Origin of the sequence: Leminorella grimontii ATCC 33999 = DSM 5078 (assembly GCF_000439085.1) — a bacterium.
Lineage (GTDB): Bacteria > Pseudomonadota > Gammaproteobacteria > Enterobacterales > Enterobacteriaceae > Leminorella > Leminorella grimontii.
In genome coordinates, this window is sequence record NZ_AUUA01000014.1 from 57,525 (window position 1) to 108,638 (window position 51,114).

Sequence of the window (51,114 nt, forward strand, 5' to 3'; positions counted from 1 at the left end):
GTTGATATCACGGTAGAGCCAATGGGCATTGAAAAATCAATTCCTTTATGGGGCATACGCTTACGCGTGACCGGGTTGACGCGCGAAGGATTAAACTGAGACGTGACCTGAAAAGGTTCTGCCGTTGGATAGCGGAGCAGAGATGCATTGCTTATGCTGGCACTGGCGCTTGACGACGCCTGCGTCTTCTTGCTTTTGGTCGGACTCTGTTGAGAGGCATAAGCTGCGCCGGAGGTCAGCAGTACAGAAAAACAAATGAGTTTTATCAGCGGATTACTCAGTCGTTTGGTTATTGGGCTCAGCATGCTCATCATGATGCCTGGCCCTCATTATTATTCGACATTCTGGAAGCCATTTAATCAGGTAAGGTTAAAATCTAGACCGCATTATGCCCTAATAATTCCTTCGTTTGGGTATATATTTGTAAATTTCGAGAGATTACCCATAAAATCGCGCCAACCCCGCTCGCTGATACTTCATTATTTATTTTAATATCAAATAAATAATGTCAGCCAATCAAGGAAAGTTTTATTGCGGGAAAAGCAATAAACTGTCACTTCCCTCTTTGTTTTTCTAGCCAAAACTGAAGTATTTATAAAGAGTTTCAGCTTTTTTCATAAGAACAGTGATAAGAGTAACTATTTGGAAACGACGATTTGAAGCATTCGCGTAAACATCATCTTAAGAACGGAAAGAAAGCGCGCACGTTCCTTTTATGCTCATCGCTCTTCCACACTCTTTGCCAAGGCGGCCAAAGAATCATTGGCAATGGGAAAGCCGCCAACCTTTTGAGACCCCTCCTCATTTTCGAATAAAATTCTTTAAAGTGTCGATATCACCACTAATTTATCTATAGAAAGCCCCGACAATTAATGGTAGCTTATCGATTAATTACATAAAAATGCGTAAGTTACCCAGAATATACGCCAAAATGGCGCAGGGACCGAAAACAAGAGCCCACACCGAAAGGCGTTTTCGCAGCTTAACGTAACATTTGGGCATTCCGACAGGTTCGGAACCCACACCCTGTCTATACGCCCCCGTTCCGGCGCCGCCAAGGCGGCAACCAGAAGGAGAAAGCGCATAGAGATACGGAACGTTTTTAAAAGGGGTTGATGTAAACATGGCGTCTGTGCCCAATTACCATCTTGCAGGAATCGACGTAGGTTCGACAACCGTCAAACTGGTGCTGCTGGACAAACAGCGGCAACTAGTTCACCACGCCTATCAGCGCCACTATTCCGACATCCGTCAGACGCTTTTATCCCTGTTCGAGCAGGTGCAGAACGCATTTCCGACGCTGACCGTTGTCCCTGTAATTACCGGCTCCGGCGGTCTGGCGCTGTCGGAGCTGCTTTCCATCCCGTTTGAGCAGGAAGTTATTGCCAGTTCAAAGACCATCACCACGTTTATCCCTCAAACCGACGTCGCTATCGAACTGGGCGGGGAAGACGCCAAGCTCACCTACTTCGACCGCCACGGCGTCGACCAGCGCATGAACAACAGCTGCGCCGGAGGCACGGGGGCGTTTATTGACCAGATGGCGTCCCTGCTGGAGACCGACGCCGCCGGATTAAACCAGCTGGCAAACGACTATCAAACCCTCTACCCCATCGCTTCACGCTGCGGCGTGTTCGCTAAAACCGACGTTCAGCCGCTTATCAACCAGGGCGCGGCCAAGTCGGACATCGCGGCGTCAATCCTTCAGGCCATCGTCAACCAGACTATCAGCGGCCTGGCCTGCGGCAAGCCCATCAGGGGCAACGTGGCCTTCCTGGGCGGGCCGCTGTACTTCCTTGATAACCTGCGAAAGCTGTTTATCAAAACGCTGAAGCTGAAAAAGGATAAGGTCATCTTTCCAGAAAACCCTCAGCTGTTCGTCGCCATCGGCGCCGCGCTGCTGGCGGATAAGCAGGGAGAAGCTGTTTCACTGAGCCAGCTCATCGGCGCGCTGCGCGACGCCAAGGAAAGCACCGTTAAAGAAGTCGACCTTCTGCCGCCGCTGTTTCAGACGCAGGCCGACGTTGACGCCTTTCGCGAGCGCCACGCCAAGGCCAACGTGACGCGCATTGCGCTGGAAGACTATCGGGGGCGGGCCTATCTGGGCATCGATTCAGGATCCACCACCACAAAAGTCGTTTTGATCGGGGAGAGGTGCGAACTGCTGTATGACTTCTACGGCAGCAACAAGGGCAACCCGCTCAACGTCGTACGCGAAGTGCTGTGCGATATCTATCGCCAGCTGCCTGCCGAAGTCACCATCGCCAAGGCGGCGACGACCGGCTACGGCGAGCAGTTGATAAAAGCCGCCTTTCGCGCCGACGCGGGCGAGGTGGAAACCGTCGCCCACTACCGCGCAGCGGAGCAGCTCCTGCCCGGCGTAGAGTTTATTCTGGACATCGGCGGCCAGGACATGAAGTGCCTGTATATTCGCGACGGCGTCATCAACAGCATTTTGCTTAATGAGGCCTGTTCCGCCGGCTGCGGCTCGTTTATCGAGATGTTTGCCCGCTCGCTGAATATCCCCGTCACCGAATTTTCTCAGCAGGCGCTGCTGGCGGAGCGGCCGGTCGATCTGGGCACCCGCTGCACCGTATTTATGAATTCAAAGGTCAAACAGGCGCAAAAGGAAGGCGCGACGGTTGCCGATATTTCCGCCGGTCTTTCGTACTCTGTCATCAAAAACGCGCTGTATAAGGTGATTAAGCTTAAGCAGCTCGACATGCTGCCGCAAAAAATCATGGTTCAGGGCGGCACCTTCTACAACGAAGCGGTGCTGCGCGCGTTTGAAAATCTCACTGAAAGAAGCGTCACCCGCGTGGACATCGCGGGGCTGATGGGGGCCTACGGCGCGGCACTTATCGCGCGAGACGGGGCCAACGACGGACGCCCCAGCCAACTGCTGCACCCAAGCGAACTTGAAGCCTTTGGCGTAGAACAAAGCAGCGACCGCTGTCGCGAGTGCAACAACCAGTGCATGCTGACGATTAACGCCTTTGAAGACGGGCGAGAGTTTATCTCAGGCAACCGCTGTGAAAAAGGCGCCCGCGTTGAAGTGGCTCCAAGCCGTCTGCCTAACCTGTACGAGTACAAAGAAAACAGGGTGTTCAACTACAAGGCGTTGCCCAAAGAGCTGGCCGTACGGGGAACGGTGGGCATACCGCGCGTACTTAACCAGTTCGAAAACTACCCCTTCTGGCACACTTTTTTCACTCAGTTGGGCTTTCGCGTAGTGCTGTCTCCGCCGTCGACTGAACGCCTTTATCTGAAGGGAATAGAAACCATCCCTTCCGAATCAGTCTGCTATCCGGCCAAGCTGGTGCACGGCCACATTGAGCACCTGATAGAACGTAAGGTTGACCGCATCTTTTTTCCGTCCGTTACCTATGAGTGGCAAGAAACGCAGGGTGGAGATAATCACTTCAACTGCCCGGTAGTCAGCACTTACTCGGAAGTTATTCGCACCAATATTGACGCCATAAGTCAGGGAGAGGTCGCGTTCCATAACCCGTTCATTAACTTTAACCACCTCGACTCGGTGGAAAAAGCGCTGTTTAACGAGCTCAGGCCGCTCGGGCTAAAGCATAAAGAGATCAAGCAGGCAGTACAGGAAGCCTGGCAAGAGCTTCAAGCAATGCGGCAGGACGTCCGCAACAAGGGCAAAGAGGTCGTTAACTGGCTGGTGGAAAACGATCTGCCCGGCATCGTGCTCGCCGGTCGCCCCTATCACGTCGACTCGGGCATCCATCACGGCATTGACCGCATCATCGTCGAAGAAGGCATGGCTGTGCTAACGGAAGACAGCGTAGCGCACCTGGGCGAGTCGCTTCTTCGCCGCCCGCTGCGCGTCGTTGACCAGTGGGCCTACCATTCTCGCCTGTACGCCGCCGGCGCCTACGTAGCGGCCAGCCCTCAGTTGGAGCTGGTACAGCTCACCTCCTTCGGCTGCGGCCTTGACGCCCTGACCGCCGATCAGGTGGAGGAAGTGCTAAGAGCCGCCAATAAGGTTTATACCCTGATCAAGATCGACGAAGGCGCCAATCTGGGCGCGGTCAGGATCCGCATTCGCTCCCTTAAGGCGGCCATGGCCGCCCGACGACATCGCGGCGTTACGATTTCGGATACGCCTTACGAATCGAAAAGAACGCCCTTTACCGAGGCGATGCGCGGCACCCATACCATTCTGGCGCCGCAGATGGCGCCCATTCACTTTGACCTGATTCAGTCGGTTTTCCGCTCTGAAGGCTATCGCCTGCAGGTACTGCCTACCGTCACCAAGTCGGCTATTGAACAGGGATTAAAGTACGTCAACAACGACGCCTGCTACCCCTGCGTGCTGGTCACTGGGCAAATCGTCGATGCACTCACCAGCGGACAGTACGACCCCAATACCAGCGCCGCCATTATTACCCAGACCGGCGGCGCCTGCCGGGCGACCAACTACATCGCTTTTATTCGTAAAGCGCTGGAGGACGCAGGTTTCCCGCAGGTGCCGGTTATCTCCTTAAGCGCCTCGGGGCTGGAGGAAAACCCAGGGTTCCGCTACAGCCTGCGCATGGTGAAAAAGGCGGTCATGTCGATAATTTATGGCGACCTGCTGATGAAGGCGCTGCTGCGAACGCGCCCCTACGAAGCGGAGCCAGGATCGGCCCAAAGCCTTTACGAATACTGGAACCAGCGGGTAAAGCAGAATCTTGAAGCCGAAGGCAGCATGGGACGGTTTAAAGAGGACGTGGCACAAATCGTCGCCGAGTTTGACAGGCTTCCTCTACGCCCGGAGAGAAGGCCCAGAGTCGGCATCGTCGGCGAAATCCTGGTGAAATATCACCCCGGCGCTAACAACGATCTGGTTGGGCAGATTGAAGCGGAAGGCGGCGAGGCGGTCGTTCCCGACATGCTCGACTTTTTCCTTTCCTGCACCTACGGCACCCGCTATGACCGACGCCAGTACGGACTGGACTTCCTGAGCATGGCGCTCAATCAAGCGGCTACGTCCACCATCGAGTGGATGCGCAAGTCGGTAAACAAAGCGTTAAAACGCAGCCAGCGCTTTTGCGCCCCGCCCGTCATCGCCGAGCTGGCGTCCATGGCTGAAAGCGTCGTGTCACTGGGTAACCAGGCCGGTGAAGGCTGGCTGCTAACGGCAGAGATGATGGAGCTTTTGGAGATGGGAGTAAACAACGTTGTCTGCGTCCAACCCTTCGGCTGCCTGCCAAACCACATTACCGGGCGGGGCGTGATTAAAAGCCTCAAGCAGAGATATCCGGCTGCCAACATTTTTGCTATCGACTACGACCCCGGCGCCAGCGAAGTCAATCAGCTAAACCGGCTGAAGCTTATGATGTCGGTGGCGCAAAACGCTATCGATATCAGAGTGGATCAGGAATCTGAGTCAAAAAGCATCGGCTTCGGCAAATCCTATCGACCAAAGCCGTCTACGGGATAGGCACTCGCATTACGCAAAAACCCCGACTCTCGTCGGGGTTCCCATTCTTATACCAAGACGGCTTACTTAAGAACTAGCGGCCGCAGGGCATATCTCCCATGCCCATCTGTCCTCCGCCCATTCCCATGTGGCCGCCGCCCATATGGCCGCCTCTCATGCCTTTATGCCCGCCGCCCATATGATTTCCCATCATCGGAATGCCGTCTTTGGCAAGCTGGGTATCAAGCGCTACGCGCTGTTGATAGATGTCGTCACGCAGCTGCATGATTTCTTTACTGACGGCCTGAACCTTTTGATCATCAACCGGGTTGCTGGTCAGCAAAGCGCGATATTCATAGTTTTTAGAAACCAGTTTCTGACGCAGATCGGCCGTTTTCGTACGGAGGTCGTCATGCGCTTTTTGCACCTTAGCCTGCTGTTCCTGGGTCAGATTGGCCATGTAGCCGCGATGATATCCACCGTATCCCATCTGTTGGCCGCTGGCGGCCGGAGCGGCGTTGATTGGCCCGCCGTTTTGGGCAATGGCGCTCACGCTGGCTAGCGCGGTTAAGGAGAGAACGGCAGCAATAACGGTTTTCTTAAAAGTCATAATCATCTTCCTTCTTTGGGTTACTCAATCAGATAATTGCCTTACGGCATGCTCAATGGGAATATTGCAACCACCGTGCCAACCTGATTACTGGCATGAAAATTGAATGGTAAAGAGAGCGTTAAGAAGGAAAAAATGCTGTTTTATAAATAGGTTATGCCTGAAAGCCGCCAGTAATAATGCCCCGTACCGGTAAGCATTAAGAAGGCGCTTTCTACAAGAGAGCAAAAAGGCGCGCAGAAAGCGAGTAATAATTACCCACAGCGGCTATAGTACGGGTAATTATTACTCGCCTCGGGTCATAACTACCCACCCCATAGGCAATGAGGTCCGCAATGTTTAAAACCGTGAAAAAAAGCCCCGGCCCGCTGTTTACTCTGCCGTCCTGGCTGTTTATCGGCTTTATCATGGTGTTGCTCGGCATCATCGTGACTATGGCAATCCGGGATCTTAATCGTAATCGAGACAGCGAGATCCAGACTCTGATGGAAAAAAGCGCCGTCCTTATCCGCGCCTTTGAATCCGGCACTCGAACCGGGATCGGAATGCGCTGGCGCAGAGAACAAAGGCAGGCGCTGCTGCAAGAGATGACCTATCAGCCGGGCGTTTTATACATCGCAGTAACCGACCCCTCTGGCCGAATACTGGCCCACAGCAACCCCGATATGATTGGCCGCAGCCTTTACTCTGAAAGCGAAATGAAAGCGCTGCAGCCGGGCTCCACCGAGCAGTGGCGGATGACCCGCGTTACTGACGAAAACAACGACGGGCAGAACGCCTTTGAGGTCTACCGCTATTTCAAACCCATGGCGCGCGCGGGCCATCGCGGACATATGGGAATGATGCATCGCCCGCCGCCGGAAGAGGCGACGCCGGAAGATGACGCACAGGAGCCGCAGGTAGTCTTTGCCGCCTTTGACACCAGCGCGCTGGACGCCATGCAGGCAAAAGACCTTCGCAACACGGGAATCTCTTTAGCCATCCTCGCACTGTTGGCGCTGGCGGGCGTTCTCGCCATGTTCTGGGCCAGACGCTATCAGCTATCAAGCCGCGAACTTCAGGTTTCCCGCACGTTTTCCGGCGAAATCATCAGCCATCTGCCCATCGGCCTGATTATGACCGACGCCCAATCGCGAATCGGCGTCGTCAATCAGGCGGCGGAAAAAATACTGGCGGCCGACTCGGCCAGCCTGTGCAATAGGGACATTGCCCAAGCCCTGCCCGCACAGTGGAAGCAGCTGGCGGAAGTCAGCCAGCGCCAGAGACCGGTCATTGAGCAGGAGTTGGATATCCGACTTAGCGACGGTCGGCTCATTCCCCTGAGCATTAGCGTCGCAGGAATAAAAAGCGACGACGGCGGCTTTCTGGGCAACGTTTTTCTCTTCCGCGATATGCGAGAAGTGCGTCAGCTACAGGAAGAGGTGCGCCGTAAAGAAAAGATGGCGGCGATAGGCAACCTGGCCGCCGGCGTCGCTCATGAAATCAGAAACCCGCTCTCGTCGATCAAGGGTTTCGCTAAATACTTCGAAGGCCGCTCGGCGCAGGGCAGCGAAGAGAGAGAGCTGGCTCAGGTCATGACGAAAGAAGTCGACAGGCTTAACCGCGTCGTCACCGAGCTGCTTGAGCTGGTGCGCCCTTCCGATCTCAAGGAGCAGTTGGTCAATCTTAACGACGTTATCGACCACTCGCTGCTGCTTATCCGTCAGGATGTTCAAGCTCGAGGAATATCCCTACGCTTCACCCGCAACGACGCGCTTCCCGACGTCAATATCGACCCGGACCGTTTCACGCAGGCGCTGCTGAACCTGTACCTGAACGCGATTCAGGCTATCGACCGCGAAGGCGTTCTGAGCGTCACTTTGGAAAACGCACAGGAAGGAGGCATCAACGTCATCGTTCAGGACAGCGGCAAGGGCATCGAACCGGAAGATCTCGCCAACATCTTTAACCCCTATTTCACCACCAAGGCTTCCGGCACAGGACTGGGGCTGACTATCGTGCAAAAAGTGATTGAAGAACATCAGGGGAAAATCAGCGTCACCAGCCGACTCCGGGAAGGTACGCAATTTACGATGAACATTCCCGTCCGGCGCGAGACGGGCAGCCAAATTGAGGAGGCATCGGGTAATGATGAGCCATAAACCCCACGTTCTGGTCGTGGACGATGACATCAGCCACTGCACGATTATTCAGGCCCTGATGAAGGGCTGGGGCTTTGATGTCACCCTGGCGCACAACGGCCTTGAGGCGATAGAACGCGTCAAGCAAACGCCTTTCGATCTGGTGCTCAGCGACGTACGCATGTCCGAAATGGACGGCATCGCAGCGCTGAAAGCGATAAAAGCCTACAACCCCGCTATTCCTATTCTTATCATGACGGCCTACTCCAACGTCGAATCCGCCGTTGAAGCCATCAAATCCGGCGCTTACGATTACCTAACCAAGCCGCTGGACTTCGACATGCTGCGCCTGACCATTGAGCGGGTATTGGAACACGCCCGTCTGAAGACGGAAAATCAGGATCTCAAACAGCGCCTGACGCTCGATAGAGAAAACATGATAGGCCGCAGCCCGCAAATGCGCCGACTGATGGACATGATCGCCACGATCGCGCCATCGGAAGCCACGGTGCTCATCTGCGGCGAATCCGGCACCGGTAAAGAGCTGATTGCCCGTTCCGTTCACGCCAACAGCGCGCGTAAAGACCGGCCGCTGGTTACCGTAAACTGTGCGGCATTAAGCGAATCGCTTTTGGAGTCCGAGCTGTTTGGCCACGAAAAAGGCGCTTTTACCGGAGCAGACAAGCGGCGTGAAGGCCGATTCATGGAAGCGGACAAGGGGACGCTGTTTCTGGACGAAATTGGCGAAATGTCGCTCCTGATGCAGGCCAAGCTGCTGCGCGCTATTCAGGAGCGAGAGATTCAGCGCGTCGGCAGCAACCAGACGCTAAACGTCGACGTTCGCTTGATCGCCGCCACCAACCGCGATCTCAAGGCAGAAGTGGACGCGGGCCGCTTTCGTCAGGATCTGTACTACCGACTCAACGTCGTTACGATAGACAGCCCTCCGCTTCGCGAACGCACGGAGGATATTCCCGTATTGGCGATGTACTTTATGGAAAAATTCGCCGCCAGAAACCGTAAAACGGTCAAAGGCTTTACGCCGCAGGCGATGGACATGCTGCTGAAGTACTCCTGGCCCGGCAACGTGCGGGAGCTTGAAAACGCCGTCGAGCGGGCGGTCATTTTACTCAGCGGCGACTACATCAGCGAAAGGGAGCTTCCTCTCTCAATCAATCAGTTTCTGGAAACGGCGCAGAATGGCCTCGAAAGAGATCCCAATGCGCCTATCCAGCCGCTGGAACTGGTAGAAAAAGAGGCCATTCTGACGGCGCTGGAAAAAACCGGCGGCAATAAAACCGAAGCGGCCCGGCAGCTCGGCATTACGCGAAAAACGCTGCTGGCCAAGCTGCAAAAATAGCCTCTCCTGCGGCCGCTGCGCCTGGCGGCCGACGCTTTCACTTTTAATAGAAAAAGTCTCAGGTTTTTATTGTGTTATGTTTGCGTAAATCCAAACGCGCCGGTATATATAGTGGACGGCCTTCGACTCATTCTATGGAAATACCAGATGCCCAACATACACGTGACTTACACCCCAAACCTGCCCGCCAAAGAGAAGCTGGACGATTTTGCGCTGCAAATACACAGCGCGCTGGCGCCGGTTATTGCGTCCGATGCGAGCAACTTCAAAACCTACCTTATCCCCATTGCCCACGCCGTTATCGGACTGGGCAATAAAGAAAAGGCCGTCATGCACGTGGATTTTCGCATGTTCGCCGGGCGCAGCGCGGCGGTGAAGCAGGAAGTGGCCAAGATAATTTTGACCAAGGCCAAAGCGCTTTTTGGCGCAGCCGGCGGTATCGAGACGGAAATTACCGTTGAAGTCGGCAACCTGGATAACGACAACTATCATAAGGTTATCGTTAACCAATAAGCCGACGGGTTACTCTTTCTTACTCTCCCTCTCGGGGAAAATCAGGCTGGCGAGGATCCCCAGCGCGAGCGCGGCCAGCACGACCAAAAGGCTGGCCGAAGCGCTGATGTTATAGCCGTGATGCCACAGGTGGTTGCTGGCGTTTAGCGCCAGCTTTACGCCGACGAAAAACAGCAGGAAGATGACCGCCTTTTCCAGATGCACCAAGTGGTTGCGCAGCGCCTCAAGCACAAAGTAAAGCGTTCTTAGCCCCAGCACGGCAAACATCATGGCGGAATAGACGATCAGCGGTTCCCGACTGACCGCGATCACCGCGGGAACGCTGTCAAAGGCGAACATCACGTCGGACAGCTCGACAACCGCGACGCACAGCAGCAGCGGCGTCGCGTAGCGTACGTTTTTCTTCACCGAAAACTGAAAGCCTCGATTCTCCGGGCGGGCTAAATCCTCTTCGATCTCTTTCGCACTGACCAAAAAGCGATGGCCAACAAGTTTGGGATAAACGGGAAAGAACAAGCGAACCAAGCGGTTAGCCGGGTGATTTGAGTAGTCTTCAATCTCGTCGCCGTCGTGCTTGGCGCGAAGCATCATCACCGCGGTGCCAAAAACCACCAGCGCGAAAACCATCTCAACCCAAGGGCCCAGCGCCAACAGCCCGGTACCGACGGCAACAAAAATACCGCGAAAAACGATGGCGCCAATAATGCCCCAATACAGCACCCGATGGCGGAAACCTTCCGGGATCTTAAACCAGGCGAAGATCGCCATAATCACAAACAGGTTGTCTACCGACAGCACCTCTTCCAGCGCATAGCCGGTCAGATAGAGGCTGGCGACTTCAGCCCCGTGTCGGAAATACAAAAACGCGCCAAAGCCCAGGCCGATTGAAAGCCAAAATACACACCACGCCGCCGCATTTTTCAGACTAATCGGCTTATCCTTTCGGTGCGCGATAAGATCGATAGCAAGGGCGGAAACGGCAAGCACGACAAATACCGTCACCGTCAACGTCGGGAAACCAAGGCCGGACTGTTCCATAAAAGATAAAACCTTCAGTGAGCGAAAGCGGATGGGATTTTAATTAAGGGGGAGATTATACCACTCCCATGAAAAGAAAGGGGCGGTAGGCGATAAAAAGCGAGCCTGGTGAGAATGCGGGAGACAAGGCGGAGGCTGAAAAGCCCCCGCTGCACGGGTTCGGGTTAGACGAAGGCGGCTTAATAATTTACCCAGCGCCGCCTAATCGGCACCATAAAAGCCGCACGATAAATTCGCTCAATCGCCCGCAATGCCCCGTCGCCCCAGCGTACGCAGGCGGTACGGGCCAACAGGTTAGCAAACACCGCAACCGCTAACGCTCCCGCCATGTCCAGCGGCCAGTGAACGCCGAGATAGATGCGCGACCAAGCGATCGCCGCCGCCCAGGCCATAAACGCAGCCCCCTGCCGATAGCGCCCGCAGAATAAAAAGGCTAAAGCAAAGGTAAAGGCCGCGGTGCCGTGGTTGCTGGGGAAAGAGGGAGACGACGAATGGGCAAGCAGCTGATAGCCCAAACCGTCAACAAAGGGCCGGGCATGGGGGAAAAGCGCCGCTATAAGCTTCGCCGCCAGCATCCCCAGCGCCAACGCAATGACGGCCCTTAAGGCGAATGGCCGCTGGCCGCGCCACAGCCAGTCTACGACAATCCATATGGGAACAATCATCATGGCCCATTGGGCAAAAAAATAGGCGATGGCGGTTAGCCACTCGGGAGAGTTTGGCGTGCCGTTGATAGCCAAAAATCCGACCTGATTAATGTGTTCAGTAAACGTCATCCGTCGCCTCGCGCGGTTTTTCAAAGCTTAAACGGGCGTTTCTCATGCAAAATGCCCCCATTCACCGCAAGCGTAGAGCGTAAATATGAAAGAAATCTTAAGAACCGATTGCGCACAATTTCCAACCGATTTCCTCGTCAGGCGCTATGATGATGTAACGAATAAAAAAGCCCTATGTAAGGAGGAGTAATGCGTATACTCGTTGTAGGCGCAGGCGCCGTCGGTGGTTACTTTGGCGGGCGGCTTTTACAGGCGTCCCAGGACGTCACCTTTCTCGTTCGCCCCACCCGCGCGCAGCTGTTAAAAAAGAACGGCCTGGTGCTTCGCAACCCGCAGGAACCGGTCATCACCTTTTCCAATCCTCCAATCGTATTGGAACAGGACCTCACCCCCACGTTCGATCTGATTTTGCTAAGCTGTAAGGCCTACGATCTCGACGGCGCAATGAACTCATTCGCCCCGGCGGTAGGAAAAGAAACGGCGATTCTGCCGCTGCTTAACGGCATGCGGCACGTTCAAACCCTCAGCGACCGGTTTGGCAAAGAGAAGATACTCGGCGGCCTGTGCAACGTCGTGGCAACGCTTGATGAAAGCGGCGCCGTTCATCGCATGACGCCCGTTCATAACATCACCTTCGGCGAGCTGGACGGAACGTCGTCCAAACGCACGCAGGCCATTACTGAAGCGTTTAGCCGGGCTGAGTTCAACTCACAGCAAAGCGACAACATTTTGCTTTCCATGTGGGAAAAGTGGCTGTTTCTCTCCTCCCTTGCCGCCAGTACCTGCCTGATGCGGGCGCCGATAGGCGAGATTGTCGCAGCGCCGGGGGGAAAGGCGTTCATTTTGGCCCTGATAGACGAAATCAAAAGCATCGCCCAGGCCTGCGGCTATTCGCCAAGCGCCGAGCGCGCGCATCAAATGCTGACAGAGCCGGGTTCTTCGTTGACTGCGTCCATGTATCGCGATTTACAGCAGGGATACCGAATCGAGGCCGATCAGATAGTTGGCGATCTTTTACTGCGGGCGAAACGGGCGGGCTTCGCCGACGATGCGCTGGTACGACTGCGGACGGCCTACGTTCATATGAAGGCCTATGAGAGCCAGCGTAAAGAGCAAGCCTAAAAAAAACGGCGCGCCCCGTCGACACAGGGCGCACCAATCAACAACCAAAAAACCACCTCAACAACAACGGTATCGGTCAGCGCTGCTTATCAGTCTGGCCGTAATATGCGCCGGGCCCGTGCTTGCGATTAAAGTGTTTATCCATCAGATAACCATCAATCGGGCGCAGGCGCGGATTGATTGAGCAGGCCACCCAGTCCATGTGGGCCACTTCCTCCATCACCACTGCGTTATGCACCGCGTCGTGCGCATCCTTTCCCCAGGCGAACGGGCCGTGCTGATACACCACGACGCCCGGCGTATGCAGCGGGTTGACTTCCCCCAACGTCTCGATAATCACGCGCCCGGTGTTCAGCTCATAGTCACTCTCAACCTCCGAACGGGTCAGCGCCCGCGTGCAGGGAATATCGCCATAAAAGTAGTCCGCATGCGTGGTGCCAAGCGCAGGGATCGGCAACCCGGCCTGCGCCCAGGCGGTCGCGTAGGTTGAATGGGTATGTACGATGCCGCCTATCTGAGGGTAGCGCCGGTAAAGCGCCAGGTGCGTCGCCGTATCCGACGACGGGCGAAAGTTTCCCTCAATCACGCGGCCCTCCATATCGACCACGACCATGTCCTCCACCCGCATCGTTTCGTACGCCACGCCGCTCGGCTTAATCACGACGGCGTTCCGCTCGCTGTCGATAGCGCTGACGTTTCCCCAGGTGAAGGTCACCAGCCCGTGGCGAGGCAGGTCCATATTGGCTTCAAAGACCTGCTGTTTTAACGCTGTGATCATAAAACCGCCTCCATGGGCAGGCCGGCGTTGGCCATCCTTCGCTTCACCCAGTCCCGCGCGTCCTTTACTTCCTTGATGGGATCGTCGGCGCTTTCGCTCCACATCTCAATCAGATAGGGCCCGCAGTAGCCGCAGTCCTTGAGCGTGGTGAAACAGCGTTCAAAGTCCACGACGCCTGTGCCAAACGAGACGTTTTTAAACACGCCGGGGCGGGTATCCTTGATGTGGACCGCGACAATGTGACCGCTGCCCGCCTTAAGTTCCATCTGCACGTCGTTATCCCAGGCCGACAGATTGCCAATGTCGGGATAAAGCTGAAACCAGGGGTTATTCAGATAGCTGGCGTATCCCAACGCTTTGCTGATGGAATTCATCAGCGGATAGTCCATGATTTCCATCGCCAGCGTCACCTGTGCGCGGCTGGCCATCTCCACCGCCTGCTTCAGGCCGTCCCGAAAGCGGGCTCGGGTTTCGTCATTGGCCTGCTGATAATAAACGTCGTACCCTGCGAGTTGGATGACCCGAATGCCGACGTCCTGCGCAAGCTGAATAGCCATGCGCATGATCTCCAGACCGCGATTTCGCACCTCATCGTCTTCCGAGCCCAGCGGAAAACGGCGATGGGCGCTAAGGCACATGGAAGGCACCCGAACGCCCGTGGCGGCAACGGCGTTAACCAAAGCCAGGCGCTGCTCTTTGTTCCAGTCAAGCCGCGCCAGTCGGGCATCGCTTTCATCCACCGACATCTCAACAAAGTCGAAGTCCAACTCGGCCGCCAGGTTCAGGCGCTCAAACCAGTCTTCTCCCGGCGGCAGCGCCTTTTCATAAATGCCGAGCGGTACGGCTTTACGAAGCATAGGCTTCTCCTTATCCCCAAAGCTGGGCAATGGAACGTTTGAACTGCCGGGCGGCCTCAACCGGGTCGGCGGCGTCGCGAATGCTGCGCCCGGCAATGAAGACGTGGATCGGTATCCCCTTGAACAGCGGCAGGTCTTCCAGCGCCAGTCCACCGGTCACCGTCACCTTAAAGCCCATGTCGGACAGGCGCTTAACCGCGCTAATATCGGCCTCGCTCCAGGCTACGCCTGCCGCCTGCGCATCCCGGCTGCGGTGATACACCACCTGTTCGATGCCGGCCTGACGCCATTCCTGCGCCTGCTCCCAGGTCCAGAACCCCGTCAGTTCGATTTGAACGTCGCCGTTAAACTCTTTAGCAACCTCCAGCGCCCCCTTTGCCGTATTGATATCGGCACAGCAGATGACCGTAACCCAGTCGGCGCTGGCCTCAAAACACATGCGCGAAAGGATTTTCCCTGCGTCGGCGATTTTGGCGTCCGCCAAGACAATCTTGTGTGGATAGAGCGCCTTTAAATCACGCACCGCGCGAACGCCTTCACCGACGCAAAGGATGGTGCCGACCTCAATAATATCGACCTCTTCGGCAATCAAACGGGTAGTGCGATAGGCGCTGTCCAGCGTCTGGTTATCCAGCGCGACCTGCAGCATGGGTAAAGCGTGAGACATCGTATTTTCCTCGTTAAGTTTGTCGTTACGCCGCCGAAAGCGCGGCATCCGTGGCGTCAATCAGCGCCAGTACGTCCTGAGCCGTCCGGCAGGCGCGCAGCCGGTCAAAGTTCTCCTCATCCTCAAACAGATTAACGACCTGCATGATGCCGACCTCCTGATGGGTATTGGCGTCAACGGCGGCCATCGTGATGAGAATGTCCACCGGATCGTTGTCTTCATGATTAAAGGCTATCGGCTTTTTCAGCGTCACCAGGGCAAAGCCGGTCTTTTTGACGCCCTCCTCCGGGCGACCGTGCGGCATAGCCAGACCGGGGGCAATAACAAAATAGGGGCCAAAGCGCTCAACGCCGTCCAGAATAGCCTGGTAGTAACGAGGCTCAACGACGCCCGCCTCTACCAGCAGGTCAACGCCTATCCTGACCGCTTCCTGCCAGGTGCCGGCCTCAGCCTGTAGGCGAATCGAGTTATTTTCAGCCAGAGAATCACGCAGCTTCATATTCTCTCCTTCCTATTTGACATCCTGTGGAAAATGCGCCCTGATAACGTCCATCAGCTTCGGTCCGAAGTCTTCAGCAGACAGCATATTGCGCACGCCGACAACGTACTTATTCCCCGTCACGCTTATCTCATCGGCAACGTGGGTTGAAGCGACGATAATGTCAGCGCTTCCCAGCTCGGCCTTGTATTCCCCTACGGCGCAGCTGTTCACCGAATGGCTTACCCCCTGCTGCGTTAAAAACTGATCGACCTTCATTTTCATGATCATTGAACTGCCCTGCCCGCAACCGCATACGGCTAAAATGCGTACTGTCATGATTTATTCCTCAGTAAGTGAGTTTGCAGAGTTTACGGAAGAGGCCGTAAACCGTTTTTCCCTATCTTCTTCACGCCGCAGGCTGCGACCGGCGAAGAACATGTAGACCAGCGCTATCGCGACAACCACGCCGAGAAACCACAGCCCGAGCGTCAGCCCCTGCATCAGCGGCGGCGCGAGGATCGACCAGTCGGCCATGCCCATCCACGCGCTAAGGCCGGTCAGCTTTACCGCCCAAACGCAGCCAAAGATTTCAATCATCCCCATACATAAGCAGATCTTGAGCGCCGCGCGCCAGCCGCCGAAGTGGTTGGCAAAGACGCCTATTGTGGCGTTGGAAAAAAACATGGGGATAAAACCGGGGATAATCACGATAGGCGATCCGACCGCGATAAGAATGCCGACGGCAATAAGCTGGCCGATAGTGCCCCACATGAATCCCCAAACGACGGCGTTGGGCGCGAAGCTATAAATTGCCGCACAGTCAATCGCCAGCACCGCGCCGGGTATCAGGCGCTGGGAGATGCCGTTGAACGCCTCGGACAGCTCGGCAACGAACATACGCACGCCCTGAACGATGATGAAAATGGCGACGGCGAACTGGAAGCCGGTCTGGATGATATAGACGGACCAGTGGGTTTTCCCCGCCATCTGCTGCACGGTATCGAGCCCGAAAGAGACCAGAATTGCGCCAAAAAACACCGTCATCACGATGGCAGTAGAAACGATGTTGTCGTGGAAAATATTCAGCCAGCCCGGCAGCTTAAGGTCCTCAACGCTTTCCTCCTTTTTCCCCAAGTAGGGCGCCAGCTTGTAGGCTATCCAAGAGGCGAACTGCTGCTGGTGCCCGATGGAGAAGCCGCAGTTGTCCGTCACCTGCTGAGTCGGCTTAAACATCATGTTGGACGTAATCCCCCAGTAAAGGGAGACCAGCACGGCGGTGCACACGATCGTCGTCCACATCGGATAGCCCAGAATAAAGAAGAATACGGCGATAAGCCCCGCCTGCTGGAACATGATGTGTCCCGTCAGCATGATGGTTCGAATGCCGGTTATCCTGCGCAGCAGAACGTATGTGATGTTCAACGCCAGCGCCAATAAAACCGCATATCCTACCCAGCTGTAGGCGTCGCCCATGCGTTCGATAGTGGCCATCATGGAGGCATAGGTGTCGGAAATTGCGCCGTTAATGCCGTAAACTTCCGACATTTTGGCGACAACGGGCTTGAACGTTCCGGTTAGAATGCCGGAACCCGCCTGTAGCAGCATGAAGCCGATAATGGTCTTGATTGTCCCTTTGATGATGACCGTTGCGCTTTTACGCAGCAGCATATAGCCAAGGCAGGTTACAATGCCCAACAGCAGAGGAGCATTGGTCATTACCTGATTGAAAAAAACGGTAAAAATGGTGTAGAGGGTTTCCATAAAGCACTCCATTCAGCACTCGGTGGACCCGTAGCTCGATAATTGTTTTCTGCTTCCCATGAGCGACAGGCTGTCTTGTTTTCCCGCACACTCTATCAATCAAATTTGATCACAAAAAGATTAAATTTGACTATATGTGATTTATATCCCAACTTAATTATTTCAGTAACTATTAGGTTTCTTACCGCCAAAGCCAAATCAGAGACATTCTCATTACCTTGAATAAAATGAGAATATCCCCTCATGCTTCCTTTATCTCCGCCTCTCAATGGAATAAAAAGCGTCCGATTATTCTGGAAATAACGTTTTCAATCTTAGTTATAAAATGATATTTTCATGAAAATTTAATCATAAATAATCTTTTTGTGATTAAATATGACTACAACATAATGCAATGAGGAAAGACGCCATGAGTAAAATTGACGCCATCACCAGAGAATCCTGGATTTTGAGTACGTTTCCTGAATGGGGGTCCTGGCTGAATGAAGAAATAGAACAGACGGAAGTCGCGCAGGGCACGTTCGCCATGTGGTGGCTAGGCTGTACCGGAATCTGGTTAAAATCGCAGGGCGGCGCCAACGTCTGCGTCGACTTCTGGTGCGGTACGGGCAAGCAAAGTCACGCGAATCCGCTAATGAAAACCGGCCACCAGATGCAGCGTATGGCGGGCGTAAAGAAGCTTCAGCCTAATCTGCGAACGACGCCTTTCGTTCTCGATCCGTTCGCTATTCGCCAGGTGGACGCGATTCTTGCGACCCACGACCACAACGACCATATCGACGTTAACGTCGCGGCGGCGGTAATGAAAAACTGCAGCGCCGACGTCCCCTTCATCGGCCCGCAGACCTGCGTGGATATGTGGATCGGCTGGGGAGTGCCTAAAGAGCGCTGCATCGTGGTTAAGCCTGGCGACGTGGTAAAGATTAAAGATATCGAGATCCACGCGCTGGACGCCTTTGACCGCACCGCGCTCATTACGCTGCCCAGCACAGAGAAAGCCGAAGGCAAGCTGCCGGACGGCATGGACAAGCGGGCGGTCAACTATCTGTTCAAAACGCCGGGCGGCACCCTGTACCACAGTGGTGATTCGCACTACTCCAACTATTATGCCAAGCACGGCAACGAGCACCATATCGACGTAACGCTGGGCTCCTATGGTGAAAATCCCCGCGGCATCACGGACAAAATGACCAGCGCCGACATCCTGCGCATGGCAGAAGCCCTTAATGCCCGAGTCGTTATTCCATTCCACCACGACATTTGGTCGAACTTCCAGGCCGACCCACAGGAAATCCGGGTTCTATGGGACATGAAGAAAGACCGGCTACAGTACCAGTTCAAGCCCTATATTTGGCAGGTGGGCGGCAAGTTTGTCTGGCCGTTAGATAAGGACAACTTTGAATATCACTATCCGAGAGGATTTGACGACTGCTTCACCATCGAGCCGGACCTACCGTTTAAATCATTCCTGTAATTGCTCAGACGCTATGCGCGATAAAACATAAGCCGGACATTTCCGGCTTATGTCATTTCCCTCATTTGAGAGTAGGCGACGGGCTTTGTTTCAAATATAATCACCGAGTAATCACTAAACTTCCGGACTTTTCATGACTGAATCACAAAGACACCAGATTATTCAGGAAATGCTGCAGCAGGCTGGCTTCGTTACCGTTGAACAGGTCATTCAACGCCTGGACGTCTCACCGGCGACCGCGCGTCGGGACATCAACAAGCTTAACGACGCCGGCAAGCTGAAGAAAGTCCGCAACGGCGCTCAGGCCGTTAGCCAAAACCGCATCGCCTGGACGCCGATGAACATCCATCAGGCGCAAAATCACGATGAGAAAGTGAAAATCGCCCGGGCGGCTTCCCAACTGGTGAAGCCCGGAGAAAGCGTGGTGATTAACTGTGGCTCCACCGCCTTTCTGCTAGGGCGGGAGATCTGCGGCAAAGATGCGCAAATCATTACCAACTACCTGCCGCTGGCTAACTTTCTGATTGAGCAGGAGCACGACAGCGTGGTCATTATGGGCGGTCAATACAACAAGAGTCAGGCGATCACCCTGGCGCCGCAGGACGGAGACGCTTCCCTCTATGCCGGGCACTGGATGTTTACCAGCGGCAAGGGGCTGACTGCAGACGGCCTGTACAAAACGGATATGCTCACCGCCATGGCGGAACAGAAAATGCTCAACTACGTCGGCAAGCTGGTGGTGTTGGTCGACAGCAGCAAGGTCGGGCAGCGTGCGGGCATGCTGTTTAGCCGCGCAGATCTTATCGATATCGTCATCACCGGGCAAAATGCCGATCGCGGCATCGTAGAACAGCTTATCGCTCAGGGCGTTCAGGTCATTCTGGTTTAGCCAAGGGCGTCTTCGCCCTTAAACCAAAAACAGCGTCGCCAGCCCCAAGAAAATGAAAAAGCCCCCCGTATCGGTCAGCGCAGTAATCATCACGCTGGAACCGATAGCGGGATCGCGGCCCAACTTGTTCATCGTCATAGGGATAATCACCCCCATCAGCGCCGCCAGCAGCAGGTTTAGCAGCATTGCCAGCGTCATCACGCCGCCCATCGGCAGGCTGCCGTACAAAAGCCAGGTAATCCCACCCATTACGCCGCCCCAGACCACGCCGTTAATGATGGCGACGCCCAGCTCACGCAGCAGCATGGCGGGAAGATCCCGAGAGCTAATGTGGTGCAGCGCCAGAGAGCGCACGATCATCGTGATCGTTTGATTGCCGGTATTGCCACCAATACCCGCGACAATCGGCATCAGCGTCGCTAAAGCAACCAGTTGCTCAATGGTGTGTTCAAACAGCCCAATCACTCTGGAAGCGATAAACGCGGTGCACAGGTTTACGAGCAGCCAGGTAGAGCGCTTGCGAACGGAGGTCATTACCGGCGCAAAGATGTCCTCTTTTTCCGTCAGGCCGCCCATTCTGCGCAGATCGCTGTCGCTTTCCTTTATCACGACGTTAACGGCGTCTTCTACCGTCAGGCGGCCAATCAGCCGGTTTTGATGATTGACCACGGCGGCGCTTATCAGGTTATAGCGCTCAAACGCGCCGGCGGCCTCTTCCGCATCGTCACTGGGCAAAAAGGTCACGGGATCGGTAGCCATCAGAGAGGCCACCTTGGTGGCCGGTGGATTAAGCAGGATATCGGTAACTTTTAGCTCGCCTAGCAGGTGGTTATCTCTGTCGATGATGAACAGCTTGTCCGTAGAGTCGGGGATAACCTTTTTTCTATGTAAAAAACGTAAAACGACGGCCAGCGTAACGTCGCTGCGCACGGCGATAATATCGAAATCCATCAGGGCGCCGACCTTGTCCCTGTCCAGATGAATAACTTCCGCTATCCGGGCGCGCTGGCCTGCGTCCAGTGAGGCCAGCAGCTGCTCGACTAGATCTCTCGGCAGGTGAGCGGCCAGATAGGCCTGCTCGTTCAAGTCCAGATGCTTCAACACCGACAGCAGCTCACGGTCGCTCATGTCGTCGATCAGGCTATCCCAAACGGCGTCTGACGCTTCCACCAGCGTCTTGCCGCGCTTGCGTTCGCTGAGCAATCCCCAAATCGCGTGACGCTTACTCTGCGGCAGTGATTCAAGCAGGTCCGCGATGTCAGCGGCGTGCAGGCCGTTAACCAGCTCGGTGAGCTCCTGACGCTCCTGAGCCAGCGAGCCGTCGGAAAGGCTGGTGCTGCGCTTACCGTAATCAATCGAAGCCACGAGCAGACGATCCGACAGCAGCGCCAAAATGCGCTGCCGGTTCTGTTCAAGTTCAGCGTTGGAGAGCTTTTCGCCCAGCTTCAGACCGTCAGTCATAAAAAACCTTTTATCATTCATTTTACCAGCCGCTGTGCCTAAAGGACGGCGGCATACCAGAACCCGCTTGCTTAATTATGGGTAAAAGTCGCGGAATATCGTGAAAAAAGACAAACGCGTTGATAGAAAATACGGGCATTGTACTTTTTTAACCCACCTAGCCTACTACCATTCAACTAAATTCCCCTAGCAACGCCTGTTACCCATCAAACAAAGTTAAAATCATGTAACACAATAACGAAATCACCACGCTTTATCCGCTTTTCTTTACAAAATATTCAAAAGAAAAACCTCCACACTCGTCGGAAAACGCACTCTTTTGTTGCGACCAAAGAGAAGGTATCGCCCACGTTTCGAGGCTGAATTAAAGACGGGCAGAGTGAAAGATTGTGGATAAACCCACGCGCAGCCCGTTGACTAAAAGCGAGCTATCGGGCTTTTGAACGCGGATGGGAAAAAGTGATAACAGGAGCCGTAGAAAACGATTCGACCGTGGTTGAAGGACATCCGACCGATGCCCTTTCATTTTAATGCCAGCGTTCAGACAGCGTCTTTAAATTTTGTCTCCTTTCCTCACGGGAAACGGTTTTTATACAGTCTACGCCAAGGACATTGTCAACGACGACGCTGTCGCCCCATTCCCAGCCGCCTTCGTCTTTTTCAGTAATCGTTGAAAAGACGTAACCTAAGCCAATCATATAAACAACCCACTGGGGAGACGTTGAAAAGCACTCCCCCACTTCCCCGGCCTGATTTTCATGCACATAAACCTGCTTAATGCAGCTTTCGCTATGACTATAGTGGACGGCGGAAATGAGATAATCAGCCAATTGAATAAGCATATAAAAACCCTTTTTATTTTTATTGGCTTTTTTAGAAAAGAAGCTTCTTCCACCGTAAAGATAAACCTTCGGTACAGAATTAAAACCGCTTTACGAAAGATTATGCCCTTTCGTTGAAATAACAAAATCGACATACATCATTAAAAGCCGATGAATTACTGAAATATGTTAATTAAAGAAAAGTGAAGGCGACAAGGGATATAAAAAAAATTCACGACGAACGTACAGCAAATTTATTATTCAATAAGGCTCGATAAAGAAATATTAAAAAATGACAAACGGCCTATAAACAACGATGAGTAACCTCATATTGTTAACTAATACGATCTTATCTATTCTATAAAAAACGTGAATACGAACGATTTTTCTTTCTCGTCCGCATTCACATATCGAAAAACCTAGTGAGATTTATCTACCAGCAGCGTTTCCATCAGATCCAGATCGTAGAGCACCTTCACCATCGTTTCGTTGCTAATCTTACGTGTCGCCCTTAAGTGGTAGAGTTCGGCCCGCTCGGCTCTCAGCGCCGTCAGGCGGAATCGGCGTTCAAGTCGCTCATCTTCTATCGTCCGCGCGCGCTCGTCGTCGGTATAGATTCTCTTACGCAAAGTGCCGATAACCCGCGAGCTGACCTCGGTCAACAGGTGGGGGTCTACGTTCTCCTCGCTGCTGGCCTCAATTCTATCGCGCAATTTCTCCAGGCTTACGATCCCAACCTCGGCCATGGTGGCCCAAGCCAGACGGGACTCTTCTTCCAGCGTCGCCCCGTCGCTGCTTTTTATGCCGCGCAGCAGCAGCGGCAGGATGATGACCCCCATCACCAGAGAAAAAAGGATCACGCCGGTCGCCAAAAACACCAGCTGATAGCGGGCGGGGAAAGGCAGACCGCTGGTCAATACCAGAGGTATAGACAGCACGCCTGCCAGCGTGATGGCGCCACGAACGCCGGCAAACGTGGCGATAAACAGATCGCGCGCCCGATAGCGGTCAAACATCAGCGGGCGCTTTTTCAGGAAACGGCGGCTATAAAGCCGCATCAGCCACAGCCAGCTAAAGCGCATCAGCATCAGGGCAAAATAAATCCAGACAACGTCCATGAACAGGTGCCAGGTTTCAATCGTCGGATCGCTTTCCGCTTGCAAAATAGACGCGGAGAGAATATCCGGCAGTTGCAGGCCCAACATAATGAACACCAGGCCGTTAAATACAAACTCCAGCATACTCCAAACGCTGTTGGCCCGAAGGCGCATGGTCAAAGGCGCATTGCGGATAACGCCGGACTGACCGATAGTCATCCCCGCCGCGACTGCCGCCAGAATGCCGGACATATGGAAGTGTTCAGCCACCAGGTAGGCAGCAAACGGCAACAGCAGCATCAGCACGATTTGCGTGGCCGGCTCATCGCCGCTCCAGCGGCTAAACAGGCGAAGCGATTTACTGTAAAGCCAAGTCACCACCACGCCGGAGGCAATACCGCCGAGAGAAACAATCAAAAAGTCGACCGTCGCGCCGTAAACGGTAAACTCCATCGTGCCCATCGCAACGGCTACGGCAAGCTTTAGCGATACCAGACCTGAGGCGTCGTTCATCAACGCTTCGCCTTCCAGTACGCTCATAATTGATTTGGGGATTTTACCCTCGCCGACGATGCCGCCCAGCGCCACGGCGTCCGTCGGCGATAGTACGGCGGCCAGCGCAAAGGCGGCGACTAGAGGAATGCTGGGGATAATCAGGTGAATAAGATAGCCCACGCCGACGACGGTCAAAACGACCAGCACCAGCGCCAGTCCGAGAACCTCCCGCCCGTGGTGCAAGAACTCTCTTAGCGGCGTTCTCCAGCCGTCGGCAAACAGCAAAGGCGGAATAAACAGAACCAGAAACAGCTCAGGGTCGAAGTTAACGTGAAGGCCAAACGTAGGCCAGGCCAGCATCGCACCGCAGGCAATCTGCATCAGCGGCAAAGGCACCTGGAACGGTAACATCCTTGTAACGACGCCCGAAAGCGAGACGATCAGAATTAGAATCAGTATTGTAAAAAATATTTCCATATCTTGCCCCAGGCTGCAGAACCAAAAACGTTTATAAAATACCACTATCTGGGTCACAGTCTGCACAAAAATATGCGATTTCGCCCAGGTAAACGCACACCGTGCGACAGTTCCCGTTTGCCAAACGCAAAACGCGCTATGCGTAAAAATAATCGCCAGCGCTATCTGCTAGCAGCTACCGGACGCAGTCTAAGGTATAACAAAAGGGGCAAAGGTAACGTAAAGAGAAGGAAAAAAACGGCGAAGGAATGAAACAGAAAGTAAACGCCCCGGCCGCAAAAGAGCGAACCGGGGCGCCTTAGTCAATTGTGCAGTATGAGAGTTAGATAGCCCAACCGCCGGCATAGAAGGCAACCAGCGCTGCGGCAATAAGCACAATGCTGACGTTCAGCTTGCGCCATTCGCCGGAGAAAATGCGCCCAATCACCAGCGTCGCGAACCCGAGCATAATTCCGGTGACGATATTGCTGGTCAGCACGATAAAGACGGCGCAAACCAGCCCGGACATCGCATCGACGAAGTCGTCAAAGTCCAGCTTCACAACGTTGCTCAACATCAGCAGGCCAACGTACATCAGAGCAGGCGCAGTCGCGTAAGCAGGCACCAGGCTTGCCAGCGGAGAAAAGAACAGCAGCAGCAGGAACAGCACGCCGACGACGACGGCAGTCAAGCCGGTACGTCCGCCTGCGGCGGTACCCGCGGCGGATTCAATATAAACCGCCGCGGGGGAAGCGCCTACCAGGCCGGACAGAATACTGCTCACGGAGTCGGTAGTCAGCGCTTTGCCGCCGTTAATAATCTGCCCATCTTTATCCAGCAGGTTTGCCTGCCCCGCCACCGCGCGGATAGTGCCGGTGGCATCGAATACGGCGGTCATCACCAAAGCAAGAATGCTCGGCAGGACGGTAAGCTTAAGCGCGCCAAGAATATCCAGGCTGAAGATCAGGGACGTACCGTCCTTAGCCACCAGCGAGGGCATGGAGCTAATCCCTTGGAACTTCACGTTATCATCAAACGCAAGCCCAAGTCCGGAAATGGCTACGATAACAATCAGAATGCCGCCGGGAACGCGCAGGCGCTCAAGCCCGATAATCACAGCCAGGCCGATAAAGGCCATCATCACGGGAAAGGAGGTAAAATCGCCAAACTGCACCGGTAGGCCGGCGTTAGGGTTCTTCACCACTGCACCGATGCCGCTGGTGGCGATCATCAGGAGAAACAGCCCGATGCCAATCCCCGTACCGTGGGCAATACCCATAGGAATGTTACGCAGGATCCAGGCGCGAATGCCGGTCGCGGAAATAAGCGTAAACAGCACGCCCATCACAAACACCGCGCCGAGTACGACAGGGATTGACAAACCCTGGCCTAAAACAAGGCTAAAGGCAGTAAAGGCGGTTAACGATATGGCGCAGCCTATTGCCATCGGCAGGTTGGCCCAAAGCCCCATGACGATGGAGCCAAAACCGGCCACCAGGCAGGTTGCGACAAACACCGTTTCAACCGGGAACCCCGCCTGCCCCAGCAGGTTGGGAACCACTACGATGGAGTAGACCATCGCCAAAAACGTGGTAAGACCGGCCAAAACTTCCTGACGCACGCTGCTTTTGCGTTCAGAAAGAGTAAAAAAGCGCTCTAATACGCCCGACCGCGCCTGCCCGTTCGGATTCGACATGAAAAATGCCCTCAAAAAGGAGTAAATTCAGTTTAACGTCATAAGGCAAACGATTATCTGAGCTTACCCACCCTGATTTCAACCGTTATTGTTAGATTTCGAGAGATTTTTTGTTTTACCGATTTCGATAGCCACAAAGAACGGCATCATCATCAAGCGCCTTACCCATGAGTCATCACTGCGCCGAAGAAAAACAGGCATATCAACAGAGGCAGCGCCAACAGCACCATCTCAAGCATTCGGGGCAACGGCCGAAACGAAGGATCGGCCGTCAGCCGATAAAGCGACAGCGCGTTGGTTAACAGCGCAAAAAAGGAAATAAGCCCGGCGACGGACAAATTGACCACCAGTACGCCAAAAAGCCAGCTCATCGCGTTTTCCGTTGCGCCGTCGGCAATCCGCCCCTGACGCACGAACCACTGCCAGGCAAAGAAGGCTAAAGGCGCCAGCAGCGACAGCCCGCCAAGCCCCCAGGAGATTCGTCTTAACATTGTCTGCTCACCTTTTCCATTACGGCCCTGCGGCAAATCGCATCGACTCGGCAGGAAGTATAATGCCGTCGATGTCGGCAATGAATAGCGTGGAATAGGTAGCATTCTGCCAACGGGCCCTATTTTTATATTTTTTTTACACCGCCTCTTCCTCTTTTATCAACATTTTTGCACCCATATCCCTAACCTGACCTCACTATTCATCCTTATGGAGAGGTTATCCCATGGCCTTCGAAATCATTCTTGGATTGCTACCGCTCTCGCTCTTGCTGGGATATCTGGTTTATGCCCTGCTACACGCGGAGGCGTTCTGATGAACTCTACGCTTATTGCACTGGTGCTGTTCCTTGCGCTGCTGTTTATCTTGGCTTATCCCGTTAGTCAATGGCTAACGGGGCTCGTCGAGGGCTCGCTTCCCCGCTGGCTGTTAAGTGCGGAAAAAAGCGCCTGGCGCTATAGCAACATAAATACCGAGGAAATGAGCTACACAAGCTATGCCCTATCTTTGCTGGCCTTTAACCTGCTGGGCGTTGCATTCCTGTTCACCATACTGATGACGCAGGAGTGGCTCCCCCTCAATCCGGAAAGTGCCCCTAACATGTCCTGGCATCTGGCGCTGAATACCGCCGTCAGCTTCGTCACCAACACCAATTGGCAAGCCTATAGCGGCGAAAACGCCCTGAGTTACTTCAGCCAGACGATGGGGCTGACCGTGCAAAACTTTCTCAGTGCAGCGACCGGCACTGCGGTCGCGTTGGTTTTTATCCGCGCCTTCAGTCGAGAAACGAGCCAAACCGTTGGCAACGCCTGGGTAGACATCGCACGCGTTACCCTCTATCTGCTTCTGCCCTTATCGCTTGTTTTGGCACTGTTCTTCGTAAGTCAGGGAGTAATTCAAAACTTTTCGCCCTACGTTCACCTGACGACGCTGGAGGGCGCACGGCAGACGCTGCCCATGGGGCCGGTCGCTTCGCAGGAGGCCATCAAGCTGCTGGGCACTAACGGTGGAGGCTTTTTTGGCGCAAACTCCGCCCACCCGTTTGAAAACCCCACCGCGCTTAGCAACCTGGTCCAGATGCTGGCGATATTTCTCATCCCCTGTGCGCTCTGTATGACCTTCGGTCGGGCAGTCGGCGATACCCGACAGGGAAGGGCGCTGCTGTGGGCCATGACGCTGGTTTTCTCGCTGTCCGTCATCGCCGTTGCCTATGCTGAACTGCATACGGCCAGCGATCCGCTTGCCCTTGGCCTGGACGGGCCTGTCAACATGGAGGGAAAAGAGAGCCGCTTTGGCGTAATTTCTTCATCCCTTTACGCCGTCGTTACTACCGCCGCGTCCTGTGGCGCCGTCAACGCGATGCATGACTCCTTTACCGCGTTGGGCGGCATGGTTCCCCTGTGGCTGATGCAAATCGGCGAGGTCATCTTCGGCGGCGTAGGCTCCGGCCTGTACGGCATGCTGCTGTTCGTGCTGTTAACGGCCTTTGTCGCCGCGCTCATGATAGGCCGCAGCCCGGAGTATCTTGGGAAAAAGATCGACGTTTTCGAAATGAAGATGACGGCGCTGGCAATACTCGTTTCCCCCACTCTCACGCTGCTCGGTACGGCGCTGGCCGTCAGCACCGAGGCCGGACGCAGCGGCGTTTTAAATCCCGGCGCGCACGGATTTACCGAAATCCTCTACGCCTATTCATCGGCTGCCAACAATAACGGTAGCGCCTTTGCCGGACTCAGCGCCAACACGCCGTTCTATAACCTGACGCTGGCCTTCGCCATGCTGATAGGCCGCTTTGGCGTGATCCTGCCGGTTTTGGCCATTGCCGGGGCGCTTGCAAACAAAAAGCGCCAGTCCCTCGCGCAGGGAACCCTCCCGACCCACGGTCCGCTGTTTATCGGGCTGCTGATTGGCACGCTGCTGCTGGTCGCCGCCCTCACCTTTATTCCCGCGCTGGCCCTGGGGCCGATTGCGGAACACATGTCGTTCTCTTAGTTGAAAACGAAAGGCATTATTATGAATCGTCAACAATATGCACCGCTCAGTCGTCAACTGCTGCTGCCCGCGCTTAAGGCGTCCATTACAAAGCTCAGCCCGCGCGTTCAGTGGCGAAACCCCGTTATGTTCGTCGTCTATCTCGGCAGCCTGACCGCTACGGTGATATGGCTGTCAGAACTCGTTAAACACGACGGCGGCGGCGCTTTCTTCTCAGGCGGCGTGGCGCTATGGCTCTGGTTCACCGTCCTTTTCGCCAATTTCGCCGAGGCGCTCGCCGAAGGACGCAGCAAGGCGCAGGCCGAAAGCTTAAAAGACGTCAATAAAACCAGCTGGGCCGTCAGGTTAAGCCAAGCGGATAAAAACGCGCCTTCCGAACGTATCGCCGCCAGCGCGCTGAGAAAAGACGATATTGTGTTGGTTAATGCAGGGGAGCTGATTCCCTGCGATGGAGAGATCGTTGAAGGCGGAGCGTCCGTCGATGAAAGCGCCATTACCGGTGAATCGGCGCCGGTTATCCGAGAGGCCGGCGGCGATTTTTCTTCCGTCACAGGAGGCACGCGGCTTTTGTCTGACTGGCTTATCGTTCGCAGCACCGCCAACCCCGGAGAAACCTTTCTCGACAGAATGATCGCGATGGTTGAAGGCGCTTCCCGGCGCAAAACGCCAAACGAGATAGCCTTAACCATTTTGCTTATTGCGCTGACCATCGTTTTCCTTCTGGCCTGTGCAACCGCTTACCCCTTTTCGTTGTTCAGCGCGAATGTTAACGGCATGGGCAGTGCGGTAAGCGTTACGGCGCTGATAGCCCTGCTGGTTTGCCTTATCCCAACGACTATCGGCGGCCTGCTTTCAGCCATCGGCGTTGCGGGAATGAGCCGCATGCTGGCCGCCAACGTCATCGCCACCAGCGGCCGCGCCGTTGAAGCCGCCGGCGACGTCAACGTCCTCCTTTTGGATAAAACGGGGACAATCACGCTGGGCAACCGCCAGGCATCAGACTTTTTTCCCGCTCCCGGCGTCAGCGAACGCGAGCTGGCTGACGCGGCACAGCTCGCGTCTTTGGCCGATGAAACGCCGGAAGGCCGCAGCATCGTCGTTCTAGCCAAACAGAAGTTCGGGCTGCGCGAGCGGGACATCCATGCGCTGAACGCCACCTTCGTCCCCTTCTCCGCACAAACGCGCATGAGCGGCGTAAACCTTCAGGGCCGCCGCATTCGCAAAGGGTCCGTGGACGCAATTTTACAGTACGTGAAGGCCAATCGGATTACGTTCCCCTCAGCGGTGAACAAAACCGTTGAGCGCATAGCAAGCGCCGGCGGCACGCCGCTAGTCGTCGCCGATGAGCTCAAGGTGCTCGGCGTCGTAGCGCTAAAGGACATCGTAAAGGGAGGCATTAAGGAGCGCTTCGCCAAGCTTCGTCTGATGGGGATTAAAACCGTCATGATCACCGGCGACAACCATTTAACGGCGGCCGCCATTGCCGCCGAGGCCGGAGTCGACGACTTTCTGTCTGAAGCCACGCCTGAAGCGAAGCTTGCCCTTATCAGGCAGTACCAACAGGAAGGCCGCCTGGTCGCCATGACGGGCGACGGCACCAACGACGCCCCGGCGCTGGCGCAGGCCGACGTAGCGCTGGCCATGAACTCCGGCACGCAGGCGGCGAAGGAAGCGGGTAACATGGTCGATTTGGACTCCAATCCGACCAAGCTGATTGAGGTCGTTCACATCGGTAAACAGATGCTGATGACCCGCGGCTCGCTGACGACGTTCAGCATCGCCAACGATATCGCCAAATATTTCGCCATTATCCCGGCGGCGTTCGCCGCCACCTATCCGCAGCTTAACGCGCTGAACGTCATGCAGCTAAGCTCGCCGACGTCGGCCATTCTTTCGGCGGTCATCTTTAACGCATTGATTATTATTCTGCTGATTCCGCTGGCGTTAAGAGGCGTTAGCTACCGCCCAATGTCCGCCCCGGCGCTGCTGCGCCGCAACCTTTCAATTTACGGCATAGGCGGCCTGCTGACGCCGTTTATCGGCATCAAGATTATCGACATGGTGCTCACGCTTATGGGGGTCATATGAAACGTTTTACTACCCTGTCATCACTGGCGTGCTCCGCCACGATGCTATTTTTGCTTATGGCGCTAATAACGGGCGGCGCTTATCCTCTGATCGTTACGCTGCTTTCTCAGGCGATATTTCCTCAAGCGTCAAACGGGTCGTTACTGACCTATCGCGACCGCATAGCGGGCTCGGCGCTTATCGGCCAGTCGTTCACACGCCCGGAGTATTTCAGCGGTCGCCCTTCCGCCACTGTACAGGCGCCCTATAATGCGTTAGCTTCCGGTGGAAGCAATTTATCCAATGAAAATCCGCAGCTAATGGCGCGCATTGATGCCGACGTGAAGCGTCTTTTGCGTGAAAACGCCGGTGAGAAGAAGATCCCCGTCGGCCTCGTTACCGCATCGGGCAGCGGCCTGGATCCACACATTTCGCCGCAGGACGCCCGCTACCAGCTGGCGCGAGTCGCAAGTGCCCGAGGCCTTAGCCAAATGCAGGTCAACGCGCTGATAGAACGCTATACGCAAACGCCGGCTGTGCCCTTCGGCAACCCGGTAGTCAACGTTCTGGAACTGAATATGGCTCTGGATAACATGACGCTTGGCCAACGGTAAAAATCGTTATGACAAAAAGTGAACCGATACGCCCCGACCCTGACAGGCTGCTGGCGCAGGCTAATGAGGCGCGCCGCGGCAAGCTAAAGGTCTTTTTCGGCGCCTGCGCGGGCGTGGGTAAAACTTACGCCATGCTGCAGGAAGCGCATCGACTCAAAGCTCAGGGCCTCGACGTCGTTGCGGGCATTATTGAAACGCACGGGCGAAGCGAAACCGCCGCGCTGCTTGAAGGGTTGGAAGTCCTGCCGCTAAGGCGTACGAAGCTTCACCGCAGCGGCAGCGTTAACGAGTTTGACCTCGATGCGGCGATCGCCCGCCGTCCGGCGGTTATTCTGATTGACGAGCTGGCCCACAGTAACGCACGCGGCAGTCGTCATCCCAAACGATGGAACGATGTAGAAGAGCTTCTTGAAGCCGGCATTGACGTTTTCACGACGCTTAACGTTCAGCATTTGGAAAGCCTGAACGACGCGGTAGGGGGAATTACCGGCATTCGCGTGCGGGAAACGGTACCGGATCGCGTTTTTGATGACGCAACCGACGTCATTCTGGTAGATATCCCGCCGGACGACCTGCGCCAAAGGCTGAACGAAGGCAAGGTCTATATTGCCTCTCAGGCAGAGCGCGCCATCGAACACTTCTTTCGCAAAGGCAATCTGATCGCCCTGCGCGAGATGGCGCTGCGTCGAACGGCCGACCGAGTTGACGAACAGATGCAGGCGTTTCGGCGCGCAGCCGATGCCGATAGAGTCTGGCACACTCACGATGCTCTGCTGCTTTGCATCGGTCGCCACAGCGGCAGCGACAAATTGGTAAGGTCCGCTGCGCGCCTGGCGGCGAAGCTCGGCTGCGTTTGGCACGCAGTGTATGTTGAAACGCCGAGGCTGCATCGCCTGCCAAAAAGCCAGCGCCGAGCCATACTGTCTTCTCTCAAACTGGCTCAGGAGCTGGGCGCTGAAACCTCTACGCTTTCCGATCCCTGTGAAGAGAAGGCGGTGCTGCGCTATGCCCGCGAGCATAATCTGGGAAAAATCGTCATCGGGCGGCGCAATGAACACCGGTGGAAGCTTCGCTCAAGCTTTGCCGATCGCCTTGGCAAACTGGGGCCCGACCTCGACCTTATCGTCATCGCCGTTGAAGACGACGCGTTGACTCACCGCGACAGGGAAAGCGCCGAACGCTTCTCGCTGGAAAAGCGGGGGCTGGAGATAAAAGGCATCGTCGTTTCTCTCCTTATATGCAGCCTGACCACGCTGCTTGCCCAGTGGCAGCTTCCGCTATTCGACCTTGCCAACATCGTCATGGTTTACCTGCTCGGCGTAGTGGCAATCGCGTTTTTCTACGGGCGCTGGCCCTCCGTGTTCGCCACGGTCATCAACGTCGCGAGCTTCGACTACTTCTTCGTTATGCCGCGCTGGTCTCTTTCCGTTAGCGACGTGCAGTACCTCATCACCTTTGCCGTTATGCTTATCGTCGGCCTGCTTATCGGCAACCTGACGGCCGGCATGCGCTATCAGGCGAAGGTAGCCCGCCTGCGGGAACGGCGGGCTCGCCACCTGTACGAAATGTCCAAAGCGCTTAATCAGGCGATTAGCGTCGAAGAGATAGCCCACGGCTGCGATAATTTCATCCACAATAGCTTCAACGCCAAAAGCGCCCTGCTGCTGCCGAATGCCGACGGCGAGCTGGAGGAAGTATCAACGCCCCGGCGGCGGCCGCTTAACGTCGACGGCGCTATTTCACGCTGGTGTTTTGATAAAAAAGCGCCCGCCGGTTTGGGAACGGACACGCTGCCGAGCGTCCCCTATCAGCTTCACCCACTCGTCAGCAGAGACCGCACGTTCGGCGTGCTGGCCGTCGAGCCTCAAAGCCTGCATCATCTTATGGTTCCAGAACAGCAGCGGCTCCTACAAACCTATACCCTGCTTATCTCCAACGCCCTGGAAAGGCTCCAGCTTTCCCAAACGGCGGAGAAGACTAAGTTGGAGATAGAAAGGGAACAGCTGCGTAACGCGCTGCTGTCCGCGCTTTCTCACGATCTGCGCACGCCGCTGACGGTGCTTCAGGGCCAAACCGAGATGCTTTCTCTAAGGCTTAAAAAGGAGAACCATCCCGGCTACCCGCAGGCCGAAGGCGTTCATCAGTATGTTTTAAACACCGCGCAGTTGGTAAACAACCTGCTCGACATGGCGCGCATTCAGTCCGGCGGGCTTTCGCCCCAAAGGGAATGGCAGTCTTTGGAGGAAATCGTAGGCAGCGCTCTACATACGCTGGGCTCAACGCTGTCTGGACGAAGCATTGCTATCGCGATCCCGCCTTCGCTTCCCCTGCTTTACTGCGACCCAACGCTCATCGCCCGCGTGTTCCTTAACCTGTTGGAAAATGCGGCAAAGTACGCGGGAGATCGCGCCCATATAGCGATTAAGGCACAGGAGAGGAACGAAGAGCTCTACGTTGAAGTCAGCGACGACGGACCCGGCGTCCCTCAGGGGCAGGAAAAATCCGTTTTCGAGAAGTTTTCGCGGGGAAATAAAGAGTCGCCCGTTCACGGCATAGGACTGGGGCTCGCCATCTGTCAGGCCATTATTCATCTTCACGGCGGCGAGATATGGTCTGAAAATGGGCCTACCGGCGGAGCTCGATTCTGCTTTACACTCCCCTTGGAGGCACAGCCCGAAATAACGCTCGATGAGGATGAATAACGATGTCGGGAACAAAAACCGTACTCATTGTAGAAGATGAAAAAGAGATCCGGCGCTTTGTTCGTTCTGCGCTGGAAGAAGAGGGCTATCGCGTCTTTGAAAGCGAAACGCTGCAGCGAGGCCTGATGGACGCAGCGACCCGCAGACCTAACCTTATCGTATTGGATCTCGGCCTGCCCGACGGCGACGGGCAAAACTTCATTCTGGACGTCCGCGGCTGGAGCAATGTTCCCATCATCGTTTTATCGGCAAGGACAGACGAAGAGCAGAAGGTCAACGCGCTTGACGCCGGCGCAAACGACTATCTGGTAAAGCCTTTCGGTATTAGCGAACTCATGGCCAGGGTGCGCGTCGCCCTGCGCGCCTCTCCTCAAGAAAACGCTGAAAAAACCACGATTCATTTTTCAAACGTGAGCGTTGATTTAGTCAACCGGCAGGTTTTCAAAGATCGGGAGACGGTGCACCTTACTCCCATCGAATTTCGCCTTTTAACCGAGCTTTTGGCCAATGCGGGTAAAGTGCTCACTCAGCGACAGCTGCTCAGCCGAGTGTGGGGCCCAAACAGCGTCGAGCACGGCCACTATCTGCGCATTTATATGGGCCACCTGCGGCAAAAGCTCGAGCAGGACCCAGCGCGACCAAAACATTTCCTGACCGAGATCGGCATCGGCTATCGATTTATGCTGTAGCGCTCGCGCCGCCTTTTCACCGCCGTCGATAGCGCTCCGGCGTCGTCCCGCTGATGTTCTGAAACATGGTGATAAACGCCGACGCCGAGCTGTAGCCTACTTCTAAAGCCACCTGCTGTACGGTTTTTCCCTGATCCAAAAGGGACACGCCGTAAAGAAACCGCAGCCGCTGGCGCCATTCGCTAAACGACATGCCCAGCTCTTGGCTGCAGCGGCGAGCCAGCGTCCGCTCGGTGGTGTACACCTGCTTTGCCCACTGCGCCAAAGAGCGTTTATCTCCCGGCGACGCCTCCAGCGCCCGCAGAATCGGCGCCAGATATTTATCCTCGCTGCCCGGCAGATAGGAATACTCCGCGGGCGCGGCGGCAAGCTCATCGATAAGAACGCGGCACAGTCGCCACTCGGTACGGTTTTTTATTGTTTCAATCTCGCGCTCAAAGCAGGTGTCTATAATTTGATTGCACAGCGGGCTGAGGTTTAAAACCCGCCCCGCCAGAGGAAGGCGTTGGCAAAAGCGCAGATGGATATTGATAGAGCGAAAGCGCGTATGCGTGTGGTTATAGCTGGAATGTTCCATCCCCGCAGGGATCCAGACTGCAAACCCCGACGGAGCTAAAATCCGCTGCCCGCCCATGTCCAGCGCAATGACGCCCGACTTCACGCAGATAATCTGCCCCCAGTCGTGGGCATGGGTGACAAATTCGGTATCGGCGCTTATCTCTTCGTTGCGAAAGAAAGCGATGCCGCCGGGATAGCTTTCCAACGCCGAAGAGCGCTGGCTCCCCGGAGTTCTTTTTAGTGCACGCTTCATGATTGTCTGAACATCGTTATCAATTGTCAGATTTTAAGTATATATTTTAAATGAGACACATGTACACTCTTGCATTCCATTTTTAAGAGAGAAGCAGTCCGCCATGGCGATAGTCTATCCTCTGATTGCCGTATTTATATGGGCCGTCAATACCATTGTTAACAAGCTGTCCGCTGGCGCCATCGATCCGGCAGCTATCTCCTTTTATCGCTGGCTGCTGGCGGTACTGCTGCTTACGCCGTTTATCCTCCCCGGCATTGTTCGCAATCGGAAAAACGTGCGGGTTTACTGGTGGAAGCTGCTTATTCTTGGCTTTCTCGGCATGGCGCTTTACCAAAGCCTGGCCTACTATGCGGCCTATACCATCAGCGCATTAACCATTGGCATCTTTATCTCGCTCATTCCCCTGCTGACGGTGCTCATCAGCATCGTTGCGTTGAAAACGCCGCCAACGCAGGGAACGCTCATCGGCGGCCTGCTCTCCTTCGGCGGCATCCTTTGGCTTATCAGCGGAGGCGACCTCGCAAAGCTTATGGAGATTGGCATCGGAAAAGGAGAATTAATGATGCTGACGGCGGCTATCGCCTATGCGCTTTACGGCGTGCTGACCAAGCGTTGGTCAATGGCGCTGCCGAACTGGCAGTCTATCTATATGCAGGCGCTGTTCGGCACCATTTTGCTGCTGCCGAGCTTTCTTTTAGCCGACGACGTGACGCTGAACGCGAGAAATATTCCGCTGGTGCTGTATGCCGGCATTCCCGCCTCGGTTATCGCCCCCTTTTTCTGGGTTCAGGGCGTCATGAAGCTTGGCGCCAGCAGGGCTGCGCTGTTTATGAACATCACGCCGGTGCTGACCGCCGCGATCGCCATCGTCTTTTTACAAGAAGAAATCCACGGCTACCACATTCTCGGCGGCGGTCTTTCTTTAATCGGCGTCGTTCTAGCGCAGAAAATGAATAAACCGCTGGGGGGACGTCGCCTCCCAGTGAAAATTGAAGAAGTTCAAAGCGATAAGAGGAACTAAGACGTTACGCCTTGGTTGATAACATAACGCCGTTAGCCCAGTCAGCCTCGGGGTCGTCCATCACGACCTGATGTACGCCGCCGGGGAACTGCGCCTGTATGACTTCATACTGCTCCTGAAGCTCACCGATAGGGTGCTTCCAGTCGTGAAGATAATAGATCGCCTGAACCTTGGCCTGCAGCATGGCCTTGGTGCAGTCGAAGCACGGGCGAAGCGTCGAGTAAACAACGGAACCCTCGATAGGGTTGCCAAAGCGCGCGGCAGAGATAATCGCATTCTGCTCCGCGTGAACGCAGATGCATACGTCGTAGCCCACGCTGGCCTTGTAGGCCGCCCGATCCCGGCAGCGAACGCAGCCGCCGTCGGTACAGTTGGTGATCCCTTCCGGCGTGCCGTTATAGCCGGTGGAAATAATGCGATTGTCTTTAACCATCACGCCGCCGACCTTACGCCCCAGGCAGTTGGCCTTTTTACGCACGGCCATGGCGATGTTCATATAGTATTCATGTCGATCCATTGGTGCTCTCCCGGTGCTCAAAAAGACGCGGATGGTTGTCAGTTAAGTAATCGTCGCGATGTACCAGCGCTCGCCCAGCTTTTCCAGCGTTTCGCCGTCAAGCGGATGCGTGCCGTCGTCAATGCGGATCAGGTTGATCGTTCGCGACACGCCGGTCTGCATCCACAGGTTAAAGTAGATATCTCCGTTGTCCATCACGCTAAAGCCGTTAATCTTCAGGATTTCGAGCTTTTGGCGAAGTTCATAATAGAAATCGGGCGAAATATCGTTTTCCCTGCAGTAGTCATCGATAAAGATACCCGTGCCGTGGCCTTCGGCATCGACGTTATGGGGATAGTGCGTGACGCGCACGCCGTTAAGGGTGCGATAGGCATCATAGTGAACGACGCCGTCACCGCCGCGATAGCTGCCGTCTTTCCCCATGCTCAGAGAGCGAATTTTACCGTAGTCGGAAATTTTATGGGCCAGTTGCTCCAGCTCGCTGCCGTTGACCCAGAAATACCCCTGCCAGGTAAAGTGCGCTTGCCATATCCAAGCGCCAGAAAAAATGATGAACGTCAGCGCGGCGATGTTTCTTCCCCGCCGACGAAATAAAAACAGAATCGCCACAAGCCCAATTAACGCCGCGACAATAGTCACCGTCGCCGACATCCGAAAAAACGGCAACGCCAGCAGCAACAAAAACAGGGGAACCGCCGCCAGCAGTGGGGGTATCTTCCTGAACCTGTCGCCGAAGGAGAAAAGAGCCATTTTGCGCCGCAGCCGTTAGTAATGGGAAACGAGTCGGCTTCATCATAAAGGGTTTTCTAATAATGAAAAAGCCCCGTAAGTACGAGGCTTTTAGAAAGTCGGCTTGCCTAACAAAAATCTTAGAACGGAATATCGTCGTCAAAGTCCATCGGCGGCTCGTTTTGCTGCATCGGCGCGCTCTGGCTCTGCTGCTGTTGCGGCGCCGGACGGGAAGACTGCTGAGGTTGTTGAGGCTGTCCCCAACCGCCCTGAGAAGGCTGTGAATCACCTCCGCTCTGACGGCCGCCCAGCATTTGCATGACGCCGCCGATGTTAACAACCACTTCGGTGGTGTAGCGATCCTGACCGCTCTGATCCTGCCACTTGCGGGTTTGCAGTTGGCCTTCCAGATAAACCTGAGAGCCTTTGCGCAGGTATTCGCCGGCGATTTCCGCCAGCTTGCCGAAAATCACCACGCGGTGCCATTCGGTGCGCTCTTTTTGCTCGCCGGTTTGCTTATCGCGCCAGGATTCAGAAGTCGCAACGGTAATGTTGGCCACGGCCCCGCCGTTAGGCATATAACGGATCTCCGGGTCCTGCCCCAGATTACCGATTAGAATTACTTTGTTAATGCCTCTGCTGGCCATGTCGATTCTCCTGATGAGTAAATTGGTTCACTATTCTGATCCGTCGATTGTAGCATGGCAACCGCCGGAGCGTACAAGGGTAAAAAAATGCCGCGCAACCCGCAAAATTATGTGAGTGGAAGCGGGTTAATCACTTCAATGATGCGATGACGTTCCAGTGCTTATTTCATTAATTCACGAATCGGAAACGTCATCGTTTCGGAATAAAAAGGCTTGGTCCGCAGCCACCTCAAAACGCTAATAAAGCTATTCTCTCCGGGTTCAACGCGATTAAGTCCCCTAATTACAACCTGGCAGCGCATTTCCCCTCCTTCTTGTTCTGCATCCTTCAATTCACTGAATGCAGAATCAATATTGACTGCCGACGAAAAGTCCCCACTTAGAAAAAAAAGCTCCGTACTATAAACGCCATTCTCAACGCTAAAATCGCGGTGACCTCCAGCTTCAAGACTAGAGTTGAACAAAGTCCCCTCAGCGTAAAGCCCCACCTTCCCTTCAGGTATATCAACAACGTTATATTGGCGCGCCGGACTGTAGACAACACAGAACACATTAGGCAACCAGTCGTGAGGATGATCAAAAATGCCTTTCAGATCCGCGCTGGCTGAAAACTTTAGTTCATAAACGTGAAATAACCCCGTTGGACCATCTTGCGTTGGATGTGCAACTCGCTGCAAGGAAATATAGTTCAGGCTTATCGGCTCGTGCTTTTTCACGCAGCCAGCAGAGGTTAAAACCAACAACAGGCACATAGAACCAATAAATCCTTTCATGCTCATTTTCTTAGCCATCATTCCATTACCATTAACTTAGCCGTTTTGCCGAAATCAGCTTCACCTGCCGACATAATAACACTGTATATCCATTCAGCTCAATGTGTGCAATAATAGTCGGATCCCTGTCAGAGGTAACTGTAGAAATGGATAAGATAGAAGTCCGGGGCGCCCGCACCCACAACCTGAAAAACATCAACCTGACCATGCCGCGCAACAAGCTGATTGTCGTCACGGGGCTGTCGGGTTCCGGTAAATCCTCTTTGGCGTTCGATACGCTCTATGCCGAAGGGCAGCGTCGGTACGTTGAATCCCTGTCGGCCTATGCGCGCCAGTTCCTCTCCCTGATGGAAAAGCCGGACGTCGACCACATTGAGGGCCTCTCCCCCGCTATTTCTATCGAGCAGAAGTCTACCTCTCACAACCCGCGTTCTACCGTGGGCACGATCACTGAAATTCACGACTACCTGCGCCTGCTGTTTGCCCGCGTCGGTGAGCCCCGCTGCCCAACGCACAATGCGCCGCTGGCCGCGCAAACCATCAGCCAGATGGTCGACAACGTGCTGACGCAGCCGGAAGGCAAGCGCCTGATGCTGCTGGCGCCGGTCGTTAAAGAGCGTAAAGGCGAGCACATTAAGACGCTGGAAAACCTGGCGGCTCAGGGCTACATTCGCGCCCGCATCGACGGCGAGGTGTGCGATCTGTCCGACCCGCCGAAGCTTGAGCTACAGAAAAAGCACTCCATTGAGGTGGTGATCGACCGCTTTAAGGTGCGCGAAGACATGGCGCAGCGTCTGGCGGAATCCTTTGAAACCGCGCTGGCCCTCTCCGGCGGCAGCGCCATCGTCGCGGATATGGACGACGACAAGGCCGAAGAGATGGTGTTCTCCGCCAACTTCGCCTGCCCTATCTGTGGCTACAGCATGCGCGAGCTTGAACCCCGCCTGTTTTCTTTCAACAACCCGGCAGGCGCCTGCCCTACCTGCGACGGGCTTGGCGTACAGCAGTATTTCGATCCCGATCGCGTAGTGCAAAACCCGGAGCTTTCTCTGGCCGGCGGCGCGATCCGCGGCTGGGATCGCCGCAGCTTCTATTACTTCCAGATGATCCGCTCTCTGGCCGACCACTATAAGTTCGACGTGGAAGCACCGTTTAACAGCCTGTCGGAAAGCGTGCAGAAAGTCATTCTCAACGGTTCCGGCAAAGAAAACATCGAGTTCAAATACGTCAACGATCGCGGCGATACCACCGTTCGTAAACACCCCTTCGAGGGCGTATTGAACAACATGGAGCGGCGCTATAAAGAGACTGAATCCACCGCCGTGCGCGAAGAGCTGGCGAAGTTCATCAGCAACCGCTCGTGCACCTCCTGCGGCGGCACTCGCCTGAAGGAAGAGGCTCGCCACGTGTTCGTCGAAAACACCACGCTGCCGGAAATCTCCGAGCTCAGCATCGGCGACGCGCTGAAGTTCTTTGGCGCGCTGTCGCTTTCCGGCCAGCGGGCGAGAATTGCGGAAAAAATTCTCAAAGAAATCGGCGATCGCCTGACGTTTCTGGTCAACGTAGGGCTTAACTACCTGTCGCTGTCCCGCTCGGCGGAAACGCTGTCCGGCGGCGAAGCGCAGCGTATCCGCCTTGCCAGCCAAATCGGCGCGGGGCTGGTCGGAGTGATGTACGTGCTGGACGAACCCTCCATCGGCCTGCACCAGCGTGACAACGAGCGCCTGCTGGATACGCTCATCCACCTGCGCAATCTGGGCAACACGGTTATCGTGGTGGAGCACGATGAGGACGCCATCCGCGAAGCCGACTACATTATCGACATCGGCCCCGGAGCCGGCGTACACGGCGGCAGCGTAGTGGCGGAAGGCACCGTCGAGGACATCATCAAGGTCCCTGAATCGCTGACCGGCCAATACCTTTCCGGCAAGCGCAAAATCGAAATCCCGACAGCGCGCATTCCGGCCGATCCAAACAAGGTGCTCAAGGTCGTCGGCGCGACGGGCAACAACCTGAAGAACGTCACTTTGACGGTGCCGGTCGGCCTGTTTACCTGCATTACCGGCGTTTCCGGCTCGGGCAAATCGACGCTTATCAACGATACCCTCTATCCTGTGGCCCAGCGTCAGCTTAACGGCGCAGCGGGAGAAGAGGTAGCTCCCCATAAGGCGATTACCGGACTGGAGCACTTCGACAAGGTTATCGACATCGACCAAAGCCCAATCGGCCGTACGCCGCGTTCTAACCCGGCCACCTATACCGGCCTGTTTACGCCCATTCGCGAACTGTTCGCCGGCGTGCCGGAATCGCGCGCTCGCGGCTACAATCCGGGACGCTTCAGCTTTAACGTCCGCGGCGGCCGCTGCGAAGCCTGTCAGGGCGACGGCGTGCTGAAGGTGGAAATGCACTTCCTGCCGGACATCTACGTGCCGTGCGATCAATGTAAGGGAAAACGCTATAACCGCGAAACGCTGGAAGTGAAGTACAAGGGCAAAAACATTACCGAAGTGCTGGAGATGACGGTAGAAGACGCTCGCGAGTTTTTCGACGCGGTTCCAGCACTGTCGCGCAAGCTGCAAACGCTGATGGACGTCGGCCTGTCCTATATTCGCCTGGGTCAGGCGGCGACTACCCTGTCCGGCGGCGAGGCACAGCGGGTCAAACTGGCCAAAGAGCTTTCCAAGCGGGGCACCGGCCAGACGCTGTACATTCTGGATGAGCCGACCACCGGCCTGCACTTTGCCGATATTGAGCAGCTGCTGAGCGTGTTACACCAGTTGAGAGATCAGGGGAACACCATTGTGGTTATCGAGCACAACCTCGACGTAATAAAAACTGCAGACTGGATAGTCGACCTCGGCCCGGAAGGCGGCAGCGGCGGCGGCCAGATTTTAGTGGCCGGTACGCCGGAAACCGTCGCCGAGTGCGCAGAGTCCCACACTGGGCGCTTCCTCAGGCCTATTCTGGCGAAGGGATAATACAAAGAGGGGAGCCGAACGGGCTCCCCTTTTTTTCGCTGATTTCTCAGGCCGTCTTTTCAGCTTCAAGGTCAAATACACCCTGTTCTTCAAAGCCGTCGGGGCGCTCAACGAAATACGCCGACTCGTCGCTCTCATCGCTCAGCGTTTCACCAACGCTTAACACCACCTCCGGCTCTTGCCACTCTTCCGACTGACCAATGAAGGTGCCTCCGCGGCGAATAGCCAGATTGCGGCAGCAGGCAATGCCCCTTAGCGTACCGTGCTCAAGGATTTCAATGCTCTCGGCAAGGCAGCTGCCGTGCACGTTGCCGTCAATAACGATTTCAGGCGCCCTCAGTTCACCCTTCACGCTTCCGGTGCTCATGATGCGGATAGCGCCGTTAGTCAGATTCACATTGCCGATAACGCTGCCGTAAATCTGGATGTCGCCGCCGTCCTCAATATCGCCGTTGAACGATGCGTTGCGGGCAATGACCGTACTGCGCTGACGCGGATCGACAACGTCCGCCGCTTTAGCGCCGCTGTCCGCCACCGTCGACAAAGATGATGCGGCGACGGTTGATAATGGTGGATTCTTTTTCCTAAACATAGATAGAAACGTCACTCTTAAGTTAGTCAGATAAATAAAGAACAAAAGCGAAAACGATGATGAAATAACGCTCGATAGTAAATAGCCCCGTATATATAAAATCAGGGATCCAATCCATAGAATGAATACGGCGAAGAAAAGAGGTCCACTATGCGGTGAGTTTTTTCTATCTTCAACACTCATCAAAAGCGCTCCAACAAGGGCTTCAGCTCGACGACAGGGAAATGCGGGACTATGGCGAAACGCCATGAATTACCAGAAATTTTTCACAAAAAAATTTTGTGCGCACAGAGGAGAATACGCGATTTTCCTCTGACAAAGAATAAGAAAAACCTTATATTAAGCTAATATTTTTATTGTCTGTCGATATTACTGATATATATTTATAGAGTAAAAGTTAGAATTATAATTTTCTTTAGAGATACAATGAAATTAATAGGCGGATAAAAATCAACGAGTATTAATACAGCATAAAAAGCTACAATTAATGGCTACTATATTGATTACCTGACACACAGAAATTTGCCATTGCGCTCGTCTACACAAGCAATCTTCATCACGGGGAAAACGTAATATAAGCACAAAACACTCAATATAAATTTATTTTTCTTTATGTTTTTAATTAGCGGCGCTAATGTATTAGCAGTATTTCCTTCCCATACTGTACGGATAACAATCAAATCATATTTAACCTTTTATAAACTGAGAGGTTTTAATCCTTCACCATAATTAATTGATAATAATAGCAATAATAACATTACGTTATCAAGACTTGTCAGACTAAAGAATAATGGGATAGGATAGACCGCGGATTTAAAACGCACCAGTAACAAAAATAAAGCAGGAATGCATGATGAAAGATGCTTTTCTCGTTTTGACTTTTTATTCTGTTAGGTACCTCATAAAAAATAAGCCCGTTTCTTTGTAAAATGAGCCTGAGGTTTTATAACAGTAATAGCACACGGAAAATTCACACGTTTTTATCACTTCAAAAGACGATTCCGTTTTAGTATCGCAAAACAGAAAAGCCGGTATCCAGGTTATCCAACTCTGCGCAGTTATTCCTTAACCGATGCGTCATTCCTTTCGTTTTGCATTCATTAACTCAATAAGTTTACGTAAGTAACGGCTAAGGCAAACGCTATGACAAACCACACTCATACATTGGAACAGGAAGCGTCGTCATACGCTTCTTCTCCGCCTAAGAAGGCCTTTTGGAAAGGGCTCGGCTTTCAGATCGCCGTCAGCATGATTTTAGGCATTTTAGTCGGTTTTCTTTGGCCGGAGTTTGCCACCAGTCTGAAACTGCTAGGAGACATCTTCTTACGGTTGATTAAAAGCGCCGTCGCGCCGCTCATTTTCTTAACCGTCGCGCTCGGCATCGGCGCCGCAGGCGACATCAAACAGGTCGGTAAAGTCGGCCTGAGCGCCATCATCTACTTTGAGATAGTCTCAACTATCGCCATCCTGTTTGGCTTCGGCATGGGCGAGCTGTTCAGCGTTGGCAGCGGCACGGTTCTGGCGGAAGGAAGCGTCAGCGCTCAAGCAAGCAGCCTGATTCAGGCTTCTCACGCGTCGCCCAAATCGTTTGCCCAGTTCTTCCTTGAGATTTTCCCCGACAGTTTCATGGGAGCCTTCTCATCAAATAACCTGCTGCAAGTGCTGGTGCTGGCGCTGATGTTCGGCTTCGGCATCCTGTTATTGAAAGAGAAAGAGCGCGTCGTCGTAGAAAAGGGCCTTAACTTTATCGCCCATGCGTTTTTCAAATTTATCCACGTTATCATGCTGCTGGCGCCGATTGGCACCTTCGGCGCCATCGCCTATGCGGTCGGCAGTAACGGCGTAGATATGCTCATCAAGCTGACCTGGCTGGTCGCGGCATTCTACATTACGCTGATTCTGTTTGTCGTCGTTGTGCTGGGCGCGGTTTGCCTAGTTTTCAAACTGAACCTGTTTGACATCATCAAGTTCATCAAAGAAGAGCTTTACATCACCTTCGGTACGGCGTCGTCAGAAAGCGTGTTGCCCAGGCTGCTGGAAAAGCTGCCTAAATACGGCGTATCCCGCCAGACGGTGGGGCTGGTATTGCCCACCGGCTACGCCTTCAACCTTGACGGCACGTCGATCTATATGTCGATGGGGGTTATCTTCCTGGCGAACGCTTACGGTATCCCTCTTAGCCTCGATCAGCTGTTCGGCATTCTGCTTATTATGCTGCTGACGTCCAAGGGTGCGGCCACCGTGTCCGGCGGCGCGTTCGTCGTGTTTGCGGCCACGATCACCACCACCGGCCTTTTGCCGCTGGAAGGCGTTGCCGTGATGTTCGGCGTGTACCGCTTTATGTCAATGGCGCTGGCCGTAACCAACATTATTGGTAATACCGTGGCAACCATCGCCGTTGCGAAAATCAACCGCGAGTATCATCCAAGCCGGCGTCAACAGCTGGATGACGACGAGTAAAACGAACGGTCTAGACAGACAAAAGAAAAGCAGTTGGGCGCCATAGGGCGCCCAACTGCTTTTTTATATCAACTACCCTATGTATCGAGTCGCTACGCGGGCGGTTAGCTTGGTAATCAGCTCGTAGGGGATGATGTTGGTATATTCAGCGATAGTCTCTACCGGCAGCCCCTCGCCCCAGATAACGGCCTCATCGCCGACTTTGTCGGTTGCTTCGGGTCCTAAATCAACGGTAATCATATCCATTGAAACGCGGCCAACCAGCGGCACTCTGCGGCCGTTAATCAGCACCGGCGTGCCGTTTGGCGCATTGCGCGGGTAGCCGTCGCCGTAGCCGATAGCGACCACGCCGATTCGCGTATCCCGCTCGCTCACCCACGCGCCGCCGTAGCCAACCGGCTCGCCGGCCCGGTGTTCACGCACGGCGATAAGGCTGGCCTTCAGCGTCATGGCGGCCTTAAGTCCGAACTTTTCTCCAATACTGTCAGCCAGCGGCGATACGCCATAAAGGATAATTCCCGGACGGATCCAGTCGCGGTGGGCCTCAGGCCATAGCAGAATGCCGCCTGACGCAGACAAAGACTTCAGCCCCGGCTTGCCGCCTGCAAACGCGTCAAAGCGCGCAATCTGCTGGCGGGTCACGTCAACTTCAAGCTCGTCGGCGCGGCTAAAGTGGGTCATCAAATTAACCGGTTGAACCACGTTCTTACAGGCGCTCAGACGCAGGTAGAAGGCCTCCGCCTGCTCCGGACGAACGCCAAGGCGATGCATGCCGGTATCAATTTTCATCCAAACGCGGACCGGGCAATCAAGGTTCGCTTCCTCCAAGGCCGCTAGCTGCTCGACGCTGTGCACAACCGTCTCGATATTGTTGACCGCCAGCATCGGCAGGTCTTCCGCGCTGAAAAAGCCTTCCATCAGCAGGATGGGCTTGATAACTCCGCCCGAACGCAGCGCCAGCGCTTCTTCAATGCGCGCTACGCCAAAACAGTCTGATTCGGGTAACGTATGGGCAACTTCCAACAGGCCGTGGCCGTATGCGTTTGCCTTAACGACGGAAATGGCGCGACACCCCGGCGCCATTTCGTGAATGCGCCGCAGGTTATGCCTGAGCGCGTTGCGGTCAACGACCGCCGTTGCCGAAATCATGTTGGATCCTTAGTTAATCAATACGATAAGAATAGCGCCCCGAGCGCTGTCATAGGCTAACCGCTTAATTATTTAGCCGCCTATGTGAAGCCGATATGAAACGGGAATGAAACCGCCGTGAAGCGGTAGAAAAAGTCGGCCGTCGGGAACGCTATTTTTAAAAATTCACTACTCGTCATCGAACTGCATCGGCCCCGCGTAGTTATCAAACCGGGACCACTGCCCTTGGAAGGTCAAGCGAACGGAGCCGATAGGACCGTTACGCTGCTTGCCGAGAATAATCTGCGCAATGCCCTTCTCTTCACTGTTTTCGTTATAAACTTCGTCACGATAGATAAACATGATGACGTCGGCGTCCTGCTCGATAGAGCCTGATTCACGCAGGTCCGAGTTGACCGGGCGCTTGTCGGCCCGCTGCTCAAGGCTACGGTTAAGCTGGGACAGCGCAACGACCGGCACCTGAAGCTCTTTGGCCAGCGCTTTGAGAGAACGGGATATTTCGGCTATTTCCAACGTGCGGTTATCTGACAAAGAAGGCACGCGCATCAGCTGCAGGTAGTCGATCATAATCATGCTCAGCCCGCCGTGTTCGCGAAAAATGCGGCGAGCGCGCGAGCGGACTTCCGTCGGCGTCAAGCCGGACGAATCGTCGATATACATGTTCCGCTTTTCAAGCAGAATGCCCATCGTGCTGGAAATGCGCGCCCAGTCCTCATCGTCCAACTGACCGGTTCGGATCCGAGTCTGATCGACGCGGGACAACGACGCTAGCATACGCATCATGATTTGTTCGCAGGGCATCTCCAGGCTGAAAATCAGCACCGGCTTTTCCTGCATCATCGCCGCGTTTTCGCACAGGTTCATGGCAAAGGTGGTTTTCCCCATTGAGGGACGAGCCGCAACGATGATCAGGTCAGACTTTTGCAGGCCGGCGGTCTTCTTGTCCAGATCGTGGAAGCCGGTGGAAACGCCGGTCACGCCGTCATGAGGGCGCTGATAGAGCTGTTCGATACGGCTGACGGTCTCTTCCAGAATCTGATCGATGCTTTTAGGACCTTCGTCCTTATTTGTACGACTCTCGGCAATTTGAAAAACGCGAGATTCGGCTAAGTCCAGCAGCTCTTCGCTGCTTCTCCCTTGGGGATCGTAGCCGGCGTCGGCGATTTCATTAGCAACCGAGATCATATCCCGCACGACCGCGCGTTCGCGAACGATGTCGGCATAGGCACCGATGTTCGCCGCGCTGGGCGTATTCTTCGACAGCTCCGCCAAATAGGCGAAGCCGCCCACCTGATCCAACTCGCCCTTCTGCTCCAAAGATTCGGACAGGGTAATCAGGTCGATCGGATTTCCCTGCTCCAGCAGCCTCTGCATTTCGGTAAAAATAACGCGGTGCGGGCGGCTGTAAAAGTCGCCCGACGTGACGCGCTCGGCCACGTTGTCCCAGCGTTCGTTATCCAGCATCAGGCCGCCGAGGACGGACTGTTCGGCCTCCAGAGAATGGGGAGGCATTTTCACGCCTTCAATCTGACGATCGCGAGATTCAGCCGGTTTGTTGAAGGGTTTATTTCCTGCCATAGTGAAAACGCCGCATAAAATTCATTATCAGTGAAAACGCAGAGTATACCCTCTCTTAGCCCTAATCGACACCGTTGCGTAGGGTTCTGCTCATCCCTACTGACGGCGTTTTGCTCCGCAAACGCCGCCGATGCGGCATCGTCTTGGTATATCCGACCCAAAAGATCGTTGAGTTATTATTTAATAAAAAATAATGCAGACTGGTTCACAAAAATATCTTATTGAATAGTCGTCTTATTTTATCTCGCACAAACAAACTTTATCCTACCCGATGCGCGGTTGTATGCGCATCATGGCACCACCATTGAACGACCGATAATTAACAACAAGGAAGGCCTTATGCCTCTATCCATCATAAAGTTAACGCCCGGTGGAGTAATTAAAAGTTTGTTTTCCATTCCTCTGCTTTTTACTTTCGCAAATACCTGCCACGCGCAGCCTAAAGAGATCCGACTTAAAGACGTCGGCAGCTTCCACATCGGCGGCGAACGGGTGACGCTGTCCGGCCTGCCGGTAAAAGAGGTGCAGGCCGTCGCCGGCGGCCCTGTGAGAAAATCCGATCCCAACGGCGACTATCAGGTTGGGCAAATGTATGTACAGTACATGCTTCAGGCCAACCCCGTTTCCAACTACCCGATGATGTTTTGGCACGGCGGCGGTATGACGGGCGTAACCTGGGAAACTAAACCGGACGGTCAGCCCGGCTGGCACGCATTCTTTCTGCGCGCAGGATTTGATACCTATGTATCCGACGCCGTCGAGCGCGGGCGTTCATCCTGGGCCAGATACCCGGAAATCGTCAAGAGCGAACCGGAACACCGCACGCAAAACGCCGGTTGGAATATGTTTCGCATCGGCCCCGCCGACGGTTATCACAGCGAACCGGCCCAGCGAGTCGCCTATCAGGGCGAGCGTTTTCCCGTTGCCTACTGGGACCAATTCTGGAAACAGAGCGTCGCACGCTGGACAACCAGCAACACTATGACGCTGGCCGCCTACCGGCAGCTGATTGATAAAGTCGGCCCCAGCATTTTGGTCGTCCACAGTCAGGGAGCCGCCTTCGCGCTGACAACGGCGCAAAATGAACCGAGCCGCTTCAAGGCGCTGGTGCTTTTAGAGCCTTCCGGCGCACCCGATCCGGAAAAAGTCGACGTAGCGCAGGTCAAGGACGTCAAATTCTTGGTATTCTGGGGAGATTATATTGCCGAAAGCCCGCTGTGGAGCACTTATCGGGCCAACGTAGAGAAGTATTTAACGGCGGTAAAAAACGCGGGCGGTTCCGTTGAGTATATCGATCTGCCGGCCAGAGGCGTTAAGGGAAACACCCATCTGCTGATGATGGACAATAACTCTGACGAGCTGGCACAGATGACGTTTGACTGGCTTAAGCAGCAGAAGCTGTTAAAACCGTAATCGCCTTGAGTAAAAGGTGAAAAACGCGGCGCGGGCAAACCCGCGTCGCCATAGCGACACCGTCAGCGCATATACTAAATAAGCCAGCGTTTACAAACGCTGTGAAGGTAAAACGCAGCCATCACGAGCGCCACCTCCCGTCGATGCTGAAAACACATCCCCGCCAGCTCTTATAGCGAACAGACAACCATAAGGAGTTCACATGGCAACGCGTATTGAATTCAGCCAACACGGCGGCCCACAAGCGTTGAACGTCGTTGAATTTACCCCTGCAGACCCGGCTGACGGCGAAGTACAAATAGAAAACCGCGCAATCGGCATCAACTATATTGATACCTACATTCGCAGCGGCCTCTATCCCGTACCTCGCCTGCCCAGCGGCCTCGGCACCGAAGCGGCAGGCGTCGTGGTCAAAATCGGACGCGGAGTGGAACACCTTAAGCCGGGCGATCGCGTCGTGTACGCTCAGGCGGCGCTGGGCGCTTACAGCACGATTCACAACGCGCCGGCGGACAAGGTCGTTACGCTGCCCAAGTCCATCTCCTATGAACAGGCCGCCGCCTCGTTCCTTAAAGGGCTTACCGTTTACTACCTGCTGTATATGACCTACCACGTCAAGCCCGGCGAAGTCATTTTGTTCCATGCCGCCGCAGGCGGCGTTGGCCGCATCGCCTGTCAATGGGCGAAAGCGCTGGGCGTGAAGCTTATCGGCACCGTGGGCAGCGCGCAGAAGGCCGAACAGGCCAAAAAGGACGGCGCCTGGGCCACGATTAACTATCAGGAAGAAAACATCGCCGAACGCGTGGCCGCGTTGACGAACGGAGAAAAGGTCAACGTGGTCTATGACTCCGTGGGCAAAGCCACCTGGACGGCGTCACTCGACAGCCTACGCCCGTTGGGGCTGATGGTCAGCTTCGGCAACTCGTCCGGCCCGGTAACCGGCATAGACATCGGCATCCTGAATCAAAAAGGTGGGCTGTACGTAACTCGCCCCTCACTGGGTCACTATTTGAAAACTCACGCTCAGTTGCAGAGAGCGGCCAATGAGCTATTTTCCCTCATCGCCAGCGGCGCGATTAGCGTCGACGTTCCTGCCGAGCAGCGTTTTCCACTTCATGAGGCCGTTCGCGCGCACCAAGCGCTGGAAAGTCGAAAAACCGTGGGCTCTTCGCTGCTGATCCCCTAATGTTGCTTATGTGCCGGTGTCAAAACGCCGGCATTGCTTTATCATGCGGTTATAAAACCAAAAGAGAGACACAATCTATGGGAATGCTTGCCCGCTATATTGCCGTGAGTGAAGACGAGCTTAATCGACTCATTGACCTAGGCGACGAACCGTTAACTGACGAAATCGACATGCTGGAAGAGAAAAATCCGACGCTGGATCTCGATAAGATGTGGGACGGCCTGCACTTTATCCTGACCGGCGTATCCGCCAGTGAACCGTTAGAAGGCGACCCGCTGAGCGATGCCATCGTCGGCGTTCACGTTATCGACGACGAAACGTTCATCGCCGCAACGGGCAACGGTGAGCTGAAAGAGATTATTAACGCCCTGAGCGGTGTCGACAGAAAGGCGCTTAAGGCCGAATTCTCTCCCCGTACCCTTGATGAAGAAAATATTTATCCGGACATCTGGCAGTCGGAAAATAAAGATTCGCTGTTTGAGGAGCTGGAGCAGGCGCTCGAGCAGCTTATTCACTTTTATCAGCAGTGTCTGAAAGACGGCAGCCACGTACTGGTCACCATCTTCTGATATCAGGGCCGCCCTGGCGGCCTTCCCCTCTCCTGCCGCAACCCCGTGTGAGGAAGGAAAAGAATTGATACTAGGGATTAGATTGAAAAAGACGGGAATTCGCGGGATTTTTAAAGGGTTAGAGGAAAACGCTTATTTGATACCAGTCTCCCAAAAGCGGGGGAATTACAAAACATTTGATACTACGCTCTATTCATTCAAACCATATTTAAAGAACGTTTAAACGAAATTTTAAATT

Annotated in this window: 41 protein-coding genes (1 of these 41 cut by a window edge); 18 read left to right on the forward strand and 23 right to left on the reverse strand. The window is 54.6% G+C overall.

Going from position 1 to position 51,114, the window contains the following annotated elements; translation table 11 throughout:
- Positions 1 to 314: the start of a peptidoglycan DD-metalloendopeptidase family protein gene (locus G544_RS21400; RefSeq protein ID WP_051155775.1), read on the reverse strand. Its footprint begins 484 nt before the window's first position; the window shows 314 of its 798 coding nt (coding positions 1-314); the start codon lies at positions 312 to 314; its stop codon lies beyond the left edge, outside the window.
- Positions 315 to 1,123: 809 nt separating this feature from the next.
- Between G544_RS21400 and G544_RS20695 the strand changes: the two genes are divergently transcribed.
- Positions 1,124 to 5,446, forward strand: a complete 4,323-nt coding sequence (locus G544_RS20695; protein ID WP_051155776.1) for a 2-hydroxyacyl-CoA dehydratase — start codon at positions 1,124 to 1,126, stop codon at positions 5,444 to 5,446.
- A gap of 73 nt (positions 5,447 to 5,519) precedes the next feature.
- Here the strand turns inward: G544_RS20695 and G544_RS0114650 are convergent, their stop codons facing one another.
- The gene (locus G544_RS0114650; protein WP_027275299.1) at positions 5,520 to 6,035 is read right to left on the reverse strand and encodes a periplasmic heavy metal sensor; all 516 of its coding nucleotides are present in this window, start codon (positions 6,033 to 6,035) and stop codon (positions 5,520 to 5,522) included.
- 335 nt (positions 6,036 to 6,370) lie between these two features.
- On the opposite strand from G544_RS0114650, the gene G544_RS0114655 reads away from it, so the two are divergent.
- From G544_RS0114655 to G544_RS0114665, 3 genes are all read left to right on the forward strand, one after another.
- On the forward strand, positions 6,371 to 8,176 hold the full coding sequence (locus G544_RS0114655; protein WP_036024202.1) for an ATP-binding protein: 1,806 nt from the start codon (positions 6,371 to 6,373) through the stop codon (positions 8,174 to 8,176).
- Positions 8,163 to 9,515: a sigma-54-dependent Fis family transcriptional regulator gene (locus G544_RS0114660; protein WP_027275301.1), complete on the forward strand. Its 1,353-nt coding sequence runs from the start codon at positions 8,163 to 8,165 to the stop codon at positions 9,513 to 9,515. Before G544_RS0114655 ends, G544_RS0114660 begins: the two co-directional genes overlap by 14 nt.
- 147 nt (positions 9,516 to 9,662) lie before the next feature.
- Positions 9,663 to 10,028, forward strand: coding sequence for a 5-carboxymethyl-2-hydroxymuconate Delta-isomerase (locus tag G544_RS0114665; protein ID WP_027275302.1), 366 nt, complete (start codon positions 9,663 to 9,665; stop codon positions 10,026 to 10,028).
- A 9-nt stretch (positions 10,029 to 10,037) separates the two neighbouring features.
- Here G544_RS0114665 and G544_RS0114670 read toward each other — a convergent pair whose 3' ends face one another.
- Together G544_RS0114670 and G544_RS0114675 are read right to left on the reverse strand one after the other, a co-directional pair.
- On the reverse strand, positions 10,038 to 11,066 hold the full coding sequence (locus G544_RS0114670) for a TerC/Alx family metal homeostasis membrane protein (RefSeq protein WP_027275303.1): 1,029 nt from the start codon (positions 11,064 to 11,066) through the stop codon (positions 10,038 to 10,040).
- A gap of 179 nt (positions 11,067 to 11,245) precedes the next feature.
- The gene (locus G544_RS0114675; RefSeq protein WP_036024204.1) at positions 11,246 to 11,842 is read right to left on the reverse strand and encodes a phosphatase PAP2 family protein; all 597 of its coding nucleotides are present in this window, start codon (positions 11,840 to 11,842) and stop codon (positions 11,246 to 11,248) included.
- Between the two features lie 189 nt (positions 11,843 to 12,031).
- Here G544_RS0114675 and panE point away from each other — a divergent pair, with 189 nt between their 5' ends.
- Positions 12,032 to 12,964 (forward strand): 2-dehydropantoate 2-reductase, encoded by a 933-nt coding sequence (gene panE / locus G544_RS0114680; RefSeq protein WP_027275305.1) that lies wholly within the window; start codon positions 12,032 to 12,034, stop codon positions 12,962 to 12,964.
- 76 nt (positions 12,965 to 13,040) lie between these two features.
- Here the strand turns inward: panE and G544_RS0114685 are convergent, their stop codons facing one another.
- Genes G544_RS0114685 through G544_RS0114710 form a run of 6 tightly spaced genes read right to left on the reverse strand, consistent with a single transcriptional unit; the run spans position 13,041 to position 17,508 of the window.
- Entirely contained in the window at positions 13,041 to 13,739 is a 699-nt protein-coding gene (locus G544_RS0114685) for an L-ribulose-5-phosphate 4-epimerase (protein WP_134389248.1), read from the reverse strand.
- Positions 13,739 to 14,599 carry an L-ribulose-5-phosphate 3-epimerase gene (locus G544_RS0114690; protein WP_027275307.1) on the reverse strand — a complete coding sequence of 287 codons (861 nt, stop codon included), beginning with the start codon at positions 14,597 to 14,599 and terminating at the stop codon, positions 13,739 to 13,741. The genes G544_RS0114685 and G544_RS0114690 overlap by 1 nt, the downstream gene beginning before the upstream one ends.
- Positions 14,600 to 14,609: 10 nt before the next feature.
- Positions 14,610 to 15,266, reverse strand: a complete 657-nt coding sequence (locus G544_RS0114695) for a 3-keto-L-gulonate-6-phosphate decarboxylase UlaD (RefSeq protein ID WP_134388959.1) — start codon at positions 15,264 to 15,266, stop codon at positions 14,610 to 14,612.
- Between the two features lie 25 nt (positions 15,267 to 15,291).
- Entirely contained in the window at positions 15,292 to 15,765 is a 474-nt protein-coding gene (ulaC, locus tag G544_RS0114700; RefSeq protein ID WP_027275309.1) for a PTS ascorbate transporter subunit IIA, read from the reverse strand.
- 12 nt (positions 15,766 to 15,777) lie between these two features.
- On the reverse strand, positions 15,778 to 16,083 hold the full coding sequence (gene ulaB, locus G544_RS0114705; RefSeq protein WP_027275310.1) for a PTS ascorbate transporter subunit IIB: 306 nt from the start codon (positions 16,081 to 16,083) through the stop codon (positions 15,778 to 15,780).
- Between the two features lie 3 nt (positions 16,084 to 16,086).
- Entirely contained in the window at positions 16,087 to 17,508 is a 1,422-nt protein-coding gene (locus G544_RS0114710) for a PTS ascorbate-specific subunit IIBC (protein ID WP_027275311.1), read from the reverse strand.
- 409 nt (positions 17,509 to 17,917) lie between these two features.
- Between G544_RS0114710 and ulaG the strand changes: the two genes are divergently transcribed.
- Both ulaG and ulaR read left to right on the forward strand, forming a co-directional pair.
- Positions 17,918 to 18,982: an L-ascorbate 6-phosphate lactonase gene (gene ulaG / locus G544_RS0114720; RefSeq protein ID WP_027275312.1), complete on the forward strand. Its 1,065-nt coding sequence runs from the start codon at positions 17,918 to 17,920 to the stop codon at positions 18,980 to 18,982.
- Between the two features lie 133 nt (positions 18,983 to 19,115).
- Positions 19,116 to 19,871: an HTH-type transcriptional regulator UlaR gene (ulaR, locus tag G544_RS0114725; RefSeq protein ID WP_027275313.1), complete on the forward strand. Its 756-nt coding sequence runs from the start codon at positions 19,116 to 19,118 to the stop codon at positions 19,869 to 19,871.
- Between the two features lie 18 nt (positions 19,872 to 19,889).
- On the opposite strand, the gene mgtE is transcribed toward ulaR, so the two are convergent.
- The 5 genes from mgtE to G544_RS0114750 all read right to left on the reverse strand — a co-directional run bounded on the left by mgtE (position 19,890) and on the right by G544_RS0114750 (position 26,388).
- Complete coding sequence (gene mgtE / locus G544_RS0114730) at positions 19,890 to 21,332, reverse strand: magnesium transporter (protein ID WP_027275314.1); 1,443 nt, start codon at positions 21,330 to 21,332, stop codon at positions 19,890 to 19,892.
- 527 nt (positions 21,333 to 21,859) lie between these two features.
- The gene (locus tag G544_RS20700; RefSeq protein WP_051155777.1) at positions 21,860 to 22,174 is read right to left on the reverse strand and encodes a hypothetical protein; all 315 of its coding nucleotides are present in this window, start codon (positions 22,172 to 22,174) and stop codon (positions 21,860 to 21,862) included.
- A gap of 398 nt (positions 22,175 to 22,572) precedes the next feature.
- The gene (locus tag G544_RS0114740) at positions 22,573 to 24,222 is read right to left on the reverse strand and encodes a Na+/H+ antiporter (RefSeq protein WP_027275315.1); all 1,650 of its coding nucleotides are present in this window, start codon (positions 24,220 to 24,222) and stop codon (positions 22,573 to 22,575) included.
- A gap of 322 nt (positions 24,223 to 24,544) precedes the next feature.
- Entirely contained in the window at positions 24,545 to 25,897 is a 1,353-nt protein-coding gene (locus tag G544_RS0114745; protein ID WP_027275316.1) for an NCS2 family permease, read from the reverse strand.
- A 161-nt stretch (positions 25,898 to 26,058) separates the two neighbouring features.
- Positions 26,059 to 26,388, reverse strand: coding sequence for a hypothetical protein (locus G544_RS0114750; protein ID WP_027275317.1), 330 nt, complete (start codon positions 26,386 to 26,388; stop codon positions 26,059 to 26,061).
- A 310-nt stretch (positions 26,389 to 26,698) separates the two neighbouring features.
- Here G544_RS0114750 and kdpA point away from each other — a divergent pair, with 310 nt between their 5' ends.
- Genes kdpA through kdpE form a run of 5 tightly spaced genes read left to right on the forward strand, consistent with a single transcriptional unit; the run spans position 26,699 to position 34,450 of the window.
- Positions 26,699 to 28,378, forward strand: coding sequence for a potassium-transporting ATPase subunit KdpA (kdpA, locus tag G544_RS0114760; protein WP_027275318.1), 1,680 nt, complete (start codon positions 26,699 to 26,701; stop codon positions 28,376 to 28,378).
- 21 nt (positions 28,379 to 28,399) lie between these two features.
- Positions 28,400 to 30,466 (forward strand): potassium-transporting ATPase subunit KdpB, encoded by a 2,067-nt coding sequence (gene kdpB, locus G544_RS0114765; protein WP_027275319.1) that lies wholly within the window; start codon positions 28,400 to 28,402, stop codon positions 30,464 to 30,466.
- On the forward strand, positions 30,463 to 31,059 hold the full coding sequence (gene kdpC, locus G544_RS0114770; RefSeq protein ID WP_051155778.1) for a potassium-transporting ATPase subunit KdpC: 597 nt from the start codon (positions 30,463 to 30,465) through the stop codon (positions 31,057 to 31,059). The genes kdpB and kdpC overlap by 4 nt, the downstream gene beginning before the upstream one ends.
- Before the next feature lie 8 nt (positions 31,060 to 31,067).
- Positions 31,068 to 33,761 carry a two-component system sensor histidine kinase KdpD gene (gene kdpD / locus G544_RS0114775; protein ID WP_027275321.1) on the forward strand — a complete coding sequence of 898 codons (2,694 nt, stop codon included), beginning with the start codon at positions 31,068 to 31,070 and terminating at the stop codon, positions 33,759 to 33,761.
- Positions 33,762 to 33,763: 2 nt separating this feature from the next.
- Positions 33,764 to 34,450, forward strand: a complete 687-nt coding sequence (kdpE, locus tag G544_RS0114780; protein ID WP_027275322.1) for a two-component system response regulator KdpE — start codon at positions 33,764 to 33,766, stop codon at positions 34,448 to 34,450.
- Positions 34,451 to 34,466: 16 nt separating this feature from the next.
- Here the strand turns inward: kdpE and G544_RS0114785 are convergent, their stop codons facing one another.
- On the reverse strand, positions 34,467 to 35,261 hold the full coding sequence (locus G544_RS0114785) for an AraC family transcriptional regulator (protein WP_081650807.1): 795 nt from the start codon (positions 35,259 to 35,261) through the stop codon (positions 34,467 to 34,469).
- Between the two features lie 103 nt (positions 35,262 to 35,364).
- Here G544_RS0114785 and G544_RS0114790 point away from each other — a divergent pair, with 103 nt between their 5' ends.
- Complete coding sequence (locus G544_RS0114790) at positions 35,365 to 36,285, forward strand: DMT family transporter (RefSeq protein ID WP_027275324.1); 921 nt, start codon at positions 35,365 to 35,367, stop codon at positions 36,283 to 36,285.
- Positions 36,286 to 36,289: 4 nt separating this feature from the next.
- Here G544_RS0114790 and G544_RS0114795 read toward each other — a convergent pair whose 3' ends face one another.
- From G544_RS0114795 to G544_RS0114810, 4 genes are all read right to left on the reverse strand, one after another.
- A complete protein-coding gene (locus tag G544_RS0114795) occupies positions 36,290 to 36,802 on the reverse strand; it encodes a deoxycytidylate deaminase (protein WP_071783400.1) in 513 nt (170 codons plus the stop codon).
- Between the two features lie 42 nt (positions 36,803 to 36,844).
- A complete protein-coding gene (locus tag G544_RS0114800) occupies positions 36,845 to 37,552 on the reverse strand; it encodes a hypothetical protein (protein ID WP_027275326.1) in 708 nt (235 codons plus the stop codon).
- Positions 37,553 to 37,671: 119 nt separating this feature from the next.
- A complete protein-coding gene (locus G544_RS0114805) occupies positions 37,672 to 38,178 on the reverse strand; it encodes a single-stranded DNA-binding protein (protein WP_027275327.1) in 507 nt (168 codons plus the stop codon).
- A 161-nt stretch (positions 38,179 to 38,339) separates the two neighbouring features.
- Complete coding sequence (locus G544_RS0114810; RefSeq protein WP_134388957.1) at positions 38,340 to 38,972, reverse strand: hypothetical protein; 633 nt, start codon at positions 38,970 to 38,972, stop codon at positions 38,340 to 38,342.
- A 125-nt stretch (positions 38,973 to 39,097) separates the two neighbouring features.
- Here G544_RS0114810 and uvrA point away from each other — a divergent pair, with 125 nt between their 5' ends.
- Positions 39,098 to 41,929 (forward strand): excinuclease ABC subunit UvrA, encoded by a 2,832-nt coding sequence (gene uvrA / locus G544_RS0114815; RefSeq protein ID WP_027275329.1) that lies wholly within the window; start codon positions 39,098 to 39,100, stop codon positions 41,927 to 41,929.
- Positions 41,930 to 41,975: 46 nt separating this feature from the next.
- Here uvrA and G544_RS22005 read toward each other — a convergent pair whose 3' ends face one another.
- Complete coding sequence (locus tag G544_RS22005) at positions 41,976 to 42,521, reverse strand: bactofilin family protein (RefSeq protein ID WP_161624123.1); 546 nt, start codon at positions 42,519 to 42,521, stop codon at positions 41,976 to 41,978.
- Positions 42,522 to 43,664: 1,143 nt separating this feature from the next.
- Here G544_RS22005 and G544_RS20715 point away from each other — a divergent pair.
- Complete coding sequence (locus G544_RS20715) at positions 43,665 to 44,981, forward strand: cation:dicarboxylate symporter family transporter (RefSeq protein WP_051155780.1); 1,317 nt, start codon at positions 43,665 to 43,667, stop codon at positions 44,979 to 44,981.
- A gap of 72 nt (positions 44,982 to 45,053) precedes the next feature.
- Here G544_RS20715 and alr read toward each other — a convergent pair whose 3' ends face one another.
- Both alr and dnaB read right to left on the reverse strand, forming a co-directional pair.
- Complete coding sequence (gene alr, locus G544_RS0114830; protein ID WP_027275330.1) at positions 45,054 to 46,130, reverse strand: alanine racemase; 1,077 nt, start codon at positions 46,128 to 46,130, stop codon at positions 45,054 to 45,056.
- A 168-nt stretch (positions 46,131 to 46,298) separates the two neighbouring features.
- Complete coding sequence (gene dnaB / locus G544_RS0114835; protein WP_027275331.1) at positions 46,299 to 47,708, reverse strand: replicative DNA helicase; 1,410 nt, start codon at positions 47,706 to 47,708, stop codon at positions 46,299 to 46,301.
- Between the two features lie 387 nt (positions 47,709 to 48,095).
- On the opposite strand from dnaB, the gene G544_RS0114840 reads away from it, so the two are divergent.
- The 3 genes from G544_RS0114840 to G544_RS0114850 all read left to right on the forward strand — a co-directional run bounded on the left by G544_RS0114840 (position 48,096) and on the right by G544_RS0114850 (position 50,876).
- Positions 48,096 to 49,121, forward strand: coding sequence for an alpha/beta hydrolase (locus tag G544_RS0114840; RefSeq protein WP_134388956.1), 1,026 nt, complete (start codon positions 48,096 to 48,098; stop codon positions 49,119 to 49,121).
- A gap of 202 nt (positions 49,122 to 49,323) precedes the next feature.
- Entirely contained in the window at positions 49,324 to 50,307 is a 984-nt protein-coding gene (locus tag G544_RS0114845) for a quinone oxidoreductase (RefSeq protein WP_027275333.1), read from the forward strand.
- Positions 50,308 to 50,384: 77 nt separating this feature from the next.
- Positions 50,385 to 50,876: a YfbM family protein gene (locus G544_RS0114850; protein WP_027275334.1), complete on the forward strand. Its 492-nt coding sequence runs from the start codon at positions 50,385 to 50,387 to the stop codon at positions 50,874 to 50,876.
- Positions 50,877 to 51,114 lie beyond the last annotated feature (238 nt).

Excerpts from the sequence above, each read along its gene's own strand:
- G544_RS20695 (WP_051155776.1), top strand. The coding sequence starts at position 1,124 with ATGGCGTCTGTGCCCAATTACCATCTTGCAGGAATCGACGTAGGTTCG.
- G544_RS0114650 (WP_027275299.1), bottom strand. The coding sequence starts at position 6,035 with ATGACTTTTAAGAAAACCGTTATTGCTGCCGTTCTCTCCTTAACCGCG.
- G544_RS0114655 (WP_036024202.1), top strand. The coding sequence starts at position 6,371 with ATGTTTAAAACCGTGAAAAAAAGCCCCGGCCCGCTGTTTACTCTGCCG.
- G544_RS0114660 (WP_027275301.1), top strand. The coding sequence starts at position 8,163 with ATGATGAGCCATAAACCCCACGTTCTGGTCGTGGACGATGACATCAGC.
- G544_RS0114665 (WP_027275302.1), top strand. The coding sequence starts at position 9,663 with ATGCCCAACATACACGTGACTTACACCCCAAACCTGCCCGCCAAAGAG.
- G544_RS0114670 (WP_027275303.1), bottom strand. The coding sequence starts at position 11,066 with ATGGAACAGTCCGGCCTTGGTTTCCCGACGTTGACGGTGACGGTATTT.
- G544_RS0114675 (WP_036024204.1), bottom strand. The coding sequence starts at position 11,842 with ATGACGTTTACTGAACACATTAATCAGGTCGGATTTTTGGCTATCAAC.
- panE (WP_027275305.1), top strand. The coding sequence starts at position 12,032 with ATGCGTATACTCGTTGTAGGCGCAGGCGCCGTCGGTGGTTACTTTGGC.
- G544_RS0114690 (WP_027275307.1), bottom strand. The coding sequence starts at position 14,599 with ATGCTTCGTAAAGCCGTACCGCTCGGCATTTATGAAAAGGCGCTGCCG.
- G544_RS0114695 (WP_134388959.1), bottom strand. The coding sequence starts at position 15,266 with ATGTCTCACGCTTTACCCATGCTGCAGGTCGCGCTGGATAACCAGACG.
- ulaC (WP_027275309.1), bottom strand. The coding sequence starts at position 15,765 with ATGAAGCTGCGTGATTCTCTGGCTGAAAATAACTCGATTCGCCTACAG.
- ulaB (WP_027275310.1), bottom strand. The coding sequence starts at position 16,083 with ATGACAGTACGCATTTTAGCCGTATGCGGTTGCGGGCAGGGCAGTTCA.
- G544_RS0114710 (WP_027275311.1), bottom strand. The coding sequence starts at position 17,508 with ATGGAAACCCTCTACACCATTTTTACCGTTTTTTTCAATCAGGTAATG.
- ulaG (WP_027275312.1), top strand. The coding sequence starts at position 17,918 with ATGAGTAAAATTGACGCCATCACCAGAGAATCCTGGATTTTGAGTACG.
- ulaR (WP_027275313.1), top strand. The coding sequence starts at position 19,116 with ATGACTGAATCACAAAGACACCAGATTATTCAGGAAATGCTGCAGCAG.
- mgtE (WP_027275314.1), bottom strand. The coding sequence starts at position 21,332 with ATGACTGACGGTCTGAAGCTGGGCGAAAAGCTCTCCAACGCTGAACTT.
- G544_RS20700 (WP_051155777.1), bottom strand. The coding sequence starts at position 22,174 with ATGCTTATTCAATTGGCTGATTATCTCATTTCCGCCGTCCACTATAGT.
- G544_RS0114740 (WP_027275315.1), bottom strand. The coding sequence starts at position 24,222 with ATGGAAATATTTTTTACAATACTGATTCTAATTCTGATCGTCTCGCTT.
- G544_RS0114745 (WP_027275316.1), bottom strand. The coding sequence starts at position 25,897 with ATGTCGAATCCGAACGGGCAGGCGCGGTCGGGCGTATTAGAGCGCTTT.
- G544_RS0114750 (WP_027275317.1), bottom strand. The coding sequence starts at position 26,388 with ATGTTAAGACGAATCTCCTGGGGGCTTGGCGGGCTGTCGCTGCTGGCG.
- kdpB (WP_027275319.1), top strand. The coding sequence starts at position 28,400 with ATGAATCGTCAACAATATGCACCGCTCAGTCGTCAACTGCTGCTGCCC.
- kdpC (WP_051155778.1), top strand. The coding sequence starts at position 30,463 with ATGAAACGTTTTACTACCCTGTCATCACTGGCGTGCTCCGCCACGATG.
- kdpD (WP_027275321.1), top strand. The coding sequence starts at position 31,068 with ATGACAAAAAGTGAACCGATACGCCCCGACCCTGACAGGCTGCTGGCG.
- kdpE (WP_027275322.1), top strand. The coding sequence starts at position 33,764 with ATGTCGGGAACAAAAACCGTACTCATTGTAGAAGATGAAAAAGAGATC.
- G544_RS0114785 (WP_081650807.1), bottom strand. The coding sequence starts at position 35,261 with ATGAAGCGTGCACTAAAAAGAACTCCGGGGAGCCAGCGCTCTTCGGCG.
- G544_RS0114790 (WP_027275324.1), top strand. The coding sequence starts at position 35,365 with ATGGCGATAGTCTATCCTCTGATTGCCGTATTTATATGGGCCGTCAAT.
- G544_RS0114795 (WP_071783400.1), bottom strand. The coding sequence starts at position 36,802 with ATGGATCGACATGAATACTATATGAACATCGCCATGGCCGTGCGTAAA.
- G544_RS0114800 (WP_027275326.1), bottom strand. The coding sequence starts at position 37,552 with ATGGCTCTTTTCTCCTTCGGCGACAGGTTCAGGAAGATACCCCCACTG.
- G544_RS0114805 (WP_027275327.1), bottom strand. The coding sequence starts at position 38,178 with ATGGCCAGCAGAGGCATTAACAAAGTAATTCTAATCGGTAATCTGGGG.
- G544_RS0114810 (WP_134388957.1), bottom strand. The coding sequence starts at position 38,972 with ATGATGGCTAAGAAAATGAGCATGAAAGGATTTATTGGTTCTATGTGC.
- uvrA (WP_027275329.1), top strand. The coding sequence starts at position 39,098 with ATGGATAAGATAGAAGTCCGGGGCGCCCGCACCCACAACCTGAAAAAC.
- G544_RS22005 (WP_161624123.1), bottom strand. The coding sequence starts at position 42,521 with ATGTTTAGGAAAAAGAATCCACCATTATCAACCGTCGCCGCATCATCT.
- G544_RS20715 (WP_051155780.1), top strand. The coding sequence starts at position 43,665 with ATGACAAACCACACTCATACATTGGAACAGGAAGCGTCGTCATACGCT.
- alr (WP_027275330.1), bottom strand. The coding sequence starts at position 46,130 with ATGATTTCGGCAACGGCGGTCGTTGACCGCAACGCGCTCAGGCATAAC.
- dnaB (WP_027275331.1), bottom strand. The coding sequence starts at position 47,708 with ATGGCAGGAAATAAACCCTTCAACAAACCGGCTGAATCTCGCGATCGT.
- G544_RS0114845 (WP_027275333.1), top strand. The coding sequence starts at position 49,324 with ATGGCAACGCGTATTGAATTCAGCCAACACGGCGGCCCACAAGCGTTG.
- G544_RS0114850 (WP_027275334.1), top strand. The coding sequence starts at position 50,385 with ATGGGAATGCTTGCCCGCTATATTGCCGTGAGTGAAGACGAGCTTAAT.